Origin of the sequence: Acetobacter malorum, assembly GCF_001580615.1 — a bacterium.
In the GTDB taxonomy this organism is placed as follows: Bacteria; Pseudomonadota; Alphaproteobacteria; order Acetobacterales; family Acetobacteraceae; genus Acetobacter; species Acetobacter malorum.
This window is the reverse complement of the sequence record NZ_LHZC01000056.1, coordinates 1-56044: the sequence shown is the minus strand read 5'-3', so window position 1 is coordinate 56044 and position 56044 is coordinate 1. Positions and strand designations below refer to the sequence as shown.

60 protein-coding genes (1 of these 60 cut by a window edge) are annotated in these 56044 nt (G+C 57.6%); 41 read left to right on the top strand and 19 right to left on the bottom strand.

What is annotated here, in order from left to right:
* Window positions 1–15, top strand: the 3' end of a protein-coding gene (gene gyrB, locus AD930_RS14495; protein ID WP_061506807.1) for a DNA topoisomerase (ATP-hydrolyzing) subunit B. 2424 nt of this gene lie to the left of the window's left edge; 15 of the gene's 2439 nt are visible here — the last part of the coding sequence; its start codon lies beyond the left edge, outside the window; it ends in the stop codon at window positions 13–15.
* 474 nt (window positions 16–489) lie between these two features.
* Here the strand turns inward: gyrB and kdsA are convergent, their stop codons facing one another.
* From kdsA to tpiA, 4 genes are all read right to left on the bottom strand, one after another.
* Window positions 490–1329, bottom strand: coding sequence for a 3-deoxy-8-phosphooctulonate synthase (gene kdsA, locus AD930_RS14490; protein WP_061506806.1), 840 nt, complete (start codon window positions 1327–1329; stop codon window positions 490–492).
* A complete protein-coding gene (locus tag AD930_RS14485; protein WP_061506805.1) occupies window positions 1326–2957 on the bottom strand; it encodes a CTP synthase in 1632 nt (543 codons plus the stop codon). Before AD930_RS14485 ends, kdsA begins: the two co-directional genes overlap by 4 nt.
* A gap of 138 nt (window positions 2958–3095) precedes the next feature.
* A complete protein-coding gene (secG, locus tag AD930_RS14480) occupies window positions 3096–3434 on the bottom strand; it encodes a preprotein translocase subunit SecG (protein WP_043552680.1) in 339 nt (112 codons plus the stop codon).
* Between the two features lie 26 nt (window positions 3435–3460).
* Complete coding sequence (gene tpiA, locus AD930_RS14475) at window positions 3461–4201, bottom strand: triose-phosphate isomerase (RefSeq protein ID WP_043552678.1); 741 nt, start codon at window positions 4199–4201, stop codon at window positions 3461–3463.
* 222 nt (window positions 4202–4423) lie between these two features.
* Here tpiA and AD930_RS14470 point away from each other — a divergent pair, with 222 nt between their 5' ends.
* From AD930_RS14470 to AD930_RS14410, 13 genes are all read left to right on the top strand, one after another.
* Window positions 4424–6343 (top strand): peptidylprolyl isomerase, encoded by a 1920-nt coding sequence (locus AD930_RS14470; RefSeq protein ID WP_061506804.1) that lies wholly within the window; start codon window positions 4424–4426, stop codon window positions 6341–6343.
* Window positions 6340–7878, top strand: coding sequence for an anthranilate synthase component I (trpE, locus tag AD930_RS14465; RefSeq protein ID WP_061506803.1), 1539 nt, complete (start codon window positions 6340–6342; stop codon window positions 7876–7878). Before AD930_RS14470 ends, trpE begins: the two co-directional genes overlap by 4 nt.
* 54 nt (window positions 7879–7932) lie before the next feature.
* Window positions 7933–8529 (top strand): anthranilate synthase component II, encoded by a 597-nt coding sequence (locus AD930_RS14460; protein ID WP_061503088.1) that lies wholly within the window; start codon window positions 7933–7935, stop codon window positions 8527–8529.
* Between the two features lies 1 nt (window position 8530).
* Window positions 8531–9652, top strand: a complete 1122-nt coding sequence (gene trpD, locus AD930_RS14455) for an anthranilate phosphoribosyltransferase (RefSeq protein ID WP_061506802.1) — start codon at window positions 8531–8533, stop codon at window positions 9650–9652.
* A gap of 2 nt (window positions 9653–9654) precedes the next feature.
* A complete protein-coding gene (trpC, locus tag AD930_RS14450; RefSeq protein WP_043553422.1) occupies window positions 9655–10521 on the top strand; it encodes an indole-3-glycerol phosphate synthase TrpC in 867 nt (288 codons plus the stop codon).
* A 1-nt stretch (window position 10522) separates the two neighbouring features.
* Window positions 10523–10999, top strand: a complete 477-nt coding sequence (gene moaC / locus AD930_RS14445; protein WP_061506801.1) for a cyclic pyranopterin monophosphate synthase MoaC — start codon at window positions 10523–10525, stop codon at window positions 10997–10999.
* Between the two features lie 127 nt (window positions 11000–11126).
* Window positions 11127–12137, top strand: a complete 1011-nt coding sequence (gene pdhA, locus AD930_RS14440) for a pyruvate dehydrogenase (acetyl-transferring) E1 component subunit alpha (RefSeq protein ID WP_061490622.1) — start codon at window positions 11127–11129, stop codon at window positions 12135–12137.
* 6 nt (window positions 12138–12143) lie between these two features.
* Entirely contained in the window at window positions 12144–13511 is a 1368-nt protein-coding gene (locus tag AD930_RS14435; RefSeq protein WP_061506800.1) for a pyruvate dehydrogenase complex E1 component subunit beta, read from the top strand.
* Between the two features lie 10 nt (window positions 13512–13521).
* Window positions 13522–14784 carry a pyruvate dehydrogenase complex dihydrolipoamide acetyltransferase gene (locus AD930_RS14430; protein WP_061506799.1) on the top strand — a complete coding sequence of 421 codons (1263 nt, stop codon included), beginning with the start codon at window positions 13522–13524 and terminating at the stop codon, window positions 14782–14784.
* 23 nt (window positions 14785–14807) lie between these two features.
* Window positions 14808–16217 (top strand): dihydrolipoyl dehydrogenase, encoded by a 1410-nt coding sequence (lpdA, locus tag AD930_RS14425; protein WP_061506798.1) that lies wholly within the window; start codon window positions 14808–14810, stop codon window positions 16215–16217.
* A gap of 131 nt (window positions 16218–16348) precedes the next feature.
* Window positions 16349–17323 (top strand): lipoyl synthase, encoded by a 975-nt coding sequence (gene lipA, locus AD930_RS14420; protein ID WP_061506972.1) that lies wholly within the window; start codon window positions 16349–16351, stop codon window positions 17321–17323.
* Window positions 17323–17799, top strand: coding sequence for a type II toxin-antitoxin system RatA family toxin (locus AD930_RS14415; RefSeq protein WP_043552660.1), 477 nt, complete (start codon window positions 17323–17325; stop codon window positions 17797–17799). The genes lipA and AD930_RS14415 overlap by 1 nt, the downstream gene beginning before the upstream one ends.
* Window positions 17800–17943: 144 nt before the next feature.
* Window positions 17944–18360, top strand: a complete 417-nt coding sequence (locus AD930_RS14410; protein WP_244150607.1) for a hypothetical protein — start codon at window positions 17944–17946, stop codon at window positions 18358–18360.
* Window positions 18361–18463: 103 nt separating this feature from the next.
* On the opposite strand, the gene AD930_RS14405 is transcribed toward AD930_RS14410, so the two are convergent.
* The 4 genes from AD930_RS14405 to AD930_RS14390 all read right to left on the bottom strand — a co-directional run bounded on the left by AD930_RS14405 (window position 18464) and on the right by AD930_RS14390 (window position 22134).
* Window positions 18464–18979, bottom strand: coding sequence for a CinA family protein (locus AD930_RS14405; RefSeq protein WP_082781913.1), 516 nt, complete (start codon window positions 18977–18979; stop codon window positions 18464–18466).
* Window positions 18980–18984: 5 nt separating this feature from the next.
* Complete coding sequence (locus AD930_RS14400; RefSeq protein ID WP_061506971.1) at window positions 18985–19473, bottom strand: phosphatidylglycerophosphatase A family protein; 489 nt, start codon at window positions 19471–19473, stop codon at window positions 18985–18987.
* A 2-nt stretch (window positions 19474–19475) separates the two neighbouring features.
* Complete coding sequence (locus tag AD930_RS14395; RefSeq protein WP_061506796.1) at window positions 19476–21446, bottom strand: lytic transglycosylase domain-containing protein; 1971 nt, start codon at window positions 21444–21446, stop codon at window positions 19476–19478.
* Window positions 21447–21516: 70 nt separating this feature from the next.
* Window positions 21517–22134, bottom strand: coding sequence for a TerC family protein (locus AD930_RS14390; RefSeq protein ID WP_043553414.1), 618 nt, complete (start codon window positions 22132–22134; stop codon window positions 21517–21519).
* A 158-nt stretch (window positions 22135–22292) separates the two neighbouring features.
* Between AD930_RS14390 and purB the strand changes: the two genes are divergently transcribed.
* The 9 genes from purB to AD930_RS14345 all read left to right on the top strand — a co-directional run bounded on the left by purB (window position 22293) and on the right by AD930_RS14345 (window position 29096).
* On the top strand, window positions 22293–23642 hold the full coding sequence (gene purB / locus AD930_RS14385) for an adenylosuccinate lyase (protein WP_043552654.1): 1350 nt from the start codon (window positions 22293–22295) through the stop codon (window positions 23640–23642).
* A gap of 133 nt (window positions 23643–23775) precedes the next feature.
* The gene (gene purC / locus AD930_RS14380) at window positions 23776–24543 is read left to right on the top strand and encodes a phosphoribosylaminoimidazolesuccinocarboxamide synthase (RefSeq protein WP_061503322.1); all 768 of its coding nucleotides are present in this window, start codon (window positions 23776–23778) and stop codon (window positions 24541–24543) included.
* Window positions 24544–24571: 28 nt separating this feature from the next.
* On the top strand, window positions 24572–24814 hold the full coding sequence (gene purS / locus AD930_RS14375; protein WP_043552652.1) for a phosphoribosylformylglycinamidine synthase subunit PurS: 243 nt from the start codon (window positions 24572–24574) through the stop codon (window positions 24812–24814).
* Window positions 24811–25182 carry a Rap1a/Tai family immunity protein gene (locus tag AD930_RS14370; protein ID WP_061506795.1) on the top strand — a complete coding sequence of 124 codons (372 nt, stop codon included), beginning with the start codon at window positions 24811–24813 and terminating at the stop codon, window positions 25180–25182. The genes purS and AD930_RS14370 overlap by 4 nt, the downstream gene beginning before the upstream one ends.
* Window positions 25179–25880: a phosphoribosylformylglycinamidine synthase subunit PurQ gene (gene purQ, locus AD930_RS14365; protein ID WP_061506794.1), complete on the top strand. Its 702-nt coding sequence runs from the start codon at window positions 25179–25181 to the stop codon at window positions 25878–25880. The genes AD930_RS14370 and purQ overlap by 4 nt, the downstream gene beginning before the upstream one ends.
* Entirely contained in the window at window positions 25877–28075 is a 2199-nt protein-coding gene (purL, locus tag AD930_RS14360) for a phosphoribosylformylglycinamidine synthase subunit PurL (protein ID WP_061506793.1), read from the top strand. Before purQ ends, purL begins: the two co-directional genes overlap by 4 nt.
* Before the next feature lie 24 nt (window positions 28076–28099).
* Window positions 28100–28330 carry a BolA/IbaG family iron-sulfur metabolism protein gene (locus tag AD930_RS14355; protein WP_043552646.1) on the top strand — a complete coding sequence of 77 codons (231 nt, stop codon included), beginning with the start codon at window positions 28100–28102 and terminating at the stop codon, window positions 28328–28330.
* Window positions 28331–28370: 40 nt separating this feature from the next.
* Window positions 28371–28709 (top strand): Grx4 family monothiol glutaredoxin, encoded by a 339-nt coding sequence (grxD, locus tag AD930_RS14350; RefSeq protein WP_043552644.1) that lies wholly within the window; start codon window positions 28371–28373, stop codon window positions 28707–28709.
* A gap of 72 nt (window positions 28710–28781) precedes the next feature.
* On the top strand, window positions 28782–29096 hold the full coding sequence (locus tag AD930_RS14345; RefSeq protein WP_061506792.1) for a hypothetical protein: 315 nt from the start codon (window positions 28782–28784) through the stop codon (window positions 29094–29096).
* 60 nt (window positions 29097–29156) lie between these two features.
* Here AD930_RS14345 and AD930_RS14340 read toward each other — a convergent pair whose 3' ends face one another.
* Window positions 29157–29573, bottom strand: a complete 417-nt coding sequence (locus AD930_RS14340) for a YraN family protein (RefSeq protein WP_167375200.1) — start codon at window positions 29571–29573, stop codon at window positions 29157–29159.
* A 32-nt stretch (window positions 29574–29605) separates the two neighbouring features.
* On the opposite strand from AD930_RS14340, the gene cls reads away from it, so the two are divergent.
* A complete protein-coding gene (gene cls, locus AD930_RS14335; RefSeq protein WP_156477127.1) occupies window positions 29606–31033 on the top strand; it encodes a cardiolipin synthase in 1428 nt (475 codons plus the stop codon).
* Here cls and AD930_RS14330 read toward each other — a convergent pair.
* Together AD930_RS14330 and AD930_RS14325 are read right to left on the bottom strand one after the other, a co-directional pair.
* The gene (locus AD930_RS14330) at window positions 31028–31732 is read right to left on the bottom strand and encodes an endonuclease/exonuclease/phosphatase family protein (protein WP_061506790.1); all 705 of its coding nucleotides are present in this window, start codon (window positions 31730–31732) and stop codon (window positions 31028–31030) included. The genes cls and AD930_RS14330 overlap by 6 nt on opposite strands.
* Window positions 31729–32820 (bottom strand): AI-2E family transporter, encoded by a 1092-nt coding sequence (locus tag AD930_RS14325; protein WP_061506789.1) that lies wholly within the window; start codon window positions 32818–32820, stop codon window positions 31729–31731. Before AD930_RS14325 ends, AD930_RS14330 begins: the two co-directional genes overlap by 4 nt.
* A gap of 206 nt (window positions 32821–33026) precedes the next feature.
* Here AD930_RS14325 and AD930_RS14320 point away from each other — a divergent pair, with 206 nt between their 5' ends.
* The 3 genes from AD930_RS14320 to metC all read left to right on the top strand — a co-directional run bounded on the left by AD930_RS14320 (window position 33027) and on the right by metC (window position 36057).
* Entirely contained in the window at window positions 33027–33908 is an 882-nt protein-coding gene (locus AD930_RS14320; protein ID WP_061506788.1) for a helix-turn-helix domain-containing protein, read from the top strand.
* A gap of 91 nt (window positions 33909–33999) precedes the next feature.
* Window positions 34000–34842, top strand: a complete 843-nt coding sequence (locus tag AD930_RS14315) for a sulfurtransferase (RefSeq protein WP_061506787.1) — start codon at window positions 34000–34002, stop codon at window positions 34840–34842.
* A 3-nt stretch (window positions 34843–34845) separates the two neighbouring features.
* Window positions 34846–36057: a cystathionine beta-lyase gene (metC, locus tag AD930_RS14310; RefSeq protein WP_061506786.1), complete on the top strand. Its 1212-nt coding sequence runs from the start codon at window positions 34846–34848 to the stop codon at window positions 36055–36057.
* A gap of 15 nt (window positions 36058–36072) precedes the next feature.
* Here metC and AD930_RS14305 read toward each other — a convergent pair whose 3' ends face one another.
* From AD930_RS14305 to AD930_RS14290, 4 genes are all read right to left on the bottom strand, one after another.
* Window positions 36073–37572, bottom strand: coding sequence for a YifB family Mg chelatase-like AAA ATPase (locus AD930_RS14305; RefSeq protein WP_061506785.1), 1500 nt, complete (start codon window positions 37570–37572; stop codon window positions 36073–36075).
* A gap of 24 nt (window positions 37573–37596) precedes the next feature.
* Entirely contained in the window at window positions 37597–38850 is a 1254-nt protein-coding gene (serA, locus tag AD930_RS14300; RefSeq protein ID WP_043552628.1) for a phosphoglycerate dehydrogenase, read from the bottom strand.
* A gap of 99 nt (window positions 38851–38949) precedes the next feature.
* A complete protein-coding gene (locus tag AD930_RS14295; protein ID WP_061506784.1) occupies window positions 38950–39744 on the bottom strand; it encodes an inositol monophosphatase family protein in 795 nt (264 codons plus the stop codon).
* A gap of 4 nt (window positions 39745–39748) precedes the next feature.
* Window positions 39749–40303 carry a c-type cytochrome gene (locus tag AD930_RS14290; protein ID WP_244150606.1) on the bottom strand — a complete coding sequence of 185 codons (555 nt, stop codon included), beginning with the start codon at window positions 40301–40303 and terminating at the stop codon, window positions 39749–39751.
* A gap of 113 nt (window positions 40304–40416) precedes the next feature.
* On the opposite strand from AD930_RS14290, the gene AD930_RS14285 reads away from it, so the two are divergent.
* Genes AD930_RS14285 through smpB form a run of 4 tightly spaced genes read left to right on the top strand, consistent with a single transcriptional unit; the run spans window position 40417 to window position 43458 of the window.
* Window positions 40417–41151 (top strand): 3-deoxy-manno-octulosonate cytidylyltransferase, encoded by a 735-nt coding sequence (locus AD930_RS14285; protein ID WP_061506782.1) that lies wholly within the window; start codon window positions 40417–40419, stop codon window positions 41149–41151.
* An 8-nt stretch (window positions 41152–41159) separates the two neighbouring features.
* A complete protein-coding gene (locus AD930_RS14280) occupies window positions 41160–42056 on the top strand; it encodes a prephenate dehydratase (RefSeq protein WP_061503127.1) in 897 nt (298 codons plus the stop codon).
* Between the two features lie 10 nt (window positions 42057–42066).
* A complete protein-coding gene (gene dapA / locus AD930_RS14275; protein WP_061506781.1) occupies window positions 42067–42957 on the top strand; it encodes a 4-hydroxy-tetrahydrodipicolinate synthase in 891 nt (296 codons plus the stop codon).
* 3 nt (window positions 42958–42960) lie between these two features.
* Window positions 42961–43458 (top strand): SsrA-binding protein SmpB, encoded by a 498-nt coding sequence (gene smpB, locus AD930_RS14270; protein ID WP_043552618.1) that lies wholly within the window; start codon window positions 42961–42963, stop codon window positions 43456–43458.
* 106 nt (window positions 43459–43564) lie between these two features.
* Here the strand turns inward: smpB and AD930_RS18445 are convergent, their stop codons facing one another.
* Complete coding sequence (locus AD930_RS18445; protein ID WP_082779481.1) at window positions 43565–44269, bottom strand: cold-shock protein; 705 nt, start codon at window positions 44267–44269, stop codon at window positions 43565–43567.
* 320 nt (window positions 44270–44589) lie between these two features.
* Between AD930_RS18445 and AD930_RS14260 the strand changes: the two genes are divergently transcribed.
* From AD930_RS14260 to mltG, 10 genes are all read left to right on the top strand, one after another.
* Entirely contained in the window at window positions 44590–45636 is a 1047-nt protein-coding gene (locus AD930_RS14260; protein WP_156102615.1) for a lipid A deacylase LpxR family protein, read from the top strand.
* Window positions 45637–45844: 208 nt separating this feature from the next.
* Window positions 45845–46201 (top strand): hypothetical protein, encoded by a 357-nt coding sequence (locus tag AD930_RS14255; protein ID WP_043553398.1) that lies wholly within the window; start codon window positions 45845–45847, stop codon window positions 46199–46201.
* Between the two features lie 239 nt (window positions 46202–46440).
* Window positions 46441–47187: a glycine betaine ABC transporter substrate-binding protein gene (locus AD930_RS14250; protein ID WP_061506780.1), complete on the top strand. Its 747-nt coding sequence runs from the start codon at window positions 46441–46443 to the stop codon at window positions 47185–47187.
* A 14-nt stretch (window positions 47188–47201) separates the two neighbouring features.
* A complete protein-coding gene (locus AD930_RS14245; RefSeq protein WP_061506779.1) occupies window positions 47202–48461 on the top strand; it encodes a class I SAM-dependent methyltransferase in 1260 nt (419 codons plus the stop codon).
* Window positions 48458–49009, top strand: a complete 552-nt coding sequence (locus AD930_RS14240; protein WP_061506778.1) for a YdcF family protein — start codon at window positions 48458–48460, stop codon at window positions 49007–49009. Before AD930_RS14245 ends, AD930_RS14240 begins: the two co-directional genes overlap by 4 nt.
* A gap of 111 nt (window positions 49010–49120) precedes the next feature.
* Window positions 49121–50065, top strand: coding sequence for an ACP S-malonyltransferase (gene fabD, locus AD930_RS14235; protein WP_043552608.1), 945 nt, complete (start codon window positions 49121–49123; stop codon window positions 50063–50065).
* Window positions 50066–50085: 20 nt separating this feature from the next.
* A complete protein-coding gene (fabG, locus tag AD930_RS14230; protein ID WP_043552606.1) occupies window positions 50086–50829 on the top strand; it encodes a 3-oxoacyl-[acyl-carrier-protein] reductase in 744 nt (247 codons plus the stop codon).
* 274 nt (window positions 50830–51103) lie between these two features.
* Window positions 51104–51343: an acyl carrier protein gene (locus tag AD930_RS14225; protein ID WP_006557907.1), complete on the top strand. Its 240-nt coding sequence runs from the start codon at window positions 51104–51106 to the stop codon at window positions 51341–51343.
* 84 nt (window positions 51344–51427) lie between these two features.
* A complete protein-coding gene (gene fabF / locus AD930_RS14220; protein WP_043552604.1) occupies window positions 51428–52714 on the top strand; it encodes a beta-ketoacyl-ACP synthase II in 1287 nt (428 codons plus the stop codon).
* Between the two features lie 11 nt (window positions 52715–52725).
* A complete protein-coding gene (gene mltG / locus AD930_RS14215; RefSeq protein WP_061506777.1) occupies window positions 52726–53721 on the top strand; it encodes an endolytic transglycosylase MltG in 996 nt (331 codons plus the stop codon).
* Between the two features lie 43 nt (window positions 53722–53764).
* Here the strand turns inward: mltG and AD930_RS14210 are convergent, their stop codons facing one another.
* The 3 genes from AD930_RS14210 to AD930_RS14200 form a co-directional block, all read right to left on the bottom strand.
* Window positions 53765–54616, bottom strand: a complete 852-nt coding sequence (locus tag AD930_RS14210; protein ID WP_082781939.1) for a lipid-binding SYLF domain-containing protein — start codon at window positions 54614–54616, stop codon at window positions 53765–53767.
* Window positions 54617–54709: 93 nt separating this feature from the next.
* Window positions 54710–55507, bottom strand: a complete 798-nt coding sequence (locus AD930_RS14205) for an inositol monophosphatase family protein (protein ID WP_061503144.1) — start codon at window positions 55505–55507, stop codon at window positions 54710–54712.
* A 139-nt stretch (window positions 55508–55646) separates the two neighbouring features.
* On the bottom strand, window positions 55647–56044 hold a 398-nt coding region (locus tag AD930_RS14200; protein WP_167375199.1), incomplete at its 5' end, for a lysophospholipid acyltransferase family protein.

The window sequence follows — 56044 nt, the reverse complement described above, 5'->3', positions numbered from 1 at the left end:
AATCTGGACGTGTAAGGCAGCGGGCTTTCACGCTTGTCTTCTTTTATGGGGAGCCCCTACGGCTCCCCATTTTTTTGCGTTCTTCTTGTAAAAACATTGGCAGCTTGCGGCGATAGCGCCTGCATGACGCTATGCCCCTTATGATAAATTACGCCTGAAATAAAAGCCGTATCGGTACAGTGGAGACCAACCAGCGACACCCTTGAGACCCACCATAAAATTATAGTTCGGCACGTCTTTGGAAATCCGACACCAGCAAGAGCCGATCAGTAAGAAAGGTGTAGAAAAGGAAGAAATATGGCTCTGGCTATCCACGCGGACTATGGAAATATCTGATTGGTCCGGCCACCAGAACCTGATCGTGCGCCAAATCAATCACACTGCCAGAATGAAGCCGCCACAACAAAAAAGAGCGGAAAGCTGGCCGGATGACCTTCTTTCCGCTCTTCAAACGCGACTGCTGCCGGGTAGGCAGATCGTGAGTAAGTGTTAGCTGCCGGCTTTGATTAGCTGATCAATCTCGCGGAACTGTTTCAGCAGGGCCGGGAGAGTTTTGATGGGCAGCATGTTGGGGCCATCACTGGGAGCACGGTCCGGGTCTTCATGGGTCTCGATAAACAGGGCCGCCACACCAATCGCCAACGCAGCGCGGGAGAGAATAGGGGCAAATTCCCGCTGCCCGCCTGAAGAGCCACCCAGGCCACCTGGCTGCTGCACGGAGTGTGTGGCATCATAGACAACGGGATACCCTGTCTGCGCCATAATGGGCAGACCCCGCATGTCGTTAATCAGCGTATTGTAACCAAAGCTGGTTCCACGCTCACAGAGCATGATGCGCTGGTTGCCCGTAGAGGCAATTTTGGCCGCCACGTGCTGCATGTCCCACGGGGCAAGAAACTGGCCTTTTTTGACGTTCACCACAGCGCCGGTTTTGCCCGCAGCCAGAAGCAGATCTGTCTGACGGCACAGAAATGCCGGGATTTGCAGAACATCAACAGCTTCCGCAACCGGAGCACATTGCTCCGGAGCATGAACATCTGTCAGCACCGGAATATTCAGGCTGTTCCGGATATCCGCCAGAATGGCCAGACCATCCTTCATGCCAATGCCTCGGGCGCTGGACAGGCTGGTGCGGTTGGCCTTGTCAAACGAGCTTTTGTAAATCAGCCCAACATTTGCCGCAGCACACAGTTCTTTCAGTGCGACTGCCGTTTCCATGGCATGAGCCGCGGATTCAATCTGACAAGGTCCGGCAATCAGCACAAAAGGCTGATCGTTCCCGACCATCAGAGACTGAAGCTGAAAGTTATGTGCTGCAGCGTGCGTCATGCGCGGCGTGCCTTTTCAAGTGCTGCGCCCACAAATCCGGAAAACAGGGGGTGCGGAGCAAAAGGGCGGGACTTAAGTTCCGGATGATACTGCACCGCCACAAACCACGGATGATCGGGATACTCGACCACTTCCGGCAGAATCCCATCGGGAGACAGGCCAGAGAACTTCAGACCGGCTTTCTCGAGCTGGTCCTTATAGTGAATATTCACTTCATAACGGTGACGGTGACGTTCACGGATGTTCGTTGTGCCGTAAATTTCTGCAGCACGAGACCCTTCCACCAACGTGGCCGGATAAGCGCCAAGCCGCATGGTGCCGCCCAGTTCTCCGCCTTCACTCCGGCGCAGACGCTCGCTACCACGCGCCCATTCCGTCATCAGGCCAACCAGCGGTTCATCAGCTTCACCAAATTCGGTGGAAGACGCATTCGGCAGATCGGCGAGATTACGAGCGCATTCGATCACCGCCATCTGCATCCCGAAGCAGATACCAAGGAAGGGAATGCCGCGCTCACGAGCAAACCGTACTGCGGCAATCTTGCCTTTGGAACCGCGTTCGCCAAATCCGCCGGGCACCAGAATACCATGTGCGGTGGACAGGCGCTCCAGAGCTTCCGGAGACTCTTCCAGCGTTTCAGCTTCTACCCAGTCCAGCTTCACTTTCGCACGGTGTGCAATGCCACCATGCAGCAGGGCCTCGTTCAGAGACTTATAGCTGTCGAGCAGGGCTGTATATTTTCCAACCACGGCAATACGGACGTCACCATCCGGACGACGGATGGCATCCACAATTTTCTCCCAACCGGACAAGTCGGGTTCTTCTGCGTGGGGCAGGCCGAAATAGCGCAGAACCTCGGTATCCATGCCTTCAGCATGATAGGCGAGGGGGCAGGAATAGATGGTATCCACGTCCCGCGCGGCAATCACAGCTTCGGGGCGGACGTTACAGAAGTTGGCAATCTTGCGGCGCTCGGTGTCCGGAATAGCGCGGTCACAACGGCAGAGCAGGATCTGCGGCTGAATACCCACATTCTGCAGTTCCTTGACGGAATGCTGGGTCGGCTTGGTCTTCAGTTCACCAGCAGACGGGATCCACGGCAGCAGCGTGAGGTGGACCACCATGGTCTGATCCGGACCAAGGTCGTTGCGCAGCTGACGAATGGCCTCAAGGAACGGAAGGCTTTCAATATCCCCAACCGTGCCGCCAATTTCGACCAGCACGAAATCCACATCATCCGTATTGGCAACCACGATGTCTTTAATGGCATCGGTAATGTGCGGGATAACCTGCACCGTGGCACCCAGATAGTCCCCGCGGCGTTCGCGCGCGATGACATCGGAATAGATTTTACCGGTGGTGGTGTTGTCTTCCTTGGTGGCATTGACGCCGGTGAAGCGTTCATAGTGGCCCAGATCAAGGTCTGTTTCGGCCCCGTCATCGGTGACAAACACTTCCCCGTGCTGATACGGGCTCATCGTGCCGGGATCGACGTTCAGATAGGGGTCAAGCTTACGCAGGCGGACTTTATAGCCGCGCGATTGCAGGAGTGCAGCGAGAGCCGCTGACGCAATGCCTTTCCCAAGAGAGGACACCACACCGCCGGTGATAAATACGAAACGGGTCATGAACAGACTTCCTACACGGACAAAGCCGGGTGGGTAAAGATGGACACAAAAATTCCTCCGCAGCTTTATGCAAGCGCAGAGGAATAAAGACTCTTTCTCTCTCCGGCTCCGGGAAGGAGGGAGAGAGCGGGAAACATGTTACTGTTTGGACGGTGCAGGAGCAGCCGGCGGTGCGGCAGGCTGAACAGGGGCCGTGACAGCAGCCGGCGCAGGAGGCTGCGCCAGAATGTCATGCCCGGCACCGGTGGAAGACCCACGGTTCAGAATCGCCAGCACCAGAGACAGCAGCATGAACAGCCCGGCGAGCACTGCTGTGGTGCGCGTCAGCAGGTTGGCCGTGCCACGGCCGGACATGAATGCCCCCATGCCCTGACTGCTGCCAATGCCGAGGCCGCCCCCTTCACTGCGCTGGATCAGCACAGTGCCAATCAGGGCTATGGTCACGCAAATATGCAGAATCAGCAGGGCTGTGGTCATGTCGAGTTCCCGATAAAGTGCGGAAATCAGGCAGCAGAAGCCGCGCCGATAATGGATAGGAATGCCTCTGCATTCAGGCTGGCACCCCCTACAAGGGCACCTGCTACATCTGCAATCGACAGAATGGAAGCCGCATTCTTGGCATTAACGGAGCCACCATACAGAATCCTGACAGTTTTGCCAGCCTCGCCAAACTGACGAACCAACTCTTCACGCAGGAATTTCATGGTTTCGGCAATTTCGTCCTCTGTGGCGGCACGGCCTGTGCCAATGGCCCAGATCGGCTCATACGCCAGAATACCAGAGAAATTGTCGGGCAGGGAGCCTTTGATCTGCCAGCCAAGCGTGTCGAAATGCTCACCGCTTTCACGCTGGTCTTCCGTCTCACCAATACAGACTATGGGGGTCAGGCCGGCTTTTGTGGCCGCAACCGCTTTTTCTCGCACGGTTTCGTCCAGCTCACCGTGTTCCTGCCGCCGTTCGGAATGGCCCAGAATAACGTAAGAGACGCCAAGGTCCGTCAGCATGGCGGGAGAAATATCCCCTGTATGCGCGCCGGATACATCCTTATGACAATCCTGCGCACCCAGAGCGATGGGCGAGCCTTTCAGCTTGTCTGCCAGCAGCGCAAGCTGCGTGAAGGGCGGGCAGGTTACAATATCCGGCACAGTCGCCGGGAGCCCTGCCAGCAGAGCTTCAACAAGCGCCTGCGAATCACGGCTGGTGCCGTTCATCTTCCAGTTGCCGACGATAATCTGTCTGGTCATACGCCTCGTCCTTCCGTGCTGCCTGTGCCCGCATCATCGTTGCGTCACTGAGGCCGTCGGAACAGGCTAAACCATACACTCGGGCTGTGGGGCAAGATGCTGTGTGCGTGTTTCGGTCCTTAACGGTTCGTTACCGCTGGTCAAGAGCGGCTGGTCCGCTTATGGTGCCGCGCCCGGGTTTGCCCGTGGCATGGTGTTCTGTCTCAACGGATCCTTGGGTTCATGATTTCCTATCTGCGTCGCGTTTTTGTTGAATCCTGGCTTGGGCGTGTCTGCGCCATCGTCATCTTCCTTGCTTTTATCGGCTGGGGTGTGGGGGATGTGCTCGGCTATATGGGCACAGAAACCGATGTGGTGGCCAAAGTTGGCCAGCAGCGCATCAGCTCGGCTGATCTGGGGCAATCTCTGCAGGGAGAAATGCCGACCATCGCCAAGCAGATGGGTGTTTCAGACCCCTCGCAGGTGCCTCCTGCCATGCGTCAGCAGATTGCCTATCAGGTTCTGCAGCGGCTGATAGGGCAGGCTGAACTGCTGGAAGCCGCACGCAAACTCAAGGTGTCCGTCCCTGATTCGGCTGTGCGGAATGAAGTGTTCTCACTGCCTTACTTCAAGGGCGCGAATGGTCAGTTTGACCGGAACATTCTGAACGCCCGCCTGCGGGAACGCGATATTCCGGAACAGCGTTTTCTGACGATGATCCGTGATGATCTCGCCAGCCGCACCATGCTGCAGCCCATCGGGCAGGCGGCCACTGTGTCTGACACGATCGCAAAACGCCTGTCTGACTTCGGACTGCAGACGCGCACCGTTGACCTTATCCGTATTCCCTTCGTCGAGCAGCCGACCCCGGCAGCTCCGGATGACGCCACCCTGCACCGCTATTATGCGAACCATCTGAACGACTTTCGGACGGCGGAACTGCGTCATGCCCGCGTTGTCGTGCTCTCTCCGGCGACGGTCGCAGACACCATCACTATTGATGAAAAAGATCTGAAGCGCGTCTATGACGAAGAGAGCGACCGCTATCACGTGCCGGAAACGCGCGATGTGCAGGTTGTGACCATGCCGGATGAAGCACAGGCACGCGCTGTCGCCGATGTCTGGACAAAAGGTGCTGACTGGGCCGCAGTTCAGGCCGCCGCAAAAGGCGGTGCATCTGTTGAAATGCCGGGTGCGCGCCCGTCCACCATTCCCTCTGAAAGCCTGAGCAAAGCGGTCTTCGCAGCACCTCTCAATCAAATTCAGGGGCCTTTCAAATCTGAAGGTGGCTGGGTTGTCCTGCAGGTCACAAAAGTCACCCCGCCGAAAGACACGCCTTTTGAGGTAGCTAAAAAAGAGATCCTTCAGCAGTATCGTGACGCCAAAGGCCCCTCTGTTGTTGGCGAACGCAGCCGCCAGTTGCAGGACGCCATGGCCGGCAACGGTCTGGACGCTATCCCGACAGATATCGGGGCGGCCGCAGCCGCTGGCACGCTGGACACCCACGGCAACACGCAGGATGGCACCCCGGCACCGCTTCCGGCTTCCGGCAAGCTGCGTGACGCCATTGTGCAGCAGGTGTTTGCACAGACCAAAGGGGGCAAGCCCAACCTGACAGAAGGACCTGACAATAGCTGGTATGCCGTTGAAGTCGACAGCATCACACCGGCTGCGCAGCTGACTTTTGAACAGGCTAAAGCCAACGTTCTGGCCGCATGGCAGGCCGAGGCCCGCAAGCATACCGCCGATGAACAGGCGACAGCGCTTTACACGGCAGCGCAGACAAAAGGCGGCCTCGCCAACGTTGCTGGTGCTGGCGCACCGGTTGTGAAGGGACTGACTTTCTCACGCGCTGCTCCGAACAAGGCCATCCCCTCTGAACTGATGGATTATCTGCCCCGCATGAAGGCCGGTCAGTCCGTTATGGGCGAGGATGCAGGAGAGTTCATTGTGGCAACGGTCACGAATGTTTCCACACCCAACCCGACTGCGGATCTGGGGGCTTACCAGCGCCTGAAAAGTGCTCTGGCCCAGTCCACGGGAGATGACCTCGTAGCCTCCTATGTCGAAGCCCTGAGCAAACGCACTCCGCCTGTTATCAATCAGCGGGCGGTGACGGCCACGTTGTCCTCCCTTGGGTTTGACGGAAGCACGACCCCATGAGCGTTACGGCACGGATTGCAGCCTCGCCCTCACGCGAGGCCTGCCAGACGGCATGGAAGGCCGGAAAGCCGTCCATCGTTTTTTCCGTAGAACCAGCAGATCTGCTCACGCCGGTTTCCGCGTATATCCGTCTCGCAGGGTTTGACGGCAGCACAGGCCGCCACACCCTCCTGCTGGAAAGCGTTGAAGGCGGTGTGTCCCGTGGGCGCTATTCCGTTATTGCGCTCAAGCCCGATCTGGTCTGGACCTGCCATAACGGGCAGGTCACGGTGGATGAAAACCCGGCACAGCCGGACACCACAGTGCGCACGGTGGACGGAAAGGCGCTGGACTCTCTGCGGCAGTTGATCCGTGAGACACAGCTTGATCTGCCAGCCGGTCTCCCGCCCATGATTGCCGGACTGTTTGGCTATCTGGGCTATGACATGGTGCGGCAGATGGAGCATCTGCCCGATGCGCCACCGGATGATCTGAACCTGCCGGAAGCCATCATGATGCGGCCCGGCCTGTTCGCCGTTTTTGATACGGTCAGTGACGAACTCATCCTTGCCGCACCAGTCCGGCCCGCAGCAGGAGAAGATGCGGGAGAAGCATGGAATAAAGCGCAAGCACTTCTGACCCGCGCACGCGCCTGCCTGGCTGGCGCACTGCCGGTTATGCCGGACGCAGCTCTTCCCGCAGCATTTGAAGCACCGCACTCAACGTTCTCTCGTGAAGAGTTCTGCGCGGCTGTTGAAAAAATTCAGGATTATATTGCCGCAGGGGATGCCTTTCAGGTTGTACCCAGCCAGCGTTTTTCAGCACCCTTTACGCTGCCGTCTCTGGCCCTTTACCGCTCACTCCGCCGTATCAACCCGGCTCCGTTCCTGTTCCATCTGGATCTGGGCACGTTCTCGCTGGTCGGCTCCTCGCCTGAAATTCTGGTCCGGCTGCGGGAAGGGACCATGACGGTCCGACCGCTGGCTGGCACGCGCCCGCGCGGGAAAGATGAAGCCGAAGACCTGTGGCTGGAACAGGATCTGCTGGCGGATGAAAAAGAACGCGCCGAGCATCTGATGCTAATCGACCTCGGGCGCAATGACGTCGGTCGTGTTTGTCAGCCAGGATCAGTAAAGGTCACGGAACGATTTGTGATTGAGCGCTTCAGCCACGTCATGCACATTTCCTCCAATGTCGAAGGCACCATCCGGCCGGATCTGGATGCGCTGGATGCTCTGGTTGCCGCATTCCCCGCCGGTACGCTTACGGGCGCACCTAAAATCCGCGCCATGGAAATTATTGACGAAATTGAGCGTAGCCGCCGGGCGACCTACGCAGGCTGCATCGGGTATTTCGGGGCAGGGGGCGATATGGACACCTGCATCGGTCTGCGCATGGCCGTTGTTAAAGACGGCATGATGCATGTGCAGGCCGGGTGTGGCGTGGTGGCCGATAGCGTGCCTGATCTGGAATATGAGGAAACGCGTCACAAAGCCCGCGCCGTTTTCCGCGCAGCAGAAGAAGCCATTCATTATGCTACACAGGACAAAGGCTGAGTTCTTGCCCTTCCGTCATTTGACCCGTGGGCCCCATAAGGTCATCATAAAACCATGATCCTTCTGATCGACAATTATGACAGCTTTACCTTCAATCTCGTCCATTATCTGGGCGAGTTGGGGGAGCGCTGCGATGTGCGCCGGAACGATTCTCTGACGGCAGAAGACGCCATGGCGCTCAAGCCGGAAGCAATCGTGCTCTCACCGGGCCCGTGTTCTCCTAATGAGGCCGGGATTTGTTGTGACCTGATTGCCGCCGCAGCCGGAAAGATCCCTGTTTTTGGTGTGTGTCTTGGGCATCAGGCCATCGGGCAGGTGTTTGGCGCGCAGGTGGTGCGGGCTCCCACGCCCATGCATGGCAAAATCAGCCCGGTCTTTCATGACGGGAAGGACGTTTTTGCTGGCCTTCCCAACCCATTCAACGCCACGCGCTATCATAGTCTGACGCTTGAGCCGTCAAGCATTCCGGACAGTCTGGATGTTACAGCCTGGACGGAAGACGGCATCATTATGGGGGTCTGCCATAAGCAGTTCCCCATTTCTGGCGTACAGTTTCATCCGGAAAGCATTGCGTCCGAATACGGACACGATCTTCTGCGGAACTTCCTTCAGGAAGCGCGTGCGTGGAACGAGAAGAAAACAGCGGCCTGACATGCCGGAAATCAAACCTTCCCCTTCGGAAAATCCGGACGCTTTTTTCACCACGATCCTGAACGCTCTCGCTCAGGGCAAAACACTATCCAGTGCCGAGGCTGAGGCCGCCTTTGGCATCATCATGGATGGCACTCTGCCTGCGGAGCGGGTCGCGGCCTTCCTGATGGGGCTGCGTGTGCGGGGGGAAGATGCAGGCGAGGTTCTGGGCGCAGTCACGGCGTTAAGGCGCCGCATGATCCCGGTCCCACAGATTCCGGCAGACACAATTGATGTCTGCGGCACAGGCGGTGACAATTACGGGACGCTGAATGTCTCCACAGCCGTAGCGTTTGTGCTGGCCGCTCTTGGTGTGCCGGTAGCAAAACATGGCAACCGCGCAGTTTCTTCCCGCGCCGGAGCCTCCGACGTGCTCCAGGCTCTGGGCGTTCCCTTGCTGGCTGACCCCGCAGAACTGTCCCGCCAACTCAACCTGCACAAACTGGTTTTTCTGGCTGCCCCCCATCATCACCCGGCCATGCGGCATGCTGCACCCGTTAGAAAAGCGCTGGGTATTCGCACCCTGTTCAATCTGCTGGGACCAATGGTCAATCCCGCCGGTGTGAAGCATCAGCTCATCGGAGTTTTTTCCGCAGAGTGGCTGAATCTGGTGGTTGATGTCCTGCATCGTCTCGGCTCGGAACGGGTCTGGGCCGTTTGTGGCCAGCCAGACGGGGAAACGCAGGGTATTGATGAACTGACACTGGCGGGCCCCACCCGTGTCGTCGCTCTTGAAAACGGCAGCAAGCACTCCCTTGTTGTACAGGCAGAAATGGCCGGTCTGCCGTATGCCCCGGTTTCCGCCATTCGGGGTGGTGATGCGCAGCACAATGCTCAGGTTCTGGAAGCCTTGCTCCGTGGTGCCCATGGGGCCTATCGTGATACTGTTTTGCTGAACGCGGCCTGCGCCCTGCACGTGGCCGGGCGACGTTCCATCCTGAAGGGTTTGCAGATAGACCCTCAGGCCTTCAGAGAGTGCGTGGCCGATGTCAGCCGCGTGCTAGATAACGGCGCCGCACTGGCGGTGCTCAATGGTTTGCGTACATCATCTTCTGGTACGCATGCTCAAGACATGACAGGATGATTATGAACGAAATACCCAATTCGTCCGCTGCCGGAAATTCTGACGTAGAGGCCGGTATTCAGGCAGACCATCTGCCGGATGTGCTCTCACGGATCTGCGCGCGGACAAGAGTTGAGGTTGAGCACCGTTCAACCCTTGTCTCTCTGAAAGAGATGATCGCCAAAGCGCAGGATGTGAAAGATGCACCGCGCGGGTTTGGGCGTGCCCTGAAGGAAAAGGCTGCCGACAGAACTGTCGGGCTGATTGCCGAAATCAAGAAGGCGTCTCCCTCAGCCGGCATCCTGCGTGAAGAGTTTGACCCCGCCCAGATTGCTGTCGGGTATGAGCAGGCTGGCGCTGCCTGCCTGTCCGTGCTGACGGAAAGCTCCTGCTTTCACGGCCAGAATGAAGACCTCCAGACCGCCCGTGCAGCGTGTTCTCTGCCGGTGCTGCGCAAGGACTTCATTCTTGACCCCTGGCAGGTTTATGAAAGCCGGGCGCTTGGGGCTGACTGCATTCTGATCATTATGTGCATCCTCACGGATGAAGAAGCTCTTGCACTGGTGGACCACGCCAAAGGGCTGGACATGGACGTGCTGGTGGAAGTGCATGATGAGGACGAACTGAACCGCGCCCTGGCCCTCGATACGTTCCTGATCGGCATTAATAACCGTAATCTCAAGACGTTGCAGACCGACATTGAGACCACAAAACGTCTCGCACCGCTGGTGCCGCCGGACCGGATTATTGTCTCCGAGAGCGGTATCAAAACGCATGGCGATGTGATGTCTCTGGCCGAGATTGGGGTTACAGGTTTTCTGGTTGGGGAATCTCTGCTCCGTCAGCCCGACCCCGGTCAGGCCGCGCGGGCTCTGCTGGGGTTTGCCTGACGTGTCTGAAAAGACGCTGACGCATCTCGATGCCTCAGGCCATGCTCACATGGTGGATATCTCGGAGAAGTCCGACACCCACCGGAAGGCGGTTGCAACGGGGAGTATCCTGATGCGGCCAGAGACCCTGAACATGATTGTTTCAAGGACGATGCCAAAAGGCGATGTGCTGGCGACTGCCCGTATTGCCGGCATCATGGCCGCCAAGAAAACTGCGGATATTATCCCGCTTTGCCACCCGTTAGCCCTCAGCCGCGTCTCGGTCGATCTGCTGCCGGCTGATGACAAAATCGAGATCACGGTTTCTGTTACAACAAAAGGCGCAACCGGCGTTGAAATGGAAGCGTTAACCGCAGTAAGTGCAGCGGCCCTCACTTTGTACGACATGTGCAAAGCGGTCGATCGCGGCATGAAGATTGACGGGATCAGGCTCCTGCATAAAAGCGGGGGACGGTCCGGCGACTATAATGCGGAATAATTGATAGGATCATGCAGGATTGAAGAGATAAACGACGCAAAATGCGGGTGGTTTCGTTTTTATAGATCCTGAATCCGCAAGACGAATTGTTCACAGTCATAGTTCTTAAACACAAAAGGAAAAACCGATGGCGGCGGCGCAAGAAAAAACAGCGCGTGTGGGAGGAAACGGCCCCTCCTTAACCCGTGAGCAATTCATGGACGCATTTCATGAGATGCTGCTGATACGTCGGTTTGAAGAAAAAGCCGGACAGCTTTACGGCATGGGGCTGATTGGCGGCTTTTGCCACCTGTATATCGGGCAGGAAGCCGTAGTGGTTGGCATCCAGATGACGCTTAAGGATGGTGATAAGCTCATCACGTCTTATCGTGACCACGGCCAGATGTTGGCTGCCGGTATGACGCCGCGTGGCGTGATGGCGGAACTGACGGGGCGTGCCACCGGGTATTCCCGCGGTAAAGGCGGCTCCATGCACATGTTCTCGCGTGAGAAGAATTTCTACGGCGGACACGGCATTGTCGGCGCGCAGGTTGCGCTGGGCATTGGTCTGGCTTTTGCCAACAAGTATCGCGGAACGGATGAAGTCTCCGTGGCCTACTTTGGGGATGGCGCTGCCAATCAGGGGCAGGTGTACGAAAGCTTTAACCTCGCCGCCCTACATAAACTGCCCTGCCTGTTTATTATTGAGAACAATCTTTACGGCATGGGGACCAGCGTGGAACGCGCTTCCGCGTCGCATGAACTCTGGCGGAATGGTGAGCCGTGGGGCATTCCCGGCCGGCGCGTAGATGGCATGGATATTGCCGCCGTGCATGAAGCCGCAGCCGAAGCCGTGGCACATTGCCGGGCAGGTAAGGGACCCTATCTGCTGGAAATGATGACCTATCGCTATCGCGGTCACTCCATGTCCGACCCGGCAAAATACCGCAAACGCGAGGAAGTGGATCAGATCCGCAAAACCCGTGATCCCATTGAACATGTGCGCCAGATTCTGCTGGACGCTGGTGTCGGTGAAGACAGCCTGCGCAAGATTGAAGATGACGTAAAAGCAACAGTGAACGATTCAGCTGAATTCGCGCAGACCAGCCCCGAGCCTGATCCTGCCGAGCTTTATACAGATGTGCTGCTAGAGGCGTAACGGATTATGGCGACAGACATTTTAATGCCCGCTCTTTCTCCGACCATGACGGAAGGAGCGCTAGCGCGTTGGGTTAAGGCCGAAGGCGATACAGTTTCCATTGGCGATGTGCTGGCTGAAATCGAAACCGATAAGGCAACCATGGAAGTGGAAGCCGTCGAAAACGGTATTCTGGGCCGTATTCTGGTGCCGGAAGGGACGCAGGATATTGCCGTCAATACGCCTATTGCCATTCTGGTTGCAGAAGGCGAGGCCGTTCCTGATGCAGCTGCGGCTACTCCGGCAGTAGCAGAGCCTGCAACAGCAACCGAAGAACCGGCTGCACAGCCATCTGCTGCGCCCGCAACACCGGCTGCGGCTCCTTTGAGCGCTCCCCAGCCGGAAAAAGACTGGGGACCGACAGCGGAAATCACCGTGCGTGAAGCCTTGCATGATGCCATGCAGGCCGAACTGCGTCGTGACCCGGACGTTTTCCTGATCGGGGAAGAAGTCGCGGAATATCAGGGCGCTTATAAAATTTCTCAGGGTTTGCTGGCCGAGTTTGGTGATAAGCGCGTGATTGACATGCCGATTACCGAACATGGCTTTACCGGCATGGCCGTTGGTGCAGCCCTGACGGGGCTTAAGCCGATTGTAGAGTTCATGACTATGAACTTCTCAATGCAAGCTATTGATCATATTATTAATTCCGCCGCTAAAACTCTGTATATGTCTGGCGGTCAGATGGGTTGCCCCATCGTGTTCCGCGGTCCCAATGGCGCAGCGGCACGCGTCGGAGCCCAGCATTCCCAGTGCTATGGCAGCTGGTATGCCCACGTTCCGGGTCTGAAAGTGGTTGCCCCCTGGTCCTCTGCCGACGCCAAAGGGCTTCTTCGCGCCGCTATTCGCGATCCGAACCCTGTTATTGTGCTTGAGAATGAAATTCTCTACGGACGCAAATTCCCATGTCCGGTGGATGAAGATTTCATCCTGCCCATCGGCAAGGCCAAGATTGAGCGGGAAGGGCGGGATGTGACCATCGTGACTTTCTCCATCATGGTCACCACGGCACTGGAAGCCGCTGAAGAACTGGCTCAGCAGGGGATTGAGGCCGAAGTCATCAATCTGCGGAGCCTGCGTCCGCTGGACACGGCCACGATTGTGGAAAGTGTCAAGAAGACAAGTCGTCTGGTCACGCTGGAAGAAGGTTGGCCGTTTGCCGGTATTGGCGCAGAAGTCGCCATGCAGGTGATTGAGCATGCGTTTGACTGGCTGGATGCCCCGCCGGCACGCGTCACTGGCGTGGATGTTCCGATGCCATTCGCCGCCAATCTTGAAAAACTGGCCCTGCCGCAGCCCGAGCACGTGGTTGAAGCCGTGCGTCGCCTGATCTGAGGAAAAAGAGATGGCTATAGAACTTCTTATGCCGGCCCTGTCACCCACCATGACAGAAGGCACACTGGCCCGCTGGGTTAAGGCGGAAGGCGAAAAGGTTGCGATTGGCGACGTGCTAGCCGAGATCGAAACCGACAAGGCGACCATGGAAGTGGAAGCCATTGAAGATGGCGTCCTCGGCCGCATTCTGGTGCCGGAAGGTACGCACGAAATCGCGGTGAACACGCCGATTGCCATTATGGTTTCAGAAGGCGAGGCCGTGCCGGAAGCCGGAGCGGTCAAACCCAAAAACTCTGCGCCGCCTGCACCAGTTGCTCAGCCCGCAACGGCACCGCAAGGCTCGGCTCCCGCCTCTGCGCCAGCCGCAACGCCTGTTGCACCCGTGGGTCAACCAGCCACAGGCAAGCGGATTGTTGCTTCGCCGCTGGCAAAGCGTGTTGCCAGCCAGAAAGGGCTGGATCTCTCCCGCATTAAAGGGACGGGTCCGAATGGTCGCATCGTGCGCCGGGATGTGGACAACGCTGCAGCACAAAGCACGGCAGCTCCGGCCACAGCAGCGGCTGAGGCTCCGGCTTCCACAAGCCGCACCGTGCCGCATTCCAGCATGCGCAAGGTCATTGCGCGCCGCCTGAGCGAAGCGAAAAGCACCATTCCGCACTTCTACGTCTCTGCGGATGTTGAACTGGATGCTCTGCTGGCTCTGCGTTCTCAGCTGAATGCAGCATCACCAGACGAAGGGCCTGACGCCTTCAAGCTGTCTGTTAATGACATGCTGGTCAAAGCGTCTGCCATCGCCCTCAAGCGGGTGCCGAACGTGAATGCCTCGTTCACAGATCAGGCGATGATCCTGCATGACAACGTGGATATTTCCATCGCTGTCTCCATTCCGGACGGGCTGATTACCCCCATCGTCAAGCATGTTGACCAGAAGAGCCTGAAGCAGATCAGTCAGGAGACCAAGGATCTGGTCAAGCGGGCGCGGGCTGGCAAACTGAAACCGGAAGAGTTTCAGGGCGGCACGTTCTCCATTTCCAACATGGGCATGTTTGGCGTGCGTGACTTCTCCGCCATTATCAACCCGCCACAGGCCGCCATTCTGGCCATTGCCGCAGGCAAGAAGCAGCCTGTTGTGAAGGGAAATGAGCTGGCGATTGCCACGGTCATGACGGTCACGCTCTCCGTTGACCATCGCGTGGTAGATGGCGCGGTTGCGGCAGAATGGCTCTCGGCCTTCCGGTCAGTGGTCGAATCTCCTCTGACACTTGTTCTTTAACATCGCGTTTGCAGGAAACGACCATGAGCGGAACGGATTTTGACATTATCATCGTGGGTGGTGGACCGGGTGGCTATGTTGCGGCATTGCGGGCCGCACAGCTCGGCCTGTCTGCCGCGGTGGTGGAAGCAAAGCATCTGGGCGGAATCTGCCTGAACTGGGGCTGTATCCCCACAAAGGCTCTTCTGCGCGCCTCTGAAATCAACCATCTTCTGCATGACCTCGGCACCTATGGGTTCAGTGCAGAAAAGGTGGGTTTTGATTTCTCGAAAATTGTCGCCCGCTCCAGAGCTGTATCCCAACAGCTTTCAGGCGGTGTCGCGCATCTGCTGAAGAAAGCCAAAGTTCCGGTTTTTGAAGGCTTCGGTAAGCTGGACGGCGTTACGGGCAGCAAGCGTAAAGTTCTGGTCACACCGGAAAAAGGCGCTCCTGTTACGCTGACGGCGAAGCACGTCATCCTTGCCACCGGCGCGCGCGCCCGCGTCCTACCGGGGCTGGAACCCGATGGAAAATTGATCTGGTCTTACAGGGAAGCTCTGGTGCCGGATGCTCTGCCGCGCCGCCTGCTGGTGATCGGCTCAGGAGCCATCGGCAGCGAGTTCGCCTCTTTTTATCGGAACATGGGCTCTGAGGTTACACTGGTAGAGGTCGCACCGCGTATCCTGCCAGTGGAAGATGAAGAGATCAGCGCACTGGCGCGCAAAGCCTTTGAAAAACAGGGCATGCGTGTACTGACCAGCGCCAAGGTCGGTCCTCTGCGTAAATCCGATACGGATGTCACCGTGCCGGTCGAAGTCAACGGCAAGACCGAAGAGTTCACGGTCGATCGCGTGATCTCAGCGGTCGGGATTGTCGGGAATGTCGAGAAGATTGGTCTGGAAGGCACCAAGATCAAAACCGACCGCACACATGTGGTCACGGATGCTCTGTGCCGCACGGGTGAGCCGGGTGTGTACGCCATTGGTGATCTGGCGGGTGCCCCATGGCTTGCTCACAAAGCCAGCCATGAGGCTGTGATGTGCGTAGATGCCATCGCAGGAAAGCAGGTTCATCCTATTGATATTACAAAAATTCCCGGATGCACCTACTGCCGCCCTCAGATTGCTTCTGTAGGGTATACGGAAGCCCGCGCCAAAGAGGCTGGCTATAAAGTGCGCGTCGGCAAATTCCCGCTGCTCGCCAATGGCAAGGCTCTGGCCATGGGTGAACCGGATGGACTGGTGAAGACCGTCTTTGATGCCCAGACCGGTGAGCTTCTGGGAGCCCACATGATTGGGGCTGAAGTGACGGAAATGATTCAGGGTTACGTCATTGCCCGCACGGGAGAGCTGACGGAAGCTGAACTGGCTGAAACCATCTTCCCGCATCCGACCATTTCTGAATCCATGCACGAAGCCGTGCTGGCTGCTTACGACGGCGCACTACACTTCTAGTCGAAAAGCAGGCGGCCGCCGCTCTCGTGGGTGTGATGCCGTCTGATACGCCACCAGGAGCGTTCTACCTTGACGCAGGAGTAAGAGCGTTCCAGTTGTTTTTAACCCGGAGTGTGGGAGCGGGCGATATCATGTCTACACGCGTCTTGATTGATCATCGGAAGGGCGGGGCAAGTAAAGTCCGCCATCCGGAAAAGGCACACCGGCCAGACAATCCGATTGCCCGTAAACCTGAATGGATCCGCGTTAAGGCTCCAACGCATCCTGTCTATCACGAGACGCGCAAGCTGATGCGGGACAACCGTCTGGTGACGGTGTGTGAGGAAGCGGCTTGCCCCAATATTGGGGAATGCTGGTCCCAGCGCCACGCCACCATGATGATTATGGGGGAAATCTGCACACGCGCCTGTTCCTTCTGCAATGTGACCACAGGCCTGCCGCATGCTCTGGATGCGGATGAACCGGCCCGCGTGGCCGAGGCTGTTGCCAAACTGGGGCTGCGCCATGTGGTGATTACATCCGTGGACCGGGACGATCTGGAAGATGGCGGCGCACGGCATTTTGCACAGGTCATCACGTCCATCCGCGAAGCTGCACCCGACACAACCATTGAAATTCTGACACCTGATTTTTTACGCAAGAACAATGCTTTAGAGATTGTTGTTGAAGCGCGACCTGATGTTTTCAACCACAATCTTGAAACAGTGCCGCGTCTGTATCCAAGCATTCGTCCGGGGGCCCGTTACTACCAGTCCATGCGCCTGCTGGACCGTGTCAAACAGCTGGATGGCTCCATCTTCACCAAGTCCGGCCTGATGCTGGGGCTGGGGGAAGAGAGGATGGAAATCGCTCAGGTCATGGATGATCTGCGTATTGCAGATGTGGATTTTATTACGATGGGCCAGTATTTGCAGCCTACGGTGAAACACGCGGCGGTTGCCCGTTTTGTCACCCCCACTGAGTTTGAGGAGTATGGCGCCATGGCCCGCGTCAAAGGTTTTCTTCAGGTCAGTTCCAGCCCACTGACCCGTTCATCCTACCATGCTGATGCCGATTTTGCTGAACTGCAGCAAACGCGCAATGCCCGTCTGGCGGGAGCGCACTGATGCCTAAACACGCAGAAAAGCGTGTTCTCGCGTATCGGGCCGACCAGATTTTTGATCTTGTTGCAGATGTTGGCCGCTATCCCGAGTTTTTGCCGTGGTGCGTTGCGGCCCGCGTTAGGACCCGCACAGCAACCGAGCTGGTGGCGGACCTGACTGTCGGGTTTGGGCCGTTCCGGGAGAGTTTTACCTCCCGTGTTACGCTTAACCGGCCTGGCACCATTATGGTGCAGTATGAAAAGGGGCCGTTCCGCTACCTCAGGAATGTCTGGAAATTCACCCCGGATCCACGAGGCTGCCTGGTCGAATTTTTTGTTGATTTTGAATTCCGCTCCCGCATCCTTCAGGCCGCTATCGGCGTTGTATTCGGGGAAGCAGTCCGCCTTATGGTCTCAGCTTTTCTGCGGCGCGCGCGCGAGGTTTACGGGCCACCAGAGACAGCAGCCACCTTGCCGGAAGAGCATCCTGTCGCACAATAGTTCTCAAAAAGAACGGTTTAGGTTAAACGCTCTAAAATACGCTGGGTGATTGTTACAGGCCGCAACTTTCTGTAGATTACTAATCTGTTGGAAAGTTGCTTTTTTGTAAAAGCACTTCAGCGTTTTGGATAAGGACTGATGTTTATGAAAAAATTCTTTGCTGCTACAGCGCTTGTTACTGCCACACTGGCTGCAAGCCCGGTTTTTGCTGCTACGCATCATGACCACGCACACAAACACGCAGCACACTGCTCTGGCACAAAATGTGTTGCCGAAGCGAAAGCTGCCAACAGTGATTCCGCAACGGACGACCTGAACAACCAGAGCCTGAACGCTGCACAGCGCGCCAATGCTCCGGCTTTTGCTGCTGCCCCGACTGCTCCGGTTGCTGCACCTGTTCCGGGTGCCACGGTTGCTGTTCCGGCCGCTGGTACGGGCGTTACGGTTCCGGCTGCTCCGGCTGCCCCCACCATGCCGAACGTGACGGCTCCTGCAGTCCCGGCCGCTCCGGCTGTTCCGACCGCAACTGTGCCGGCTAACGCTCCGGCTGCTGGTCAGTAAAAAGCGTCAACACTCTGAAAATGCAGTTTAATCTGCAATGACAGCGTGTAGCAAAGAGCGTCAGAGGGATATCCTTCTGGCGCTCTTTTTATGTGGTCCACGCTTAATCAAGCCGCTGCGCTACAAGGGCAAGGGCATACAGAGCAGCCTGAGAGCGAACCTCTGTGCGATCGCCTTTAAAAATCCGGGCTTCCGCTCGTACATCGCCACCACGCACGGCCGTGCCAAACCAGACCAGCCCCACAGGCTTGTCTGCTGAACCGCCACCTGGACCGGCTATACCGGAAACGGAAACGGAATGCGTTGCCTCCTTAGCAATACTCAGCGCGCCGTCCGCCATCTCCCGGACTGTTTCCGCACTCACAGCGCCAAATTGCCGTAACGTATCTGCCCGAACACCCAGAACAGACTGCTTCATGCTGTTAGAGTAGGTCACAAGACCGCCTTCGGTCACATCTGAAGAGCCTGCGTGATGGGTCAGCAGTGCAGCAACCAGCCCTCCCGTGCAACTCTCTGCCGTCACCACTTTGGCCTGAGCCCGCCGGAGTGCTTCCAGCAGCCTTGCAGACTGCTGTATCAGTTCGCCAGAAAGCTCTGACGTCAGAAGGGAGGAGAGCATAGCAGTCAGCCTTTAGAGGAGGGCAGGTGACGCGCCAGCAGACGCCCAGCCTTGATGCAGGCCGCAGCCATGATACCTGCTACCAGATCATCCCCCATGATGCCTGTCGCACCATGCTTGCGGTCCAGATAGCCAACCGGACCGGGCTTTTTGATATCGAACAAGCGGAAAAGGGCAAAAGCCAGAACGGAAAGCCCGAGGCTTTTCCGGACAGCGGCAGGATCTTCCGCGTCTTCGGGCAGACAAGCCAGTAGACTGACCCACATGCCGGCGACTTCATCAATCACAATCCAGCTGTGATCTTCTCCTTCTCCGGCACGGTCCGCTGCCCACCAGCCTGCGACGGAGACCACACCGATGGCCCCCAGCAAGACCTTTGGACGCTTGAGGAGGGGGAGCCCAAGCAACAAAGCCGCCAGAGACCCCACAGTGCCGGGCGCACGCGGTGCCAGACCGCATCCGCCGAACGTTGCCAGAAAACGGGATGGTGTCATGCTCATTTCCCCATAGCCGTATAGATCGTCATGTTTTCCCAGACACGCTGGACGTAATTCCGGGTTTCCGAGAAGGGAATGCTTTCAATCCAGTCGATCATCTCGTCCTGCGAGGCCCCGCTGCGGGCCGGGTCTCCGGCAGCTGCCAGCCAGCGTGAGAGACGGCCCGGACCACCGTTATAAGCGGCGGCCATATAAGGCACCACATTGCCGAATTTATCCTGCAGATAAGACAGATAAGCCGCACCCAGCGCCATATTATTTTCCGGATCATGCAGGCCGGATGCTGTCGCGGCAGAGGCCGGAACGCCCGCTCTGCGTACCATATCCCCCGCCGTAGACGGCTTGAGCTGCATCAGGCCAATAGCGTTGGACGAACTGATTGCATCGGGATTGAAATTACTTTCCTGACGAGACAGCCCCAGCACCAAGCCAGACGGAAGCCCTGTGGCTGGCGGCGTATAGGGAGCAGGCCAGCCAGAGTGGAGCAGGAACAGTCCGTCACGACCAACCTGACGAGATACCGAGACGGCCACATCAGGCAGGTTCAGACGCATAGCCAGATCACACAGGGCCAGTCGATCGGACAGAGATACTAACTGCTGGCTGAGCAGCATCAGGAAGTCCCGTGCGTGCGACTTATCACCCCAGGACACAAGCAGTTGGGCCGCCTGAACCAGATCACTCCCGGCAAGGCGGCTGGCTGATGCCGTAGGCTCTCGTTCCGCCGCCAGAGCTTTTACAATGGCAGGCGGGATATGGTCGGGAGCCAGCAGCGTGGTTTCATTCCCAGCCAGCTTAGCTGCGGCCATCTGGCCGTAAAACGTTCCGGGATAACTTGCGGCTTTCTGCCAGTCCGCCTGCGCTGAGGCGTTATCCTGCGCGGCCAGACGGGCGCGCCCAAGCCAGTAAAACCCACGACTTTTGGTAATAAGTGCTGAAGAGTCGGCCAGTGGCTTGAAAAAGACATCAGCCTGCGTCGGGTTGTGCAATTTTTGCAGCGCGATCCATCCGCTTAGAAATTGCGCATCCAGACGGGTGGCTCCCGAGACGGTAGTATCATTCGCCAGAAACAGCGCGTCCTCATTTTGCCCGGTCTGCACCAGTTCACGCGCCAGCGCATCGCGCTCCCGCCAGAAGGCCGGATAGCGCGCTTTGGCTTCCGCCTGCACACCGGCAGATTTCCAGAGTGCCGCGGCATCCGTGTCACGCTTCTGGGTGCGCAACCAGCGGAGATGGTCGAGAATCAGATAAGGATCTGTGGCCTCAGAGGCGGGCAGGGCGGCTGCTAATGCTTCCGCACTGGCATCATTCGCGCGAAAAGCCAGTCGGGCCTGAGCCTGTTTTTGCCGGGATGTACTCAGATAGGGCACTGTCTGGCGCGCTGCCGCCAGCAGACCAGCTTTTTCTTCCCGGTTAAACCGCAGCCAGGAGGCTTCCTGCGTCAGAACCTGAGGAAACGCGCCCGACAAGGTCGACGCCGCGGCAGATGCATCGTTACCATTCATCCAGGCTTGCTTTGCCTCTGCGGCAAGATGGCTTGAAAGCCCTGAATTTGACGCGCCAACCTGAACTGCACATTGCGCGAGTGCAGGGCCGTAGGTCAGTGTTTGCTCACAGAGCCGCCCGAGAACCGCAGGGTCGGTCTCCTTAGCCAGAGCCTGCTGCATGCGGGACTGCAGGAGTTGCCAGCGCGGCCAGACGGGGCGGGTTTTCAGAAAATCTGCATACTCTTGCGCGCTGGCATGCGGAGAGCCGACAAGACTGAGCCAGACGGTCAGACGATCAGAGACTGAGCGAGAAACGCCCGCCTGTGATGAGGATAACGCCACAGGCTGAGACTGGGGCTCTACAGGCGCAGACTGGACGGTAGGCGTCGCCGTTTCCGGCGGGGCCGAACACGCGCTTAAAAGTAGAAAAGCCAGCGGCAGAACTGCCTGCCGGCGCCATGCGGAAGAATGTGAAAATGCCATTCCCGGAAGATCAGCGATCCCGCATGCGCTGGCAAGTCATGATCGGCGAGGAAGAGGAAAGCTCAGTGCCTCAATGAGAAAGAGGCAAATGCGTCCAGACCTCACCGCCGCCTTTGACAATAAGCTCAATCGCAACGGCCAGAACAATCACCAACCCAACCCACGAGATCCATTTGTAGCGCTCCAGCAGGCGCGCAATAACGGATGCGGCAACGCCCATCAGCAAGACGGACAGAACCAGACCTGTAATCAGAACCCACGGATGCTCCGCCGCTGCACCGGCAACTGCCAGCACGTTATCCAGACTCATGGAAAGGTCGGCGAGAAGAATGCGCAGCACAGCCTTACCGAAGCTTGCGGGCGGGGGGCCGCCCTCTGCGTCGTCATGCTGGCCGGCCCGCATCTCGGAATACATCTTCCAGCACACCCACAGCAGCAACAGGCCGCCCGCCAGTGTCAGACCTATAATCTGCAGCAGCTGCACTGCGACGAGCGCCATGAGAATGCGGATGATAGCGGCAAGCGCGATCCCGACAAAAATAGCCTTCCGCCGCTCGCTCACCGGCAGAGACCGCACAACCAGCCCGATCACAACGGCGTTATCACCCGCCAGCGTGACATCAATCATCACGACCTGAAGGAAAGCAAAAAGCGCTTTCAGGCTGAAAGCATCAAGAAAACTGTGCACGAAAACTCCGATTCGAGAGGCAGAAACCGGGAAGGTCAGGGTCTGAACATCCTGAAACAGCCGCAAGTGTCAAAGTTTTTTGTTTCACGGGCAGACGCGGGGGCCGGAATCGGGTAGAGAGGCGCGCATCATTCCGTTCTCAGGAGGAACACCGCGTTATGGTGCCGCGCTATACTCGCCCCGTCATGGCCGCTATCTGGTCGCCTGAAAATCGCTACCGCATCTGGTTTGAGATTGAAGCACTGGCCTGCGAAGCCATGGCCGAATATGGCGCTGTGCCAAAGGAAGCCGCAAAAGTTGTGCGCGAGAAGGGCGATGCCGCACTGGCCGCTTTCTCCGATGCCGATCTGGCCCGCATTGACGAAATTGAGGCCGAAACACGCCACGATGTGATTGCCTTCCTGACCTGGCTTGCTGAGAAAGTTGGGCCGGAAAGCCGCTTTGTGCATCTGGGCATGACGTCTTCCGATATTCTGGACACCTGTCTGGCCGTGCAGCTGACGCAGGCGACCGACCTGCTGCTGAAAGATCTGGACGACGTTCTGGATGCCCTGCGCACCCGTGCGTTTGAACACAAACACACCCTGACCATTGGCCGCAGCCACGGCATTCATGCTGAGCCGACCTCTTTCGGTCTGAAGCTGGCCGGGCACTATGCAGAGTTCGTCCGCAACAAGGCGCGGCTTGAAGCTGCTCGTGCGGAAATTGCCACCTGTGCCATTTCCGGTGCCGTGGGCACTTTCGCTCATCTGGACCCGCGCGTTGAAACCTACGTTGCTGAACGTCTGGGCCTGAAGCCGGAACCCGTCTCCACGCAGGTGATCCCGCGTGACCGTCACGCGGCCTATTTCTGTGCGCTGGGCGTGATTGCCAGCGGCATTGAACGTCTGGCCATTGAAGTGCGCCATCTGCAGCGTTCTGAAGTGCGGGAAGCGGAAGAATTCTTCCACAAGGGTCAGAAGGGCTCCTCCGCCATGCCGCACAAGCGGAACCCGGTGCTGACGGAAAACCTGACGGGGCTGGCTCGCCTTGTCCGTTCTGCCGTTATCCCGGCTCTGGAAAACGTGGCCCTGTGGCATGAACGCGATATCAGCCATTCTTCCGTTGAACGGAACATCTGCCCAGATGCCACCATTGGTCTGGACTTCGCGCTGGCTCGCCTCGCCGGCATGATGAGCAAGCTGCTGGTCTATCCGGACCGCATGGCTGCCAACATCGAAAGCCTTGGTGGTGTTGTGCATTCCGGTGAAGTCCTGCTGGCTCTGGCCCGCGCCGGTCTTTCGCGTGAAGATGCCTATCGGATTGTCCAGCGCAATGCGATGGAAACATGGACCAAACTCGGCACGCCGGAAGGCCGGACGTTCCGTGAAAATCTGGCAGCGGACCCGGAAATCTCCGGGCGTATCCCGGCAGAAACGCTGGATGCCGCCATGGACAGCCGCCAGCATCTGAAGGCGCTGGATGGCCTGTATCAGAAAGTATTTGGGGAACCCGGCCCGGCTCTGTGAGCAGGGGTGTCCCTATATCTTCCATGCCCGAAGCCTGCTATGACGCGTCTGAAGAAGGGAAGGCTGGTTTCAGCCTTCCCCCGGACCGGTTGCAGGGATCGGTTTTAAACGTTCAAGACAGGTAAGGATGACCATGGCCCGTCGCCGCCAGCTTTACGAAGGTAAAGCCAAAATCCTTTTTGAAGGTCCGGAACCCGGCACCCTTGTGCAGTATTTCAAGGATGATGCCACGGCTGGCAACGGTGCCAAAAGCGGCATCATTACCGGCAAGGGCGTGCTGAATAACCGCATCAGCGAGCATCTGATGCTCCGCCTGCAGGAAATCGGCATTCCCACGCACTTCATCCGCCGCATCAATATGCGTGAGCAGCTGGTGAAGGAAGTTGAGATTATTCCGCTTGAAGTTGTGATCCGCAATATTGCTGCGGGGAGCATTGCCAAGCGCTTTGGTATTGAGGAAGGCACACGCCTGCCGCGCACCATTGTGGAATTTTACTACAAGAACGACGAGCTGAATGACCCGCTTGTCTCTGAAGATCATATCATCGCCTTCGGCTGGGCGTGTCCGCACGACCTGGAAGACATGACCTCCATGGCCATGCGGGTGAATGATTTCCTGTGCGGCCTGTTCAGCGGCATTGGTATTCAGCTTGTAGACTTCAAACTTGAATTTGGCCGCTCCTGGGAAGGGGACGACATGCGGATTGTGCTGGCGGATGAGATTTCACCCGACAACTGCCGCCTGTGGGACAACCAGACCAACGAGAAGCTTGATAAGGACCGTTTCCGCCGTGACCTGGGCAATGTCCGGGAAGCGTATCAGGAAGTTGCCCGCCGACTGGGCATCCTGCCCGAAGCAGGCAATGGGGGAGACATGAAGGGTCCGGAGACCATGCAGTGACCATGCCGACAGCAACGGGGGCTTTATCATGAAAGTACGTGTAACCGTCATGCTTAAGGAGGGTGTGCTTGACCCGCAGGGGAAAGCCATCGGCCACGCATTGCACACATTGGGTTTCCCGGGCGTGAATGACGTCCGGGTTGGCAAGATTATTGATCTGGATGTTGAAGGTACGGACCGTGCCGCTGTCCAGAAACAGGCCGAAGACATGGCGCGGGATCTTCTGGCCAATCTGGTGATTGAAGACTTCACGGTTGAGGTGCTGGGATGAAGCGCCTCACCCTGATCGCCCTTGGGGGAGCTTTGCTTGCGCCGACACTGGCCCATGCTCAGCGCATTTCCCCTATGCAGGCTGGCAATTTTGTCCGCGTCTGTTCCCGCACAGCAGGTGCCACCGTGTGTGATGCCTACATCACCGGGGTTGCGGACGCTGTTGCGCTCTCCAAGATCAATGATCGCAATGAAGGCGATGCATCCGCACCGGCTGGCTTCTGCGTCCCGACGTCAGAAAATGGGGCTGCCATGCGCGTCAAAGTGCTGGCATGGCTGAAAGCGCATTCAGAAGCGATGTCCAAGCCTGTGGGCGAAAGCGTCTTCAAGGCTCTGCATGACTCTTACCCGTGTAGCGGCGCAAAATGAAAGCAGCGATTGTTGTCTTTCCGGGCACCAACCGTGAGCGCGATATGGCTATCGCGCTCCGGCGTGTAACCGGACATGAACCCCGCATGGTCTGGCATCGTGATACCGACCTGACCGGGATTGATCTTGTTGTTCTGCCGGGTGGCTTCAGCTACGGGGATTACCTGCGCTGTGGCGCCATGGCGGCCCATTCTCCCATCATGACGGAAATCCGCAGCTTTGCGCAAAAGGGTGGTCATATTCTGGGGGTCTGCAATGGCTTTCAGATTTTGACGGAATCCGGCCTGCTGCCGGGTGCCCTGCTGCGGAACGCAAATCTGCGCTTCCTGTCTCAGGACTGCCATCTGCGTGTGGAACGAACGGATACGCCTTTCACCCATAAATGGCAGAAAGGGGATGTGTTCCGCACACCTCTGGCGCATGGGGACGGTAACTACACGGCAGACCAGAGCACGCTGGACCGGCTGGAAGGCGAGGGGCTGGTTGCCTTCCGCTATGCCGCGCCGAATGGCCACGTGCAGGCTGACGATGTCGCCAGCAACCCCAATGGCAGTGTGAACAGCATTGCGGGCATTCTGAGCGAAAACACTCGTATTTGCGGCATGATGCCTCACCCGGAAGATCTTGTTGACCCGCTGATAGGCGGCGTAGACGGTCTGCCGCTGTTTGAAGGTCTTGTGGAGGCTCTTGTCCGGTGAAAAAGACCGTTGATGCATCTCTGGCCCAGGAATTCGGGCTGACGGCTGAAGAATATGCGCGCGTTGTCACCATCATGGGCCGCACGCCCAGCCTGACTGAGCTGGGTGTGTTCTCGGTCATGTGGTCCGAGCACTGTTCTTACAAATCCTCTCGCAAATGGCTGCGCACACTGCCCACCAAAGCACCGTGGGTTATCCATGGTCCGGGTGAAAATGCCGGTGTTGTGGATATCGGGCTGGGTTATGCTGCCATCTTCAAGATGGAAAGCCATAACCATCCGTCCTTTATCGAACCGTATCAGGGCGCAGCCACGGGTGTTGGCGGTATCCTGCGTGACGTGTTCACCATGGGGGCCCGCCCGATTGCCAACCTGAACGCCCTGCGTTTTGGCAACCCGGAAACGCCCCGTACCCGCCAGATTATTGATGGCGTTGTGCGTGGCATTGGCGGTTACGGCAACTGCGTGGGCGTGCCGACAGTAGGCGGGGAAATCAACTTCCACCCGGCTTATGACGGCAACCCGCTGGTCAATGCCATGACGGTTGGCCTTGCGCGGAAAGACCGGATTTTCCTCTCCGCTGCGGCAGGGGTGGGGAACCCGGTTGTGTATGTTGGCTCCCGCACCGGACGTGATGGCATCCATGGTGCCACTATGTCCTCCGCCGAGTTTGACGAAAACGCGATGGCGAAGCGTCCGACCGTGCAAGTTGGCGACCCGTTCATTGAAAAGCTGCTGATTGAAGCCTGTCTGGAACTGATGGCGACGGATGCCATTGTCGCCATTCAGGACATGGGTGCCGCTGGTCTGACCTCATCCGCCGTGGAAATGGCTGGCAAAGGTGGCGTCGGGATCGAGCTGGATCTGGACGCTGTGCCCCAGCGTGAGCCGAATATGACGGCTTATGAGATGATGTTGTCCGAGAGCCAGGAGCGCATGCTCATGGTCCTCAAGCCGGACCGCACGGAAGTCGCCCGCAAGATCTTCGAGAAATGGGAACTTGATTTCGCCATTATCGGGCATCTGACGGAAACCGGCCATATTGTGGTGAAACACAAAGGGCTGGTGGAAGCGGACATTCCGCTGGACCCGCTGGCGGATGAGGCTCCGATCTATGATCGCCCGGCCACCACGCCGGTTGTGCCGGCGCCACTTGGCCCCGTGCATGCCCCGCTTTCTCTGGATGCCGCACTGCTTAAGATGGTGGGGTCACCTGACCTCGCATCCCGCGCGTGGGTGTGGAACCAGTATGACAGCACGGTGGGTGGCCAGACGGTGCGCCGCCCGGGTGCTGCTGATGCCGCGATTGTCAAAATCGAAGAGACGTCACTGGCTCTGGCTATCACGACAGACTGTACGCCGCGCTATTGCCATGCTGACCCCAAAACCGGGGGCGCACAGGCTGTGGCCGAAGCATGGCGTAACCTGACCGCGACCGGCGCCCGCCCGCTGGCTGTGACGGACAACCTCAATTTTGGTAATCCGGAAAAGCCGGAAATCATGGGGCAGTTTGTCGCAGCGATTGAAGGCATGGGCGATGCCTGCCGCGCGCTCGATTTCCCGGTCGTGAGTGGCAACGTCTCTCTGTATAATGAGACGCGCCAGCCGGACGGCTCTGCTCTGGCCATTCTGCCAACCCCCGCCATTGGCGCTCTGGGTGTGCTGGATGACGTGGAAAAAGCCGTTGGTTTGGGCATGCAGGACGGTAAGGCCGTTGTTCTGGTGGGTGAAACCCGCGGAGAACTGGGCCAGTCCATCTGGCTGCGTGAAGTGCTGGGCCGTGAAGACGGGCCGCCGCCGCCGGTTGATCTGGCTGCGGAAAAGCGGAACGGTGACTTTGTCCGTCAGGAAATCCTCAGTGGCGTGGTTTCCGCCTGCCATGACCTTTCCGATGGCGGCCTAATGGTTGCTGTTGCGGAAATGGTGATGGCCAGCGGCGTGGGCTGTGAACTGGAAAGCCCGGACAGCGGCATCCGCCCGGAAGCCTTCTGGTTTGGGGAAGATCAGGCCCGCTATCTGGTCTGCGTCGATAATGCCGCAGAGTTCTGTGCCCGTGCAGAGCAGGCCGGCGTTCCGGCCCGTCTGATTGGCCAGTCTGGCGGAAATGATTTGATTTTACCAAGTGGCGTCACAATATCTGCTGCACGACTTGTTGCCGCGCATGAGGCCTTTTTTCCGGCCCTGATGACCCGCTGAGTAACTGAAAGGGATCTGTAAGCCATGGCGATGTCCGCCACTGAACTTGAGACGTATCTTCGTCAGGCTTTCCCCGATGCGCAGATCAGAATTGATGATCTGGCCGGGGACGGTGACCATTATTCCTGCTCTATCGTGAGCGAGGCCTTCAAAGGCCTCAACCGCGTGAAGCAGCATCAGCTTGTCTATCAGGCCTTGCAGGGCCATATGGGCGGCAAGCTGCATGCACTCGCGTTGCAGACGTCTGCGCCCTGAACGGCGTATTTTTCCGCTTTTTTAGCAAGGATCCAGGTTAATGTCGGAAACTGTCAAACAGCAGATTCAGAACGTAATTGATACCAACCCTGTCACGCTGTTCATGAAGGGCGATGCCGACTTCCCGCAGTGCGGCTTTTCCGCACGTGTGGTGCAGATTCTTGAGCATCTGGGCGCACCGTTCAAATCCGTGAATGTTCTGGCTGACGCAAACATCCGTCAGGGCATCAAGGATTTCTCAAACTGGCCGACCATTCCCCAGCTTTACATCAAAGGGGAATTCATCGGCGGGTGTGACATCGTGACTGAAATGTACCAGTCCGGTGAACTGCAGACCCTGCTGAAGGAAAAAAATATCCCTCTTAAGGCTGCTTCCTGATTTTTTAAGTTGTCAGGCAATCAGAGGGCTGTGTAGTCTGGAAACAGACAAACAGAGGTGGGATATTTTTTGATGATGCGTCTTCCGTTTTTGCGCTGTGCCTTCGCTTTTGTTGGTTTGAGCGCAGGTGTTTTTACCGTCAATTCTTCAGCGCACGCGGAACGCGTCATCTCGGATCTGGAAGCCAGCAAGCTGACGTTCGCGTCTTTGACTGCGGCTCCTCCGCCGGTTGTTCATGTGCGTCATGTTAGCCACGTTGTTCGGGCCAGCCATACTCAGCTTGCCTCTCAGCATGGTGCAGCGTCCCGCAACATGGTGCATCTGGTCTCCTATCACCCTGCCAGACATGCGGTTGGACACGTATCAACGCGTCGCCATCGCACCTGATGCGCTTGCGCCTCTAAACGTCTTAAAAAAGCGCGGCTTGCCTCTGGCACCGCGCTTTTTCTACATCTGGCGGATAACATCCTTCACCCAGTGCAGCGCGTTCTGATCATCAACGGCTATCAGGTCAAACCGCAATTCTTCGTAAGACCAGTGGGGGTGTGCAGCTAGCAAACATTCCGCAGCCCGATAAAGCCGCCTTTGCTGAGAAACACCCAGACATTCCGTAGCACCCCGGAGTGTTTTGCGTTTTTTTACTTCCACAAAACAAATCAAGCTGCCCTTACGCATAACAATATCAATTTCACCACGGCGCGTGCGAGCTCTTTTTAATAGAATAAGCCAGCCTTCTTTCATACAAACAGAGCATACGGCCTCTTCCGCACTCAGGCCGTCCTGATAGGCTCTTGAGCCACGCGCCTGCCGGACCAGCCTCTGTCGATTCTGTTCTGGCTCAATAATATCAGGTCTGACTGCCACCGTTTGATTCCTTTCAGGATGCATCTTGCCCCATGACGTTTGACATTCTGCCGCATTTTTCTTTGGTGACAGTCACGATCATTCGTTTTGTGCTGGTGACAAGCGTTGCGTTGCATATCCTTCTGACAAAAAGAAATACCTCATCCGCCATCGGCTGGATCGGCATTTGTGTTCTTATGCCTGCCTTGGGGACAGTTCTCTACCTCATGTTTGGAATCAACCGTGTGCGACGGCTGGCTAAAAAGCTGGTCAGTGGCCGTTCTTCCCACCGGTTTGAAGATTCCCATAGTTCATCCTGGAACAGAGAGCTGGACGGGCAGTTTGCACCTCTGGCCATGATGGTTGGCAAACTGACCAGCCGCCCTCTGGTGGGCGGAAACAAAATCGTCGCTCTGCATGATGGAGACGGCGGATACCCCTGCATGTTGAAAACCATTGATGAGGCCGAGCAGAGCATCCTGCTGTGTTCCTACATTTTTCGGAATGATCAGATTGGCGGTCTGTTTATCGAAAAACTAATTGCTGCCCAGAAGCGCGGCGTGCAGGTGCGTGTTCTGGTAGACGGCATCGGGAGCGGATATTTCCTGTCTTCCGTTTACCGCCGGTTAAGGCGGGCAGGGGTACCGTGCGGGCGCTTCATGCACTCCATGCTCCCTTGGCGCATGCCATTCATCAACCTCCGTAACCACCGGAAAATTCTGGTGGTTGATGGCAGGATCGGCTTCATGGGCGGCCTGAATATTGCCGATGAAAATCTGGTTTCCAGAAAACCACCTAACCCTGTGTCAGATACGCATTTCCAGCTGGAAGGTCCTGTCGTCAAACAGCTGGCGGAAGCCATGGCGTGGGACTGGTATTTTGTCACGCAGGAAACGCTTGAGGGCGATATCTATTTCAAGGAACATACCAGCACCGGAGAGTCCGTCGCCCGCATTGTGACGGCTGGACCTGATACCGATCTGGAAAAAATTGAATACACCATGCTGCAGGCCATCACACTGGCCCGGCGGCAGGTCAGACTGATGACGCCCTATTTTCTGCCGGGGTCACGCGTCATGTCAGAACTGGCTCTTGCCGCTCTGCGGGGTGTGCAGGTGGATGTGATCATTCCGCGCCGCAGTAATCATCCGCCGCTGGACTGGGCCTGCTCCGCCAATATCGCGCCTCTCCTGGATGCCGGTGTGCGCGTGTGGCTGGTCAATCCACCGTTCAACCATTCCAAGCTGATGGTGGTGGACCGGGCATGGTCTTTTGTCGGAAGTTCCAATCTCGATATTCGCAGCCTGCGCCTGAATTTCGAGATCAATATGGAAACCTATGATGTCGTGATGGCCGAAATGCTGGACGACTTCATCTGCCATCACAGAAACCGGCGTCTGACCCATCATGATCTGGATAAACGGAACAAGCTGATCCAGATCCGTGATGCCGCAGCGCGCCTGTTTATGCCTTATCTATGACGCAACAGAGGCCAGCACTTTAATATCCGGCCGCAGATGAACAGCAATCGGCCGATGGTCTGACGCAAAAACCGGCAGAACCCTCGCACTCAGGCAACTCATGCCTTCTACCAGACACCTATCAATACGGATGGGAACCAAATCCACCATCCGATGCGTCGGTGCTTTTGGCCCGACGTCTCTAAAGCCCGGCACCAGCGTGGGGCCAACAAGATTGAAGTCCCCCAGAATGGCACAGGGGGCTGGTAGCAGAGCGGCAATACGCCGCAACTGCCGGCGGTTCAGCACCTGCCCATGAGACAGGTGCACATTGGCCAGAGAAAACGGGCCGTAATCAATAATCTGAGCATGCCGTTTAACGACCGCACCTGACGGAATGGTGCAGGCACGCGGCGTACGGGCAAACGGCGTCCGGCTCCAGCAGGCCGGGCCATGAATACGGCCGGGCAGGGGCGCACGGGCATAATAGCCACCCAGAATATCTGACAGCACGTCAATTTCAGCCGTCGCTTCCTGCATCAGGAGAATATCGGGCTTTTCCGCTTCAATCAGGGCGACAACGTCATGCACAGTCGCGCCGGTTCGTCTCAGCAGGTTCCAGCTGATAATTTTGGTGCAGTCATGCTCTGCGGAGACCGGTGGCCGAAGCTGTTTCTTGCGACGGTGCGCATCCATGAGACGGAGAAAATGACGCCTCATGAGGGCTGCCTCCTTTGATCATCAGAAGAAGAATGAGAGGGCGCTTCCTGAGCGGCAAATTCCACAGTCAAGGTGAAGCCAACAGCCAGCAGGATCGGCCCCAGAAAAATTCCCAGCCCCCCAAAAGCCATCACGCCGCCAATCACTCCTAGTACGGTCAGGAGGTATGGCAGTTTGCTGCCCCGCGCAATAAACAGCGGGCGAATGATGTGGTCAGCCCCGGAAATCAGTAAAAGCCCATAGAGAAGGAGTAGGACACCTTTGGCAACGTGATGGTCGGCCAGCAACCAGAGGGACGCGGGCACCCAGACAAGTGGCGCCCCAATCGGCAGAACTGCCAGAAAAGCGGCCAGCACACCAAACATGACGGGTTCGGACAACCCGGTCAGCCAGAAGCCAATGCCGGTCAAAATCCCCTGAATGATTGCCGTCCCCAGAATACCATACACAGTGCCCCGCACGGTCCCGCCGATAATATGCAGGTGCCGGCCAGCATGTGGGCCGGCAATGCGGGTTATCACCGCTTTTAATGTGTCACCCAGAGAAGAGCCGCTGAGCCAGAAAAAGAAGGCTATGAACAGCGCCATCACCAGATGCAGCGCGCCATTGGCCACCTGCATGAAAAGCACCAGCAGGGACTGGATGATATCCCCCGCATAGGGCCTCAGGCCGGCCCCCAGATGGTCAACATCGTGGCTCCAGTGTTGCCACTGGCCGGCAAGATCCTGCCCGACCATGGGAATATTTGTCAGCCAGCCGGGAGGAGGGGGAAGGTGATGAGAAAAACTGAAAAGGGCGTTCAACCGAGACGCCCAACGCGGGCTGGCAGCGATGGTCGTGGACGCCAGAAAGGCGAGCGGGATGACAAACCCCACCGCGCAGAGGCACGTCATGACCAGACTCGCTGCCAATGCACTCATACGGCGCCTGAGGTGCTGAAAAACGGGCCATGTTGCGTATGTCAGCACGCCCGCCCACAAAATGGCTGAGGAGAAAGGGGCAAGAACAATGACGCACCCATAGGCGATACCGCCAAGCAGCAGAGCCAGCATGATCCGTTCGGTCGTCAGAGTCAGCCCATCCATCATGAGCGTAGTAAACCACGGATTTTGTACTTTGTCTGGTCCCTTAAAGCCTTTTCAGCATCGCAACGGGAACATACCGGCACCCGGTATCTGAAATTGTCTGGAGGCAGCATTGACGGGATTTTACAATATGTTAACTAACCTATTATTAACAATATTATTCGATAAAACATTTTGTTGATAACGCGTTGATTCATAAGGTGAAAAACATGACTGCCGTCACAATGCATCTTGGCGAAATTGGTCAGCAGCTCAGAGCTTTTCGCCTTGAATCCGGGATGCGGGCGGATGAAATTGCAGCACGGCTTGGCGTCTCCCGTGCAGCGTTATACCGCTATGAAAAAGGCGAAGTGATTAAACTGGATACCGTTCAGCGACTTGCTGAATTGCTGAATATTTCGCCTTTGACCCTGCTGGGGGTCGGTATTGAATATTATAGCTGCCCGAACCATTTTTTTCAGAAAATCACACAGATTGAAGGCGATATTGAACAGATCCTGCAAGTCTCGGATCCCGTCTGCTATCAGGTCACATCGCCCGCATACGATGCCATCCTGCTGGAAGCGCATGCCTGCCAGCAGGAAAAGGAAGGGAGCGCTGTGATTGATGCGCCCCCCATTCTGGCACAGTCAAAGCGGCGCGCATTATATAGCCAGCGCAAACCGTCCATTATTTCCATGCTGCCTGAAAATCATATTATCGATTTTCTGACTCATGGTGTGGGGGCCAGCTTTCCCATGTCTGCCCCATTGCGGCATAAAGCGCGGCAGGTTGCGGTGCAGGAAATCCGCAACATTATCACCTTAATTGACTCTGTCCCGATGGGGCTTCAGTTCAGTGTGGTTCCAAAAAACATCAGCACAACATCCTGCATTTTCATGCGCCGCAATGAGCTGATGGCCGTGGCCATTAATCCTTTCCGGAGTGACTGCTCTGCTGCACGCACCTCCGGAATTGCCATGATCACATCCTCTCCGGAAGCCGTGGCGACACACAAGCAGATGCTTGAGACACTTTGGCAGACATCCCTCAAAGGGCAGGATGCCATTGACCGCCTCAAAACGCTGGTGGAGCAGCATGGAGCTGTCTGAAAAGGCGGCTTTTTAAAACTCTGACAATACCTTTCCGGGCAGACTTGCTTTACCCTCTGCAACACTTTGTTGCTGGTCCGGGATTAAAGCCATGTCGCCCCTCATTACCGTCAAGACTCTTGCCTCCTGGCAGGGAGAGAATGCGCTGTGTATTCTGGATGCCACAGCGCTTTTACCCGGAGAAACCAGCAACCCGGATGAGGCTTTCCAAAAAGCTCATATTCCCGGCAGTCTGCGGTTTGATATCGATCTTTTCTCCGACCCGGAAAGCACGCAACCTCATACCGTTCCATCCGCTGCCCGCTTTGGGCGACTGTTTGGCGCTCTGGGCGTCAACCGCTCAACACGTGTGGTCTTTTATGATCAGGGCAACACCGCCTCGGCCTGCCGGGGCTGGTGGCTGGCCAGACTGTTTGGGCATGATCAGGTTTTTGTGCTGGATGGCGGCCTTCCTGCCTGGCAACGCGACAATCAGCCGGTTGAGCAAGGCTCTGCGACTACGCCAACGGCCCAGCACTACGTGTGCCATACCCGTTTTGCCCGCGTGAAAGGGTTGGGGGATATGCTGGATATTGTTTCCAGCGCTCGGCAGCCCATTCTGGACGCCCGTTCCGCCGCCCGGTTTTATGGAGAAGTGCCAGAACCGCGCCCCGGTCTGGCCTCCGGGCATATGCCCGGAGCGATCAATCTCCCCTACAAAACGCTCCTTGCGGAAAACGGGCAGTTTCTTCCTGCAGGCCGCGTACGGGACATTTTGCTTGAAGCTGGCGTGCCTGCAGATAAACCCGCTGTAACAACCTGTGGCTCAGGGATGACGGCTGCCGTCCTGAGTGTGAGCCTCGCTTTGGCTGGCTTTGACGAAGGCGCGCTCTATGACGGATCATGGGCAGAATGGGGTGCAACGCCGGGCGCACCCGTGACGAAAGGATCTTGAACAATGACGTCTGACACCAACGTGACGCGGGGTTGGGACAAACTTTCCTCCACGCTCACCCGTCTGGCCAGACCCGAAGCCTGCCCCGAAGGCACGCCCGTCAACATGGCGATGACGCGCGGTTCCACGGTGCTGTTCCCCACGCTGAACGACATGCGCCGGCAGGGCCAGAAACGCTTTGACCATGCCTATATTTACGGAGCCATGGGCACACCTGTTCAGCATGAGCTGGAAAAGGCGATTGCGGTCATTGAAGGCGGGACGGATTGTCAGGTCGTCTCATCCGGGCTTGCGGCCTGTACCACGCCGCTGCTCGCGTTCCTGAATGCCGGGGAGCACTGCCTGCTGCCAGATTCTGTCTATAGTCCGACCCGCCGGTTTGCAGAAAACGTGCTCAAACGCTTTGGCGTGGAAACAACCTATTACCCGCCCTGTGCGTCTGCCGAGACACTGGCCAGCCTGATGCAGCCCAACACACGGGTGCTGTTTTCAGAAAGTCCGGGCAGCCACACGTTTGAAGTGCAGGACGTCCCCATGCTGGCCCGCGTGGCCCACGCGCATGGGGCCAGACTGATGATGGATAATACATGGGGCTTTGGCATTTTTGCTCCGTTCACGCATGGCGTGGATGTCTCCATTCAGGCGCTGACCAAATACCCCTCCGGCCATTCTGATGTAATCGCCGGAGCTGTTACGGTTGCAAAGCCGGAAGACTGGCACCTGCTGCGGGATACGGCCATTCAGCTCGGCCAGCTTGCCGGGCCGGATGATTGCTGGCTGACCCTGCGCGGCCTGCACACCATGGGTGTGCGTCTGTCTCATCAGGCACGGTCCGCCATGCAAATCGCAGAATGGCTGAAAAACCGGCCGGAAGTTGCCCGGATCCTGCACCCGGCATTCCCCGACTGTCCGGGCCACGATATCTGGAAGCGTGATTTTACCGGGGCAGGGAGCCTGTTCGGCTTTGTGCTGAAGGACACATTTAGCCAGAGCGCCATGGAAACCATGATTGATTCGCTGAAGCTTTTTGGCATCGGCGCATCATGGGGCGGATATGAAAGCCTCGTGCTACCAACCAGCAAAAGCATTACCCGAAATTTCCTGGCCGATGAGGCTGAAGGCCCGTCCATGCGGCTGCAAATTGGCTTGGAAAGCCCGGATGATCTGATTGCTGACCTGGAACAGGGGCTGGACGTTTTAAAAGTGCACAGCTAACAGCCCGCTGCCGGTTTAATCCTGCCCGGAGCGGAGACGGAAGGTCGCCGCTTCGGCCACATGGGGAGACTGAATGTCGGTCTCCCCAGCCAGATCGGCAATGGTGCGGGCAACGCGGATCATGCGGGTATAGCCGCGCGCTGAAAAACGGAACCGTGTCGCTATTTTCTGCGCCAGAGCCTGCGCTGCTTCCGTTATCGGCATCTGCTCCAGAGTAGCCTGTGCATTTTTCATGCCGTCGTGCCGGGCATATTGCCGCTGGCGAGCACCTTGCACCCGTTCCGCCACAGGAGCGCTTGCCTCGCCAGAGGGGCCGGAAAGATAGTCAAGCGGCACAAAAGGCTGCATCGCGACATGAATATCAATACGGTCCAGCAGCGGCCCGGAAAGCCGTGCCATGTAATCCTCGCCGCAGCGCGGGGCCTTGCGGCATTCCTTGCTGGCATCCCCCAGATACCCACATCGGCAGGGGTTCATGGCGGCAATAAGCTGGAAGCGGGCAGGGTAGGTTACGTGTAGCGCGGCACGGGCGATACTCACACGCCCCGTTTCCAGAGGCTGCCTCAGGGCTTCAAGCGCTGAGCGGGAAAACTCCGGCAATTCATCAAGAAACAGAACTCCGTGGTCTGCCAGACTGATTTCACCCGGACGCGCTTTGTTTCCACCACCCACCAGCGCTGGCAGGGTTGCTGAATGATGCGGGTCTCTGAAAGGGGGGCGTCGAATTGGCCGACCGTCTTTCAGTAATCCCGCGGCACTATAAATGCGTGAGACGTCCAGACTTTCCCGCTGCGTCAGGTCTGGCAGCAGACTGGGCAGGCGGGCTGCCAGCATGGATTTCCCAGCCCCCGGCGGGCCGGAAAGCAGAATGGAATGGCCGCCAGCCGCAGCAATTTCCAGCGCCCGACGCCCGGTTTCCATGCCCTTAATCTCAGAAAGATCCGGCAGACGCTCAGAGGAAGAGTCTGGCGCGCGCTCTGAAAAAGCCGGGGGTGTCAGAATCTGAAGGCCGGTGAAATGATTGATAAGAGCCAGAAGAGTGGGCGCACCCAGAATGGCAATATCGCCACCACACAGAGCTTCTTCCGCCTGCATGGCCGGGCAGATCAACCCCAGAGACATGGCGGATGCTTCAATAGAAGCAGACAGCACGCCAGCAACCGGATTGAGCCGACCATCTAGTGAGAGTTCACCCAAAGCCGCAAAACGCGCCACTTCTTCGTAGGGCAGAACTTCCATAGCGCAGAGCAGTGCAAGCGCTATGGGGAGGTCGAAATGCGACCCCTCTTTAGGGATATCCGCAGGGACAAGATTGATAACAATGCGCTTGGCAGGCAGTGCCATGCCCATGGAGGTTAGAGAGGCGCGGACGCGTTCCCGGGCCTCACCCACAGCCTTGTCGGGCAGGCCAACAATCAGAAATGCCGGGAGGCCGGACGAAATCTGGACTTCCACCCAGACCGGCCGCGCCTCTATCCCGGCGAAGGCAAAGCTACGGATGCGGGAATTGATCATTCCCGCCCCCGGACCGCCATTAGATCAATGACCCTGATAGATCAGACGGGCACGAATGGTGCCCTCAAGGTCACGCAGAGCGTGCAGGATGGTGTCATCCGTATCCTTGTTTTTACCCGTATCGGCTTCCACCACCACGTAGCCAATCTCACCATCCGTCTGCAGGAACTGCGCCGTGACGTTGCAGGTCTGCTTCAGGAAGATTTCGTTCAGACGCATCATCATGCCCGGCACGTTGTGGTGTACGTGCATGAAGCGCGTGCCACGCGGGCTCTGCGGGAGCTGCACACCGGGAAAATTAACGGCCCCGAAGGTTGACCCCACATCGGAATATTCAACCAGCTTGCGGGCAACTTCCACCCCAATGCGTTCCTGCGCTTCTGCGGTGGAACCGCCGATATGCGGCGTCAGGATGACGTTATCCAGCTCCTTGAGCGGCGTTTCCAGACGGTCATTCGGGCCTTTGGGTTCCTTGGGGAACACATCGATAGCCGCACCCAGCAGATGCTTGTCTTTCAGAGCCTCGGCCAGCGCATCGAGATCAACCACGTTCCCGCGGGCGTTATTGATCAGGAACGAGCCTTTTTTCATGGCGCGGATCTGCTCAGCACCCATCATATTCTTGGTGGTTGGGAGCTGCGGCACATGCAGGCTCACCACATCACTTTGGCTCAGCAGGTCTTCCAGCGTATCAACCGGCATGGCGTTCCCATGACCGAGCTTGTCCACCACATCATGATAAATGACGCGCATGCCAAAAGCTTCTGCCAGAACGGACAACTGTGAACCAATGGAGCCGTAGCCCACAATCCCGAGCGTCTTGCCGCGCACTTCCCAGCTGTTGGCAGCAGATTTGTTCCACAGGCCCTGATGGCAGCCAATGGAACCGGGGAAAATACGGCGCATGAGCATGACAATCTCGCCCATGACCAGCTCTGCCACAGAACGCGTATTGCTATACGGCGCGTTGAACACCGGAATACCATTCAGCCGGGCAGTTTCCAGATCCACCTGATTGGTGCCAATGCAGAAACAGCCAATGGCAATCAGGCGGTCAGCGCCTTCAATCACCTCTTTGGTCAGCTGCGTGCGGGAACGAATACCCACAACATGGACGCCTTCCAGAGCTTTTTTCAGGGCATCGCCTTCCAGCGCTCCCTTGTGGCGGACCACGTTCTCGTAACCGCTGGCTTTCAGCAGTGCGACAGCACTATCGTGAACGCCTTCAAGCAGCAGAATGCGGATCTTATCCTTGGGGAGGGACAGTTGCGTGCTCATGAGGAATGACCATACCTGTTGTGCCGAAGCGCAGGCCTATCGCAAAATGCGGTAAATTCATAGGTCTGGCGCTGTGAATCGTTAAAATGAGGGGGCCTGTCAGCCATGCCCGGCAAGAGTGCGCACGGCCTCAGCATGCAGAGCAGGGTCTCCCGCAGCCAGCACGGTCCGGTCTCCATTTGCTCTGAGCGGGCTGCCGTCCCATGCCGTGATTTTGCCGCCAGCCCCTTCAATAACCGGGACAAGCGCGGCCCAGTCCCACGGGTTCATGTCGCATTCTGCAATCAGATCAACCTGTCCGAGCGCCAGCAGGCCGTAGGCGTAGCAATCACCGCCCCATGTCATGCGCTTGGCGCGGGCTTTCAGCATTTTCCATCCCTCATGCGGTGCACTTTCCAGCATTTCGGGCGATGTGCAGGAGAGTTCTGCATCCGCCAGACGCGGGCAGGGGCGCGTGACCGGAGCGCCACCCAAAGGAGAAGTGAAGCGGGTCGGCTGCCCGGCCATGCCAATCCAGCGCTCTTGCAGAACAGGCTGATCAATCACGCCCAGCACAGGCAGGCCGTCTCGTAGCAGTGCAATGAGCGTGCCAAACAGGGGGCGCCCCGTCACAAAAGCCCGCGTGCCATCCACCGGGTCCAGGAGCCACCGATACCGGGCGGCATCATTCACAAGACCGAATTCCTCTCCAAACACCCCATGCTCGGGCAGGCGTTCCGCAAGAATAGCCCGCATCACGCGCTCGGCTGTGCGGTCTGCAATGGTCACGGGGCTTTCATCGGCTTTATCGATGACGCTGATGCCCCGACGGAACCATGGCCGCACCACGCAGCGGGCGGCCTCGGCCATCATGATGGCTACGTCCAGAAAGGGGTTAAGATCGTCATCGCTCATGGGGTCACCTTGGATCGGGAGAAGGAGCGGGGGCTTCAGCATCCCCCAATGTATGCAGATACGCGATAATATCCGCGCGTTGGGTCGGGTCTGGCAGGCCGACCAGAGACATACGCGTGCCGGGAGCAAAGCGAGCCGGGGAGGTCAGCCAGTCCGATAAAGCCTGATCCGACCAGAACTGCTTCTGCTGTCCCTTAAGTGCGGCGGAATAGGAATAGCTGGAAAGTCCGGCAATGCGACGGCCTGCTACACCAGAAAGATTAGGTCCAACGCCATCGGACGCGCCCTCATCCATGGCGTGACAACTCGTGCAGACCTGATGCACCAGCGCATCCCCTCTTGCAGCATCCGCATGGGCCATGAAGGGAGCAATGGGTTTATTGTCCAGACCGGGGAGAGAAAACGCAGGCTTTGCCGGGGCTGTCTGCGGCACAACGGCTGAGCCGACAGCGCTACACATCCATACGGACACGCCGGAAAGCAAAAAGGCCGCTCCCAGCCGGTTGAGAAACATGCTGTCCATACGAGAAGCCGGGTCCTCCGGTTGCGTTTGGCTCACGCCTTTTCTAGACTGCGCGCCGCTTCCTGTCATGCAGGGCGCTGTGCCAGTTTCGGCAGCGTTTTCACACTGTTTCCAAGGCTATATTCCGTGCCGTATTCCAGAGCAAGCTGATGATCTCCCCGCTTGTCATCATCCCAGCCCGGCTTGCCTCCACACGCCTGCCCGGCAAACCGCTGGCCGATATTGCCGGACGCGCCATGATTCTGCGGGTGCTGGATGCCGCCATTGCGGCGGATGTCGGCCCTGTTGCCGTTGCGGCAGCGGATCAGGAAATTTGTGATGTGGTGACACAGGCCGGTGGCCGTGCCGTGCTGACAGACCCGGATCTTCCATCTGGTTCAGACAGAGTCTGGCAGGCCGCACAAGCGCTTGACCCTGACGGCGAGCATGATGTGATCATCAATCTGCAGGGGGATCTGCCGACATTTTCTCCGGATGATCTGCGTGCCGTGATGCGCGTAATGCCTAACCCGGCCTTTGATATTGGCACGCTGGTAGCTCCGGTGCTGTCAGAAGAGGAAAAACTGGCGGCGTCCGTGGTTAAGGTTGCCTGCCATTTTGACGCAGACACACCCTGCGCTCCGGCCCTGTATTTCTCACGTAACCCGATTCCATGGGGTGAGGGGGTGCTGTGGCACCATGTGGGCGTTTACGGCTGGCGGCGGGAAGCGTTGAAACGTTTTGTATCCCTGGCGGAATCGGGCCTTGAACGCCGCGAGAAACTGGAGCAGCTTCGCGCTCTGGAAGCCGGGATGCGCATTGGCTGCGCACGCATTGACGCAGCGCCGTTCGGCGTCGATACCCCGGCGGACCTGGACCGGGCCCGGCAGCATTTCAAGGCATGACACACGCAATGACTGACAAAATCATCGCCTTTCAGGGCACCCTGGGCGCCTATTCCGACCTTGCATGTCGCACCGTTAAACCCGGCTGGCGCACTTTACCCTGCAAGACCTTTGCCGGGGCCATAGAGGCTGTTCAAACAGGCCGGGCCGATCTGGCCATGCTGGCCTGCGAGAACAGTCTGGCAGGGCGTGTGCCGGATATTCACACACTGCTGCCCGCGTCTGGTCTGCATATTGTCGGGGAGCATTTTCAGCGTATTGAACACTGTCTGCTGGGCGTCCCCGGTGCCAGACTGGAAGATATCAAGCGCGTCCACACGCACCCCGTAGCCATGGGGCAGATCTGCAATCTGTTGCGTGAGCGCGGCCTGACGCCTGTTACGGAGTTTGATACGGCGGGCGCTGCGGAACTGGTGGCACTCTGGGGCAAGAAGGAAGAAGCTGCCGTTGCCTCCGAACTGGCTGCGGAGCTGAACGGGCTGGAAATTCTGCTCAAAAACGTGGAAGATGCAAAGCACAACACCACGCGCTTCTACATTGCCTCCCGCACGGCAGAGCGGCCCGCCTGCGGCACTCCCCATGTCATGACGACTCTGATTTTCAACGTCAAAAACATTCCCGGCGCTCTCTATAAGGTACTGGGTGGCTTTGCCACCAACGGCCTGAACATGACGCGGCTGGAAAGCTACATGACGGGCGGAAGCTTTGCTGCAACGCGCTTCCTGATGGATGTAGAAGGCCATCCAGAAGAGGACAGGCTGGGCAAAGCTTTGTCAGAACTTGAATTTTTTGCCGAGAACGCCGAAATTCTGGGCGTATACACGCAGTCGCCTTTCCGGCGGCACATGACCGGCGCTCCCTCTGAAGACCAGACTTCAGGACCTGCAGACGCCATTTCGGGATAGACGACAGCTCATGTCAGACACACGCTTTACAGGCTCCATTACCGCCCTCATCACCCCCATGAACCGGGATGGCAGTCTGGATTTCACGTCCTTTGAACATCTGGTGAACTGGCAGATTGAAGAAGGAACGTCTGCGCTCTGCGCCATGGGAACAACGGGGGAAAGCCCGACCCTGTCGCATCAGGAGCATCACGAGGTTATCGAACGCGCCATCAAGGTTTCTGCTGGCCGCGCCCCCGTGATTGCAGGCGCAGGCTCCAACAGCACGAGTGAGGCGGTTGATCTGGCGCGGCATGCTGAAAAAGCCGGGGCGTCTGCGGTACTGGTCGTCACGCCCTACTACAACAAGCCGACGCAGGAAGGCCTTTACCGGCACTTCATGGCGGTTGCGGACGCAATTTCCATTCCGGTCGTGCTGTATAATATTCCCGGTCGTTCAGTGATTGATATTAGCGTCGAAACGATGGCCCGCCTGGCACGCCATGCCAATATTATCGGCGTGAAAGACGCCACGGCCAATCTGCTGCGCCCACTCCAAGTGCGCCGTGCCGTCAGCAAGCCTTTCAATCAGCTTTCTGGTGAAGATGGTACAGCCGTATCCTTCCTCGCAGCAGGCGGCGATGGCTGCATTAGCGTAACCTCCAACGTGGCTCCTGCTCTGTGTGCCCGCGTTCAGGCTGACTGGCAGGCTGGCCGCGTGGCAGATGCCATTGCCACCCAAGACAAGCTCCTGCCACTGCATGACGCTCTGTTCTGTGAAAGCAACCCGGCACCCGTTAAGTATGCTGCCAGCCTTCTGGGGCTGGCCGGAGAAACCTGCCGCCTGCCGCTGGCACCTCTGACTGAACCTTCTCGCCGACTGGTCAAAGCTGCGCTGGTTGATGTCGGACTGCTGAACTAAGCCATGGCAAAGAAACCAGCAAAGGCGACCATGATTTCTCATGGTATTGCCGCACAAAACCGCAAGGCGCGCTTCAACTACACCATTACGGAAACCATTGAGGCCGGTCTGGTCCTGAAAGGGGCCGAGGTCAAAAGCCTGCGTATGGGCCGGGCGACGATTGCTGAAGCTTTTGCAGCGGAACGCGATGGCGAGTTGTGGCTGCTCAACAGCTATATTCCTGAATATCAGGGCGGTGTTCTGTCCCGCTTTGATACCCGCGCACCGCGCAAGCTGCTTCTGCACCGCAAGCAGATTGAAAAATTTCTTGGCGCTATTGCGCGGGAAGGGGCAACGCTGGTTCCGCTCGATATTCACTTCAATGCCCGTGGCTGCGCGAAAGTAACGCTGGGTCTGGGCGAGGGGAAAAAGAGCGTGGACAAGCGCCATGCCATTGCGGACCGTGACTGGCAGAGAGACAAGGCCAGACTGCTACGCAACAAAGGGCGCGGGGACTACTAAGTCCCGCCTCTTTTTAAGGGCTTTTAAGTTCTTCCCGCTAAGAAGCAGGCATAAAAAAACCCCGCACAAGGCGGGGTTTTCTCGTTTTATACGGTTTGTATAAAACTTAGTCTGCGTCGATTGCAGCGGCTTCCGGGCCTTTCTGACCCTGAACAACCTTTACATTCGTGACCTGACCTTCGTTGAGGCTAGCCAGACCAGAGCGCTCCAGAGCAGAGGCGTGAACGAAGATGTCCTTGCCGCCGCCATCAGGCGTGATGAAGCCGAAGCCTTTGGTCGCATTGTACCATTTTACGGTACCGCGCACTTCTTCAGCAGAGGAAAGATCCGGGGCCGGACGCGGAGCGCGGCCACCAAAACCACCAGCGCGCGGTGCACCACCAAAGCCACCGGGAGCACGCGGGCGTTCCGGCTGAGCTGTGCTTTCGTCAACGGAAATGACTTCTGCAACCTGACGGCCCTTCGGACCCTGACCGATGCGCACGGACAGAGTGGCACCGGGGCTTACGCCGTCGTGACCAGCCTGGGAAAGGGCATTGGCATGCAGGAAGACATCGCCTGAACCATCAGACAGTTCAACAAAGCCGAAGCCTTTTTCGCTGTTGAACCATTTGACAGTCGCTCCGATTTCCGGACCGGAAGCGATAACCTGCGGGCCGCCACCTCCTGCGGGTCTGCGCGGAGCGTATCCGCCACGGTCACCACCGCCAAAAGCGGGGCGTTCGCCATAGGAAGGCGTTGACATAAAATCATCGTCAAATCCGCCGCGGCGCGGAGAACGAGAGCTGCGGTCGGTCCTGTTACTTCTCAACGGTCTTGATCCTGGAGCATGGAGAAGGCATTTGCTTCTCCAGATATTGAAAAATGGGCAGAGTGGTCTGCAACCACACCCAATCATGGCTTACCATACCGGGTGTGGTGTCGCTATAGAAAAGCATGAAATCGGGCCGGGTTTCATCTCTTTTCCAAGCTATAACATTTTTGTGACAGTTAGAGTGGAAATAGAGACTGACTGAACAGGCTGCAGAGCGGATAGCTGGGAATCAGGGTTTCTTGTTGCAGCGTAATCAACTAAAGAAAATAAAACTGACTCTGCATTGGCAGAACGAGAGGAAAGCTATGTCCACCGTCATGAAATTACCCCACGTGAGGTATATTGCAGCCGCAACCCTTATGCTGGCTGGTAGCGCTCTTGCTTCTCGCTCCGCACATGCAACGCCCTTGCAGGATAAGCAGGGCACATGGACTCTGCAGGGGGAAAACGATGCCGTTTCCACCCTCAAAGGCACATCTGACCAGTACTATACCAGTGGCCTGCGGCTGAACTGGACATCTGGCACCGATACGCTCCCCACACCCATTGCCGCTATTAACAAGGCAATCTGGGGGAATGGGGTGCAGCGCATCAGCATGGGCCTGCAGCAGATGATCTTCACCCCGCGTGATACGCAGTCCGGCAGCCCGTGGGCACCCGGGCAGCAGCAATCAAGCCTGCTGCGGGATCGTCCGTATTCCAGCCTTCTGCTGGGCACCATCAACCTGATTAATGATACAGACACCACACGCAGCGTGTTTGGTATTCAGGGGGGCGTGATGGGGCCGGCGGGTCTGGGGCGCCAGCTTCAGAATGGCTTCCATGGCGCCATTGGCGACACCAAGAATCAGGGCTGGAAGCACCAGCTGCAAAACCAGCCGATTTTTCAGGTGCAGGGCGGCCGCACATGGCGTCTGCCGCTGGTCAACCTTGGGCCAGTCCAGTTTGATACACTTCCCTCAGCGTCTGCCGCGATTGGTGATTACCAGATCTACGGCAAAATTAGCGACATGATCCGCTTCGGGCAGGGGCTTGATAGTGACTTTGGTGTACCGACCATTCAGGCAGCCGGAACGGATGGCACAGATGCCTATAAGGCAACACGCCCTGTGGCCTGGTACTTCTTTGGCGGGGTGACCGGTGAGGCCGTGGCGTATGATGCGTCTCTGGAAGGCAACACCATGCGCAGCAACTCTCTGCATGTGAACAAGAAGTGGGACGTGGGCGAAATTCACGCAGGTCTGGCGGTCATGTTCTATGGCCTCCGCGTGTCCTACAGCCAGGTCTGGCAGACTCAGCAGTTTGATGGCGCAAAATCAGGCCTCTTCAACTACGGCTCGCTCATGGTTTCAGCGAAATTCTGAGGCCCGTGATTATAAAAAGAACTTTTGCTTAAAAAATAGGCATTAATTTTCTGTAATTGTTCTTTTTTTGTGGTTTTTGCGCAACTTTATGAAGTTTCTGCCTCATTCTGAGGCGCAGATCCACGTTTTAGCTTGGCGTTAAGGAAACCGTCCTTTTACATTTGAACACAGAAAGACCCTCTGGTGTTCGATGGAAATGGAAATTCTGATGCCGCGTAAGAATGATGCCTCATCTGTCAGCAATGTTATCCCGTTCCAGATGGAAATCTTGTCGGGCCACCGGGAATACCTGTCTCGCTGGGTTCATGCCGGACACCCGATGGGCGTCTGTGATGCCGACATCTTTTCCGTCGAACAGCGGCAGGCTGGCGTATCTTCTGGCTATGTTCTGATCTGGGTGCGGGAAACCTCAGACCCTGCCTACAAAATCTATTCCCGCGGGAACAGCTGGGTGGTGATGGATGCCATTCGGGAAAACGTTCTGGGCCAGTTCCGCTCTTTTGCGGATGCCCTGCACATGGTGCGCCCGGTACTGCCCCGCCCGGAGAAAATTGTGGCCGCATGATATAAAATGTGGCCACCCACCACAGCGCTTTCTCCTCAAACACGGTCTTTTTCTGTAACACTCTGATGTCCCGCATCAGGGTGTTTTTTATTGGCGTCTCTCCTTGTCGCAACACGGCATCAGGGTGGCGCTGCGTGCCACAAGAAGGGCAGTAAAGCGATTTCAGGGATTGCACATCGGCTCTTCTCCTGCTGCAAGGTCTCAGCAAGACCTGCAAGCCTGACCTTAAGGAAGATGATATGACGACGATAACTCTCGCCCACCCAGACTCAACAGTTCATGAGGCGACAGCGGCGGCTATCATCCGGGTTCTGGAAGCAAATGATGTAGAGCCGGAAATTGTCATCGGCCCTAAATCTGCTCTGGCTGAGATGCTGAAAAATGGTGAGGTCGATCTTTACGTTTCCGCATGGCTGCCGGATGATTCCAGCCTGCTGGCACCGGGCGTCACCCCGCTCGGCAAGCTGTTCCAGCCGAGCGCATGCTGCTGCATCTCGCGCGAAGACGGGCCTGTTGTCTCCCTGAGCGACGTGGCGCAGGCCGGCCCTGAACTCTCCCGCACCATCATCACCCCGGCATCGCTCAAAAAGCATGTTGAGCAGATGCTTGCTGATTACGCACTGGCAGACGCAGGGTTCACCCTCAAAGTCCTGCCGGATGAAGAAGCTCTGGCCTCCATCACCACGGCACTGAACAGCAAAGAATGCATTCTCATGCCGCTCGTTCAGCCCTGTTTCCTGTTCCATCAGGGCGGCTTTCGTATCCTGTCCGACCCCAAAGGCAGCATGGGCAAAGAGCAGGAAGCCCGCATACTGATGCGTCCCGGTCTGGCTGACGACATGGATCAGGATTTGCAGGATGAGCTGGACGAGCTGATGCTGAGCGTCAAAGTGATCAGCGCTATGGATTTTGCCATGCGCACGGAAGGCCTGACAGCAGATGAAGCTGCCGAATCCTGGCAGCGAGGCAAACTGCTGCCACGCTAAAGGAGGGACTGCGCATGACAGACCACACCAGCACCGACACGCGGGATACTGAACTGGCAGCGCAGTACGAAGCGTATCCTTACCCCGAGCGAAACCCGCAGGATGAAGCCAAACGGCTGCTGATCGGCAGCCCCAGCCATTTGCGGGAAATTGATTACTGGGTGTTCGGGGCGCAACGCCCCCGCAGCCAGCCGCTCCGTGCCCTGATTGCCGGATGCGGCACGGGGGACGGCGCCATTATGCTGGCCACCCAGATGGCGCGTGCGGGCAGGCCGGGGGAAGTCATCTGCGTTGATCGCTCCCGCCACGCTCTGTCCATTGCTCAGGCTCGTGCCAAGGTGCGTGACCTGAACAATATCCGCTTTGTGGAAGGCTCTCTGACCGCATTGAACACGCTTGATCTCGGGCTGTTCGATTACATTGATTGCTGCGGCGTCCTGCATCATTTACCGGAGCCGGATGCAGCTCTTGCTGGGCTCGAGGCCTCCCTTGCACCCGGCGGCGGCATGGGGCTGATGGTCTATGCTCCGTATGGCCGCACCGGCGTCTATATGCTGCAGGATGCTCTGGAAGAGCTTGCTCCTTTTGATGAAAAACCAGCCACACGGCTGGATATGGCCAAGCGCGTGATGCGGCACCTGCCTGCCACGGCATGGCTGCGGCAGAATGGAAATTTTGGGGACCATCTGAGTGGCGGAGATGCAGGCCTATATGACCTGCTCCTTAACCCCAGAGACCGGGCCTATACGGTTGGTGCCTTTCTGGATCTGCTGGACAGGGCAGGGCTGGAAGCCTCCTGCCTGATGGAACCTGCGCGCTATGATCCGGCCCTGTTTCTGCCGGACCCGAAAGTGCGGGCACGCATCGCGCAACTCCCCGCGCGGGAGCAGGCGATGGTTGCGGAATCTCTGACAGGCAACATGGCAACCCACGTAGCCTATGTTGCCCGCAAAGGCGCAAGCATCACACGGGCTGATGCGTCCTCATTTGATGCGGTGCCCGTTATGCGGGAAATCCCCGGCATTGAGCTGGCCAAACAGATGCGTTCGGACCACACATTGCCGTTCGCATTCGGCACACTGGTTGTGCCCATTCCGTTGCCACCGCAGGCGCGGGGACTTCTTCCGCTTATTGATGGGGAGCGCACCGTGGGTGATCTGGCAGCTATTCTCGCAACACGCGGTGTGCCGGAAAACAAATTCCGCACCGTCTGGCAGGAAACCTTTCAGACGCTGGAACGCCTGAACCGCGTGCTTCTGCTGCCGCCCGCATGACGCTTACGCCTGAAACATCGGCAAGCAAGACCCATGGGCAGGCGGTGACGCCAATTCTCATTTTCGGAGCGGCACTCCGGGCTGACGGCACGCCATCGCCAGCCTTACAGCATAGGGTGCTGGCCGCTGTGCAGTTTGGAGCGAAGCAGAACGCGCCGCTCTACCTCGTCACTGGCGGGGTTCCGCGTAATGGTCTGACGGAAGCCTCTGTCATGCGCAGATTGCTTCTGGAAGCTGGAGCTCCCGCTGAGGCTATCCTTGAAGACCATGCCGCGACGGATACATTTGACTCCGTTGTAAACTGCACAAAAATCCTGAAAAAACAGTGTCTTGAAGGTCAAACTCTCGCTTTAGCAACAAGCACATACCACATGCCGCGCTGCCTTTTGCTGATGCGTCTGGCTGGATGGTCCGTGCAGGCCGTGCCGTTTCCATTCCCTGTAACCGGGCGGAAAAATATATTCCGAACGGGCCTGCGCATCGGGCATGAAGTTCTGGCCAGCTTGTGGGATGCTTTTCTGGTCTTGTGCTGGCGTATTGTGCGCTGAGCACGGGCGGCGTATCTTTCGCTTCTCTCCTTTCAAACAGCACTCCATGAACTGCGTTTGATCTGATTTCAGCCTGACAGGCTTGAAGAACCTCTTGAAACAGTAGGTATTATGGCTGTTTACGCTTTTATTTTTCCGGGGCAGGGTAGCCAGTCCGTCGGCATGGGGGCTGACCTCGCCGCTGCCTTTCCTTCAGCACGCGCCGTGTTTGAAGAAGTCGACGAAGCACTGGGCGAAAAGCTCTCCAAAACCATTTTTGAAGGGCCTATGGAGGCTCTGACCAGCACGGAAAATGCGCAACCGGCCCTGATGGCTGTTTCCATGGCTGTGCTGCGCGTTCTGGAAGAGCAGGGCGGTCTGGATCTGGCCGGAAAAGTGACACTGCTGGCCGGCCATTCCCTTGGAGAATATGCCGCTCTGGCCGCGGGCCGCGCTTTTGGTGTGACAGAAGCTGCCCGCTTGCTGCGTACTCGTGGTCTGGCCATGCAGAAAGCTGTGCCGGCAGGTGAGGGCGGTATGGCCGCTCTGATTGGCGCGACACTCGCCCAGACGCAGGAAATCTGTGAAAAAGCCGCTCAGGGTGGTGTTCTGGAAATCGCCAACGATAACGGCGGCGGCCAGATTGTCATTTCCGGCACCATGGCCGCAATCGACAATGCCATTGCGCTCGCCAAGGAAATGAAGATCAAGCGCGCCGTCAAACTGCCGGTGTCTGCTCCGTTCCATTCCTCACTGATGCGTCCTGCGGAAGATGTGATGGCCGAAGCTCTGGCCAAGGCAGACATCGCAGCTCCCATCGTCCCGGTTATCGCTAACGTAACTGCTGACAAAGTGAGCGATCCGGATGCGATTCGTCAGGCCCTGACAAAACAGGTGACAGGCCGTGTCCGCTGGCGCGAAAGCGTGGAAGCGATGACGAGCATGGGCGTCGATACCTTCGTGGAAATCGGTGCTGGCAAAGTGCTTTCAGGCCTTGTCCGCCGTATTGACCCCGAAGTTTCCACCAGCTCTGTTGGCACACCAGCAGACATCGAAACTCTCCTGAAATCTTTTTAAAAACAACGGAATAAAAGACTATGTTCAGGCTTGATGGAAAAACCGCCCTGGTTACGGGTGCTTCCGGTGGCATTGGCCGGGCGATTGCCGCCACCCTGCATGCTCAGGGGGCTACGGTCATCCTGTCTGGCACGCGGGAAGCCGTGCTGCAGGAGCAGGTCAAGGAGCTGGGCGGGGAACGGGCATTTTATGTCACGGCCAATCTGTCCGAAGCGGCTGAAGCTGACGCGCTGGTCGGCAAGGCCGAAGAGGCCGCCGGGGCTCCGCTGGATATTCTGGTCAACAATGCCGGCCTGACGCGTGACACACTCGCCCTGCGCATGAAGGATCAGGACTGGGATCAGGTTCTGAATGTGGATCTGTCTTCCCCGTTCCGTCTGTGCCGCGCTGCTCTGAAAGGCATGCTGCGCCGCCGTGCCGGCCGCATTGTCAATATTGCTTCCGTCGTCGGCACAACCGGTAATGCCGGGCAGGCTAACTATTCCGCAGCCAAAGCCGGGATGGTGGGCATGAGCAAATCCCTGGCACAGGAAGCCGGTTCTCGCGGCGTCACCGTCAACGTCGTGGCACCGGGCTTTATTGTCACGCCCATGACGGATGTGCTGCCGGATGCGCAGAAAGAAAAACTGACCAGCGCCATCCCGCTGGGCCGCCTTGGCAAACCAGAAGACGTGGCCTCTGCCGTGCTGTATCTGTGCACTGAAGAAGCCGGGTGGGTTACAGGCTCCACACTGCATGTTAATGGCGGTATGGCTATGGTATAAACACGCCCGGGAAGCTATTGCTTCAACAGGTCGTGCAAATTGTTTCCGGATGTGGCAGACAGGCTCCGTAAATGGTCTGGATGCACGTATCCGGAACACAGTTAACCGGTTCATGTTGGCGTGAACCGGAAAAACGTGCTAAGCGCCCGCAACCCTGTTGCGTGGGAGAGGAAAAGAGCGACATGCTCAGCCTTACCTGCAACAGGCAAACTGGCAGACTTAAGCGCCTAGATAACTTGCCCGATTTTCCAGGGCACATAGGAAGCAGAGACAGATGAGCGAAATCGCTGACAAGGTTAAGAAAATTGTGGTCGAGCATCTCGGCGTCGAGGAAAGCAAGGTCACGCCGGAAGCGTCGTTCATCGACGACCTGGGCGCAGACAGCCTTGATACCGTTGAACTCGTGATGGCTTTCGAAGAAGCTTTCAACGTCGAGATTCCGGAAGACGCTGCTGAGAAGATCGCCACGGTTAAAGACGCGATTGACTACATCGAGAAGCAGAAAGCTGCCTGATTCAGGCCGTCTTTTTTTGCAGACTAATATAAGGTCCCTCACTCCTTGAGGGGCCAGACAGATTCAAGCGGGGAGCGGGCTGGTTTGTTGCAGTCGGCCGGAGCAAATTCGGGCCGGAGACGCGTCGTCGTCACCGGTATGGGCATGGTGGGTCCTCTGGGCCTCGGTGTCGAAAACGTATGGTCACGTCTGATCGCAGGGGAAAGCGGGATTGAACGAATCACGCATTTTGACCCCAGCGATCTGCCTGCGCAGGTTGCCGGCCAGGTGCCGGAAGGACCGACTTCTGAAGGGAAGCTGACGCTTTCCGACTGGATATCGGTCAAAGACCAGCGCAAGATGGACCGTTTCATTCACATGGGACTGGTCGCAGCGACTGAAGCTGTGGAGGATTCCGGCTGGAAACCTCAGACTGAAGAAGACAAATGCGCCACAGGCGTGATGATTGGTTCAGGCATTGGTGGTCTTCAGACCATCTATGACGCCTCCATCACGGTGCATGAAGGCCGCGCCAAGCGTCTTTCGCCCTTCTTCATTCCATCAGCCCTCATCAACCTTGTCTCCGGACATGTGTCCATCAAATACGGGTTTCAGGGGCCGAACCACTCTGTGGTGACCGCCTGTGCAACCGGTGTGCATGCCATTGGTGACGCCGCACGACTCATCATGTTTGGTGATGCTGATGTGATGGTCGCAGGTGGTGCAGAAGCAACGGTCTGCCCGCTGGGCATTGCCGGGTTCTGCTCAGCAAGAGCGCTTTCTACCGGGTTTAATGAAACACCGCAGAAAGCCTCCCGCCCGTGGGATAAAGACCGCGACGGCTTTGTGATGGGTGAAGGCTCTGGTGTGGTTGTGCTGGAAGAGTACGAACACGCCAAGGCCCGTGGTGCCAAGATCTACGCGGAAATCGTAGGCTATGGCATGTCCGGGGATGCCTATCACATTACGGCACCGTCAGAAGGGCATTATGGGGCTTATCGCGCCATGCGCTCGGCTCTGAAAAGTGCAGGTGTGACACCTGCAGACATCGGCTACGTCAACGCACACGGCACCTCCACAATGGCGGATGACCTTGAGCTTGAAGCAGTTGAGCGTCTGTTTGGGGATGACGCCCGCACGCTGGCCATGTCTTCTACCAAATCCTCCACCGGGCATCTGCTTGGTGCGGCGGGTGCGATTGAAGCCATCTTCTGCATCCTGGCGATGCGCGATAACGTGGCTCCTCCCACGCTTAACCTTGATAACCCGTCACGCGAGAGCGTGATTGACCGGGTCGCGCATACGGCGCAGCAGCGGCAGATTAATGTTGCTCTGTCCAACAGCTTCGGCTTTGGCGGGACAAACGCCAGTCTGGTTGTCCGCCGCGTCTGATAAAGGACGATATGCGCAGGTTATTATCGGTTCTGTTCCTTCTGCTCCTTATGGGGGCAGGGGGAACAGCCTTTAAAGCATGGCTCGATTATAAAAATCCGGGGCCATTAGCTCACGAGACTGATGTTGTCATTCCGCATGGCGACTATCTCAGCACAATTCATACATTGCAGCAGGCTGGTGTTCTTCAGTCTGGATACTGGACAGAACGGCTCTGTCTCGCCGCTGTCCTGCTCACGCGCAAAGACGGGCAGCTCCACGCGGCTGAACTGCATTTTCCGGCTTTTGTCTCCATGCAGGACGCCCTGCATATCATACGGCACGCCCATCCTGTTCTGCACAAGCTGACCATTCCAGAAGGCCTGACTGCGTATCAGATTCAGGCGCTGCTTCAGGCGGCTCCATTTTTGGAAGACGACGCACCATTGCCGGCAGAAGGCAGCGTCATGCCTGAAACTTACGGGTATTTGCGTAATACCAGCCGTAAGGCGCTGGTGGAACGCACGCAGGCAGCCATGACCAAAGCAGTCCAGGCCATCTGGAACAAACGCACGCCGGTGCCGGAAATTCCTGATGAGCAGACGCTGGTGACTTTGGCCTCTCTGGTGGAAAAGGAAACAGCCCTTCCTGCCGAGCGACCTCTTGTGGCGCGTGTCTTCCTCAACCGGTTGCAACAGGGCATGAAGCTGCAAACAGACCCAACCGTGATTTACGCCCTGACCAACGGCACACCGCCTCTGGGCAGAGCGTTGACGCATACGGATCTTCAGGTCAGCAGCCCTTACAATACCTATATGGTTACAGGCCTGCCTCCGGGGCCAATCTGCTCACCGGGCTTATCTTCTCTGGAAGCCGTAGCGCATCCGGCAACCGGAGATATGCTGTATTTTGTGGCAAACGGGCAGGGGGGCCACAGCTTTGCGGCCAGCCTGACGGAGCACAATAAAAATGTGCAGGTTTTTCGGCAGAAAAAACAAGCGGATCATGCCTCTACGCCGCAGCAGTAAAGGCATGAAGCCGTAAAAGCGCAGCCTTATCCGCGCCCGGTAATTACTTTACCGGGGCCAGATTTTCATGCTGGACGCTACCCATGCTGCCAGATCCCGTCGTGCTGACAGCATCACTCCCGATCGTATCGGCACCCGTCGTCGCAGTACGCTGGGTGGCAGTGCCTGTCTTACTTGTTGTGGTTGTGGCCGAAGCCATTTTTCCATAGCGGGTCAGCACGCTCCGCAGCGGATCAGCGCCCGGATTGTTCACACGCATAGACACAACAATATCTTCCGGCCCAACGCTCTGGCTGTAGTAGGACCGGTTGGCGTCGCTGTTGACTGTGAGTTTGGTCCCACCAAGAGCCGCACCGGCAAAGAGACCCTGAGACTTCTGCGCAACAAGAATGTCCGTATTTCTGGCCCCGGCATTGCCGCGCTCGGCATTGCTGCTGAGGGTTGCGAAGGACACACCGGCGTTGGCCCCAAATTGGAACTGGCTATCCAGCAGCGCTTGTAGTCCACGGTCCGTCATAACAAAGAACATGGCCTGAGAATTCTGGACCCCCAGCTGAATCCCGAAGGATGCCGTGCTGAGCGTATAGAACGCCGGGTCTGACCATGATCCGCGGGCGTCTCGGGCCAGCAGCAGGCAGCCCCCACCAGCCCCACCAAAGGCAATGGACATGCGGAAAATGGAAGGACACACCATGACGGCGCGGGCCTTCCCCAAATTCATAGCCACGGTGCTTTGCGGTGTAGCCCCCACAAAAATGTCCTGCACCGTCAACGCAGCTTTATCGACAAGCGTCTGCCCGCTATCAGCCGCGCGCGCCTGCAGCGGCGCACAGGTCAGAGCGGTTGCCATCCCCAGAGCAAGAGAAAAGGAGGAAAAACGGTAAACTGACCGCATTCTGGTGGTCTCCATTATGGGCCTAAATTACTGGCCTAGCCTTACGTCTCGTTTGTGGCGGCAGAATGGCCCGAAGGCCAGCCTCCACTGCTTTTAATCCAGAGAAATTCCTACGGCAGAGGAGAGAGCCTGCGCAATATGCGGGTTTGCCGCCAAAATTGTCGCTGGCCCCGTCAGGCCACCTTCCTTCAGGAAAGGTGATACACAGGCCCCGGCTTCCGCCAGAAGGGGAAGAGCGGCCGCCACGTCCCACAGATTGATGACAATTTCGATATAACCATCCAGCCGCCCACACGCGACGTCCGCCAGCGCCAGCGCGCCCGACCCACCGGAGCGCGGCATAGCCCCCAGATCCATGATGGCATCGATTTTTTCCATGAACACCGGTTTGGGCACCCGGTTGCTCCAGCCCATCTCGATCATGGCGCTGGCCGGATCTTTGACCGGAGAAGCCTGAATGCGTTTGCCGTTGAGGAACGCACCCTGACCACGCAGAGCCGTGTAAACCTCGCCAAGGGCCGGCGCTTCGATCACCCCGGCCACGGGCTCATCTCCATCCAGCAGGCCAAGAGACACACACCAGCGGTTCCGACCACGAGCATAGTTGGACGTGCCGTCAATCGGGTCCACCACCCAGCGCAGGCTGCCGGCACGGGCAACGCCACCTTCTTCCCCTTGAAAGCCATCATCCGGGAATAAGGCCTGCATCCGTTGGGCAATAAAGCTTTCCACGGCGCCATCTGCTTCTGTCAGCCAGTCCTGCGCCGACTTCTGTTTCCCTTCCGGGCCACCGGGAGCGGGGCGCATGGACATGGCAAGACGCGCTGCATCCTGCACCACAGCCCGTGCGGCTTCCAGACGATAAGCGAGGGCGGGGCTGGGTGAAGACATGGGCAGCAGGCTCCAGATTAAGAAATATTATAAAACAATACCATAGTCCGAAGTCTGTGCGGAAGCGACTGCCTTTCTCCCTCCGTCATGCGTGGGAAGTCTGCCTCAGAAAATGAAGCAGATTCCGGTCTGCCTTGCTTTAATTTTTCTTTTTATAAAGGTCTTTCGGCCAGCGACGATGCAGCCAGAGCCAGCTTTCCGGCTTTCGCCTGATCCAGCTTTCCAGTCGGTCATTCACCGCCTGCACCAACAGGCTCAGGTCCTGCTTCTTATCGCCCGTAGCCGGCAGTTCCATCGGGGGTTCAACCACAATCCGCAAGCGGGCGGGACCAAGCCGCTCGACGTAGCCGGGGATAACCGTGCAGCGATAGCGTAACGCCATAGCGGCCAACGCCGGTGCCGTCATGGCGGGGCGGCCAAAAAATGTGGCTTCAACACCGTCATTCATTTTCTGGTCTACCAACATACCCAGCCGGCCACCTTTGGAGACGTAGGCCAGAGCCTCTCGCGCCCCGCGCGCACCCTTTGCAAAAAGCG

What these genes read in the sequence shown, in the direction of transcription:
- smpB (WP_043552618.1), top strand. Translation starts at nt 42,961, where the DNA reads ATGGCAAAGAAACCAGCAAAGGCGACCATGATTTCTCATGGTATTGCC.
- AD930_RS14410 (WP_244150607.1), top strand. Translation starts at nt 17,944, where the DNA reads ATGAAAAAATTCTTTGCTGCTACAGCGCTTGTTACTGCCACACTGGCT.
- AD930_RS14395 (WP_061506796.1), bottom strand. Translation starts at nt 21,446, where the DNA reads ATGGCATTTTCACATTCTTCCGCATGGCGCCGGCAGGCAGTTCTGCCG.
- grxD (WP_043552644.1), top strand. Translation starts at nt 28,371, where the DNA reads ATGTCGGAAACTGTCAAACAGCAGATTCAGAACGTAATTGATACCAAC.
- AD930_RS14280 (WP_061503127.1), top strand. Translation starts at nt 41,160, where the DNA reads ATGACTGACAAAATCATCGCCTTTCAGGGCACCCTGGGCGCCTATTCC.
- AD930_RS14295 (WP_061506784.1), bottom strand. Translation starts at nt 39,744, where the DNA reads ATGAGCGATGACGATCTTAACCCCTTTCTGGACGTAGCCATCATGATG.
- AD930_RS14250 (WP_061506780.1), top strand. Translation starts at nt 46,441, where the DNA reads ATGACGACGATAACTCTCGCCCACCCAGACTCAACAGTTCATGAGGCG.
- tpiA (WP_043552678.1), bottom strand. Translation starts at nt 4,201, where the DNA reads ATGACCAGACAGATTATCGTCGGCAACTGGAAGATGAACGGCACCAGC.
- trpE (WP_061506803.1), top strand. Translation starts at nt 6,340, where the DNA reads ATGAGCGTTACGGCACGGATTGCAGCCTCGCCCTCACGCGAGGCCTGC.
- secG (WP_043552680.1), bottom strand. Translation starts at nt 3,434, where the DNA reads ATGACCACAGCCCTGCTGATTCTGCATATTTGCGTGACCATAGCCCTG.
- purQ (WP_061506794.1), top strand. Translation starts at nt 25,179, where the DNA reads ATGAAAGCAGCGATTGTTGTCTTTCCGGGCACCAACCGTGAGCGCGAT.
- AD930_RS14415 (WP_043552660.1), top strand. Translation starts at nt 17,323, where the DNA reads ATGCCTAAACACGCAGAAAAGCGTGTTCTCGCGTATCGGGCCGACCAG.
- AD930_RS14255 (WP_043553398.1), top strand. Translation starts at nt 45,845, where the DNA reads ATGCCGCGTAAGAATGATGCCTCATCTGTCAGCAATGTTATCCCGTTC.
- AD930_RS14370 (WP_061506795.1), top strand. Translation starts at nt 24,811, where the DNA reads ATGAAGCGCCTCACCCTGATCGCCCTTGGGGGAGCTTTGCTTGCGCCG.
- AD930_RS14330 (WP_061506790.1), bottom strand. Translation starts at nt 31,732, where the DNA reads ATGAGGCGTCATTTTCTCCGTCTCATGGATGCGCACCGTCGCAAGAAA.
- kdsA (WP_061506806.1), bottom strand. Translation starts at nt 1,329, where the DNA reads ATGACGCACGCTGCAGCACATAACTTTCAGCTTCAGTCTCTGATGGTC.
- dapA (WP_061506781.1), top strand. Translation starts at nt 42,067, where the DNA reads ATGTCAGACACACGCTTTACAGGCTCCATTACCGCCCTCATCACCCCC.
- mltG (WP_061506777.1), top strand. Translation starts at nt 52,726, where the DNA reads ATGCGCAGGTTATTATCGGTTCTGTTCCTTCTGCTCCTTATGGGGGCA.
- AD930_RS14470 (WP_061506804.1), top strand. Translation starts at nt 4,424, where the DNA reads ATGATTTCCTATCTGCGTCGCGTTTTTGTTGAATCCTGGCTTGGGCGT.
- AD930_RS14400 (WP_061506971.1), bottom strand. Translation starts at nt 19,473, where the DNA reads ATGACACCATCCCGTTTTCTGGCAACGTTCGGCGGATGCGGTCTGGCA.
- AD930_RS14405 (WP_082781913.1), bottom strand. Translation starts at nt 18,979, where the DNA reads ATGCTCTCCTCCCTTCTGACGTCAGAGCTTTCTGGCGAACTGATACAG.
- AD930_RS14355 (WP_043552646.1), top strand. Translation starts at nt 28,100, where the DNA reads ATGGCGATGTCCGCCACTGAACTTGAGACGTATCTTCGTCAGGCTTTC.
- AD930_RS14225 (WP_006557907.1), top strand. Translation starts at nt 51,104, where the DNA reads ATGAGCGAAATCGCTGACAAGGTTAAGAAAATTGTGGTCGAGCATCTC.
- AD930_RS14260 (WP_156102615.1), top strand. Translation starts at nt 44,590, where the DNA reads ATGAAATTACCCCACGTGAGGTATATTGCAGCCGCAACCCTTATGCTG.
- trpC (WP_043553422.1), top strand. Translation starts at nt 9,655, where the DNA reads ATGAACGAAATACCCAATTCGTCCGCTGCCGGAAATTCTGACGTAGAG.
- AD930_RS14285 (WP_061506782.1), top strand. Translation starts at nt 40,417, where the DNA reads ATGATCTCCCCGCTTGTCATCATCCCAGCCCGGCTTGCCTCCACACGC.
- fabG (WP_043552606.1), top strand. Translation starts at nt 50,086, where the DNA reads ATGTTCAGGCTTGATGGAAAAACCGCCCTGGTTACGGGTGCTTCCGGT.
- purB (WP_043552654.1), top strand. Translation starts at nt 22,293, where the DNA reads ATGGTGCCGCGCTATACTCGCCCCGTCATGGCCGCTATCTGGTCGCCT.
- AD930_RS14320 (WP_061506788.1), top strand. Translation starts at nt 33,027, where the DNA reads ATGACTGCCGTCACAATGCATCTTGGCGAAATTGGTCAGCAGCTCAGA.
- pdhA (WP_061490622.1), top strand. Translation starts at nt 11,127, where the DNA reads ATGGCGGCGGCGCAAGAAAAAACAGCGCGTGTGGGAGGAAACGGCCCC.
- serA (WP_043552628.1), bottom strand. Translation starts at nt 38,850, where the DNA reads ATGAGCACGCAACTGTCCCTCCCCAAGGATAAGATCCGCATTCTGCTG.
- lipA (WP_061506972.1), top strand. Translation starts at nt 16,349, where the DNA reads ATGTCTACACGCGTCTTGATTGATCATCGGAAGGGCGGGGCAAGTAAA.
- AD930_RS14430 (WP_061506799.1), top strand. Translation starts at nt 13,522, where the DNA reads ATGGCTATAGAACTTCTTATGCCGGCCCTGTCACCCACCATGACAGAA.
- metC (WP_061506786.1), top strand. Translation starts at nt 34,846, where the DNA reads ATGACGTCTGACACCAACGTGACGCGGGGTTGGGACAAACTTTCCTCC.
- AD930_RS14245 (WP_061506779.1), top strand. Translation starts at nt 47,202, where the DNA reads ATGACAGACCACACCAGCACCGACACGCGGGATACTGAACTGGCAGCG.
- lpdA (WP_061506798.1), top strand. Translation starts at nt 14,808, where the DNA reads ATGAGCGGAACGGATTTTGACATTATCATCGTGGGTGGTGGACCGGGT.
- AD930_RS14435 (WP_061506800.1), top strand. Translation starts at nt 12,144, where the DNA reads ATGGCGACAGACATTTTAATGCCCGCTCTTTCTCCGACCATGACGGAA.
- trpD (WP_061506802.1), top strand. Translation starts at nt 8,531, where the DNA reads ATGCCGGAAATCAAACCTTCCCCTTCGGAAAATCCGGACGCTTTTTTC.
- AD930_RS14345 (WP_061506792.1), top strand. Translation starts at nt 28,782, where the DNA reads ATGATGCGTCTTCCGTTTTTGCGCTGTGCCTTCGCTTTTGTTGGTTTG.
- AD930_RS14460 (WP_061503088.1), top strand. Translation starts at nt 7,933, where the DNA reads ATGATCCTTCTGATCGACAATTATGACAGCTTTACCTTCAATCTCGTC.
- purS (WP_043552652.1), top strand. Translation starts at nt 24,572, where the DNA reads ATGAAAGTACGTGTAACCGTCATGCTTAAGGAGGGTGTGCTTGACCCG.
- AD930_RS14315 (WP_061506787.1), top strand. Translation starts at nt 34,000, where the DNA reads ATGTCGCCCCTCATTACCGTCAAGACTCTTGCCTCCTGGCAGGGAGAG.
- AD930_RS14305 (WP_061506785.1), bottom strand. Translation starts at nt 37,572, where the DNA reads ATGATCAATTCCCGCATCCGTAGCTTTGCCTTCGCCGGGATAGAGGCG.
- AD930_RS14325 (WP_061506789.1), bottom strand. Translation starts at nt 32,820, where the DNA reads ATGATGGATGGGCTGACTCTGACGACCGAACGGATCATGCTGGCTCTG.
- AD930_RS14240 (WP_061506778.1), top strand. Translation starts at nt 48,458, where the DNA reads ATGACGCTTACGCCTGAAACATCGGCAAGCAAGACCCATGGGCAGGCG.
- AD930_RS14210 (WP_082781939.1), bottom strand. Translation starts at nt 54,616, where the DNA reads ATGCGGTCAGTTTACCGTTTTTCCTCCTTTTCTCTTGCTCTGGGGATG.
- purC (WP_061503322.1), top strand. Translation starts at nt 23,776, where the DNA reads ATGGCCCGTCGCCGCCAGCTTTACGAAGGTAAAGCCAAAATCCTTTTT.
- fabD (WP_043552608.1), top strand. Translation starts at nt 49,121, where the DNA reads ATGGCTGTTTACGCTTTTATTTTTCCGGGGCAGGGTAGCCAGTCCGTC.
- cls (WP_156477127.1), top strand. Translation starts at nt 29,606, where the DNA reads ATGACGTTTGACATTCTGCCGCATTTTTCTTTGGTGACAGTCACGATC.
- AD930_RS14205 (WP_061503144.1), bottom strand. Translation starts at nt 55,507, where the DNA reads ATGTCTTCACCCAGCCCCGCCCTCGCTTATCGTCTGGAAGCCGCACGG.
- AD930_RS14485 (WP_061506805.1), bottom strand. Translation starts at nt 2,957, where the DNA reads ATGACCCGTTTCGTATTTATCACCGGCGGTGTGGTGTCCTCTCTTGGG.